This window comes from Paenibacillus artemisiicola (assembly GCF_017652985.1).
In the GTDB taxonomy this organism is placed as follows: Bacteria; Bacillota; Bacilli; order Paenibacillales; family Paenibacillaceae; genus Paenibacillus_Z; species Paenibacillus_Z artemisiicola.
Map to the genome: position 1 here is coordinate 57,672 of NZ_JAGGDJ010000005.1, position 57,671 is coordinate 115,342.

General features: G+C 64.0%; 45 protein-coding genes and 1 pseudogene (2 of these 46 cut by a window edge). 31 read left to right on the forward strand and 15 right to left on the reverse strand.

The features are described from left to right. Positions 1 to 1,416, reverse strand: partial view of a galactose-binding domain-containing protein gene (locus tag I8J29_RS10505; protein WP_208847575.1) — the start only. It extends 2,340 nt beyond the left edge of the window; 1,416 of the gene's 3,756 nt are visible here — the first part of the coding sequence; the start codon lies at positions 1,414 to 1,416; its stop codon lies off the left edge, out of view. A 481-nt stretch (positions 1,417 to 1,897) separates the two neighbouring features. Here I8J29_RS10505 and I8J29_RS10510 point away from each other — a divergent pair, with 481 nt between their 5' ends. Further along, a complete protein-coding gene (locus tag I8J29_RS10510) occupies positions 1,898 to 2,605 on the forward strand; it encodes a DNA alkylation repair protein (RefSeq protein WP_208847576.1) in 708 nt (235 codons plus the stop codon). A gap of 424 nt (positions 2,606 to 3,029) precedes the next feature. Here the strand turns inward: I8J29_RS10510 and I8J29_RS10515 are convergent, their stop codons facing one another. From I8J29_RS10515 to I8J29_RS10530, 4 genes are all read right to left on the reverse strand, one after another. Beyond that, on the reverse strand, positions 3,030 to 3,512 hold the full coding sequence (locus I8J29_RS10515; RefSeq protein WP_208847577.1) for a hypothetical protein: 483 nt from the start codon (positions 3,510 to 3,512) through the stop codon (positions 3,030 to 3,032). A gap of 699 nt (positions 3,513 to 4,211) precedes the next feature. Beyond that, positions 4,212 to 5,285 (reverse strand): M42 family metallopeptidase, encoded by a 1,074-nt coding sequence (locus I8J29_RS10520; RefSeq protein ID WP_208847578.1) that lies wholly within the window; start codon positions 5,283 to 5,285, stop codon positions 4,212 to 4,214. 1,446 nt (positions 5,286 to 6,731) lie between these two features. After that, the gene (locus tag I8J29_RS10525; RefSeq protein ID WP_208847579.1) at positions 6,732 to 7,736 is read right to left on the reverse strand and encodes an N-acetylglucosamine kinase; all 1,005 of its coding nucleotides are present in this window, start codon (positions 7,734 to 7,736) and stop codon (positions 6,732 to 6,734) included. Then, positions 7,736 to 9,040, reverse strand: a complete 1,305-nt coding sequence (locus tag I8J29_RS10530) for a 6-phospho-beta-glucosidase (protein WP_208847580.1) — start codon at positions 9,038 to 9,040, stop codon at positions 7,736 to 7,738. Before I8J29_RS10530 ends, I8J29_RS10525 begins: the two co-directional genes overlap by 1 nt. 270 nt (positions 9,041 to 9,310) lie before the next feature. Between I8J29_RS10530 and I8J29_RS10535 the strand changes: the two genes are divergently transcribed. The 12 genes from I8J29_RS10535 to I8J29_RS10590 all read left to right on the forward strand — a co-directional run bounded on the left by I8J29_RS10535 (position 9,311) and on the right by I8J29_RS10590 (position 22,541). Then, positions 9,311 to 10,174 (forward strand): MurR/RpiR family transcriptional regulator, encoded by an 864-nt coding sequence (locus I8J29_RS10535; protein WP_208847581.1) that lies wholly within the window; start codon positions 9,311 to 9,313, stop codon positions 10,172 to 10,174. Between the two features lie 222 nt (positions 10,175 to 10,396). Further along, positions 10,397 to 11,311 carry an N-acetylmuramic acid 6-phosphate etherase gene (gene murQ / locus I8J29_RS10540; RefSeq protein ID WP_208847582.1) on the forward strand — a complete coding sequence of 305 codons (915 nt, stop codon included), beginning with the start codon at positions 10,397 to 10,399 and terminating at the stop codon, positions 11,309 to 11,311. Between the two features lie 52 nt (positions 11,312 to 11,363). Beyond that, complete coding sequence (locus I8J29_RS10545; protein ID WP_208847583.1) at positions 11,364 to 12,815, forward strand: ABC transporter substrate-binding protein; 1,452 nt, start codon at positions 11,364 to 11,366, stop codon at positions 12,813 to 12,815. 109 nt (positions 12,816 to 12,924) lie between these two features. Continuing rightward, on the forward strand, positions 12,925 to 13,830 hold the full coding sequence (locus tag I8J29_RS10550) for a carbohydrate ABC transporter permease (RefSeq protein WP_208847584.1): 906 nt from the start codon (positions 12,925 to 12,927) through the stop codon (positions 13,828 to 13,830). Between the two features lie 17 nt (positions 13,831 to 13,847). Continuing rightward, complete coding sequence (locus tag I8J29_RS10555; RefSeq protein ID WP_208847585.1) at positions 13,848 to 14,708, forward strand: carbohydrate ABC transporter permease; 861 nt, start codon at positions 13,848 to 13,850, stop codon at positions 14,706 to 14,708. Between the two features lies 1 nt (position 14,709). Beyond that, the gene (locus I8J29_RS10560) at positions 14,710 to 15,993 is read left to right on the forward strand and encodes an anhydro-N-acetylmuramic acid kinase (RefSeq protein ID WP_208847586.1); all 1,284 of its coding nucleotides are present in this window, start codon (positions 14,710 to 14,712) and stop codon (positions 15,991 to 15,993) included. 119 nt (positions 15,994 to 16,112) lie between these two features. Beyond that, positions 16,113 to 17,084, forward strand: a complete 972-nt coding sequence (locus tag I8J29_RS10565) for a GNAT family N-acetyltransferase (RefSeq protein WP_208847587.1) — start codon at positions 16,113 to 16,115, stop codon at positions 17,082 to 17,084. Positions 17,085 to 17,087: 3 nt separating this feature from the next. Continuing rightward, positions 17,088 to 17,795, forward strand: a complete 708-nt coding sequence (locus tag I8J29_RS10570) for a PIG-L deacetylase family protein (RefSeq protein ID WP_208847588.1) — start codon at positions 17,088 to 17,090, stop codon at positions 17,793 to 17,795. Beyond that, the gene (locus tag I8J29_RS10575; RefSeq protein ID WP_208847589.1) at positions 17,792 to 18,931 is read left to right on the forward strand and encodes an exo-beta-N-acetylmuramidase NamZ family protein; all 1,140 of its coding nucleotides are present in this window, start codon (positions 17,792 to 17,794) and stop codon (positions 18,929 to 18,931) included. The genes I8J29_RS10570 and I8J29_RS10575 overlap by 4 nt, the downstream gene beginning before the upstream one ends. A gap of 22 nt (positions 18,932 to 18,953) precedes the next feature. Next, positions 18,954 to 20,537: a glycoside hydrolase family 3 protein gene (locus I8J29_RS10580; RefSeq protein ID WP_208847590.1), complete on the forward strand. Its 1,584-nt coding sequence runs from the start codon at positions 18,954 to 18,956 to the stop codon at positions 20,535 to 20,537. A gap of 28 nt (positions 20,538 to 20,565) precedes the next feature. Then, on the forward strand, positions 20,566 to 21,486 hold the full coding sequence (locus I8J29_RS10585) for an N-acetylglucosamine kinase (RefSeq protein ID WP_208847775.1): 921 nt from the start codon (positions 20,566 to 20,568) through the stop codon (positions 21,484 to 21,486). Positions 21,487 to 21,758: 272 nt separating this feature from the next. Beyond that, the gene (locus I8J29_RS10590) at positions 21,759 to 22,541 is read left to right on the forward strand and encodes a hypothetical protein (RefSeq protein ID WP_208847591.1); all 783 of its coding nucleotides are present in this window, start codon (positions 21,759 to 21,761) and stop codon (positions 22,539 to 22,541) included. Positions 22,542 to 22,909: 368 nt separating this feature from the next. Here I8J29_RS10590 and I8J29_RS34455 read toward each other — a convergent pair whose 3' ends face one another. The 3 genes and pseudogenes from I8J29_RS34455 to I8J29_RS10605 all read right to left on the reverse strand — a co-directional run bounded on the left by I8J29_RS34455 (position 22,910) and on the right by I8J29_RS10605 (position 26,698). Then, the gene (locus I8J29_RS34455) at positions 22,910 to 23,776 is read right to left on the reverse strand and encodes an FG-GAP repeat domain-containing protein (RefSeq protein ID WP_338113134.1); all 867 of its coding nucleotides are present in this window, start codon (positions 23,774 to 23,776) and stop codon (positions 22,910 to 22,912) included. 16 nt (positions 23,777 to 23,792) lie between these two features. Further along, positions 23,793 to 24,047: pseudogene (locus I8J29_RS34610) on the reverse strand (FG-GAP-like repeat-containing protein); the annotation flags it as partial. 254 nt (positions 24,048 to 24,301) lie between these two features. Continuing rightward, a complete protein-coding gene (locus tag I8J29_RS10605; protein ID WP_240546085.1) occupies positions 24,302 to 26,698 on the reverse strand; it encodes a glycoside hydrolase in 2,397 nt (798 codons plus the stop codon). 179 nt (positions 26,699 to 26,877) lie between these two features. Between I8J29_RS10605 and I8J29_RS10610 the strand changes: the two genes are divergently transcribed. From I8J29_RS10610 to I8J29_RS10625, 4 genes are all read left to right on the forward strand, one after another. After that, positions 26,878 to 27,525: a response regulator transcription factor gene (locus I8J29_RS10610; protein WP_208847593.1), complete on the forward strand. Its 648-nt coding sequence runs from the start codon at positions 26,878 to 26,880 to the stop codon at positions 27,523 to 27,525. Continuing rightward, on the forward strand, positions 27,518 to 28,915 hold the full coding sequence (locus I8J29_RS10615) for a sensor histidine kinase (protein WP_208847594.1): 1,398 nt from the start codon (positions 27,518 to 27,520) through the stop codon (positions 28,913 to 28,915). The genes I8J29_RS10610 and I8J29_RS10615 overlap by 8 nt, the downstream gene beginning before the upstream one ends. A 1,456-nt stretch (positions 28,916 to 30,371) precedes the next feature. Continuing rightward, entirely contained in the window at positions 30,372 to 31,109 is a 738-nt protein-coding gene (locus tag I8J29_RS10620; protein WP_208847595.1) for a Bax inhibitor-1/YccA family protein, read from the forward strand. A 145-nt stretch (positions 31,110 to 31,254) separates the two neighbouring features. Further along, entirely contained in the window at positions 31,255 to 31,704 is a 450-nt protein-coding gene (locus I8J29_RS10625) for a hypothetical protein (RefSeq protein ID WP_208847596.1), read from the forward strand. 575 nt (positions 31,705 to 32,279) lie between these two features. Here I8J29_RS10625 and I8J29_RS10630 read toward each other — a convergent pair. Beyond that, positions 32,280 to 32,459 (reverse strand): hypothetical protein, encoded by a 180-nt coding sequence (locus I8J29_RS10630; protein WP_208847597.1) that lies wholly within the window; start codon positions 32,457 to 32,459, stop codon positions 32,280 to 32,282. Between the two features lie 124 nt (positions 32,460 to 32,583). Here I8J29_RS10630 and I8J29_RS10635 point away from each other — a divergent pair, with 124 nt between their 5' ends. The 7 genes from I8J29_RS10635 (at position 32,584) to I8J29_RS10665 (ending at position 40,768) form a co-directional block, all read left to right on the forward strand. Beyond that, entirely contained in the window at positions 32,584 to 33,348 is a 765-nt protein-coding gene (locus I8J29_RS10635) for an SDR family NAD(P)-dependent oxidoreductase (protein WP_208847598.1), read from the forward strand. Between the two features lie 125 nt (positions 33,349 to 33,473). Then, a complete protein-coding gene (gene dgoD, locus I8J29_RS10640; RefSeq protein ID WP_208847599.1) occupies positions 33,474 to 34,607 on the forward strand; it encodes a galactonate dehydratase in 1,134 nt (377 codons plus the stop codon). 469 nt (positions 34,608 to 35,076) lie between these two features. After that, positions 35,077 to 36,552, forward strand: a complete 1,476-nt coding sequence (locus I8J29_RS10645) for a protein adenylyltransferase SelO (protein ID WP_208847600.1) — start codon at positions 35,077 to 35,079, stop codon at positions 36,550 to 36,552. A gap of 408 nt (positions 36,553 to 36,960) precedes the next feature. Then, entirely contained in the window at positions 36,961 to 37,443 is a 483-nt protein-coding gene (locus tag I8J29_RS10650; protein ID WP_208847601.1) for an HPP family protein, read from the forward strand. A 299-nt stretch (positions 37,444 to 37,742) separates the two neighbouring features. Continuing rightward, on the forward strand, positions 37,743 to 38,147 hold the full coding sequence (locus I8J29_RS10655) for an acyl-CoA thioesterase (RefSeq protein ID WP_208847602.1): 405 nt from the start codon (positions 37,743 to 37,745) through the stop codon (positions 38,145 to 38,147). 172 nt (positions 38,148 to 38,319) lie between these two features. Further along, positions 38,320 to 39,696: a class II fumarate hydratase gene (fumC, locus tag I8J29_RS10660; RefSeq protein ID WP_208847603.1), complete on the forward strand. Its 1,377-nt coding sequence runs from the start codon at positions 38,320 to 38,322 to the stop codon at positions 39,694 to 39,696. Positions 39,697 to 39,805: 109 nt separating this feature from the next. Beyond that, a complete protein-coding gene (locus tag I8J29_RS10665; RefSeq protein WP_208847604.1) occupies positions 39,806 to 40,768 on the forward strand; it encodes an aldolase catalytic domain-containing protein in 963 nt (320 codons plus the stop codon). Positions 40,769 to 40,929: 161 nt separating this feature from the next. Here I8J29_RS10665 and I8J29_RS10670 read toward each other — a convergent pair whose 3' ends face one another. Further along, positions 40,930 to 41,892, reverse strand: a complete 963-nt coding sequence (locus I8J29_RS10670; protein ID WP_208847605.1) for an AraC family transcriptional regulator — start codon at positions 41,890 to 41,892, stop codon at positions 40,930 to 40,932. Between the two features lie 168 nt (positions 41,893 to 42,060). Between I8J29_RS10670 and I8J29_RS10675 the strand changes: the two genes are divergently transcribed. Both I8J29_RS10675 and I8J29_RS10680 read left to right on the forward strand, forming a co-directional pair. Continuing rightward, a complete protein-coding gene (locus I8J29_RS10675) occupies positions 42,061 to 42,855 on the forward strand; it encodes a phytanoyl-CoA dioxygenase family protein (RefSeq protein ID WP_208847606.1) in 795 nt (264 codons plus the stop codon). A 122-nt stretch (positions 42,856 to 42,977) separates the two neighbouring features. Beyond that, the gene (locus tag I8J29_RS10680) at positions 42,978 to 43,580 is read left to right on the forward strand and encodes a hypothetical protein (RefSeq protein WP_090641322.1); all 603 of its coding nucleotides are present in this window, start codon (positions 42,978 to 42,980) and stop codon (positions 43,578 to 43,580) included. A gap of 296 nt (positions 43,581 to 43,876) precedes the next feature. Here the strand turns inward: I8J29_RS10680 and I8J29_RS10685 are convergent, their stop codons facing one another. After that, a complete protein-coding gene (locus tag I8J29_RS10685; RefSeq protein ID WP_208847607.1) occupies positions 43,877 to 46,768 on the reverse strand; it encodes an MMPL family transporter in 2,892 nt (963 codons plus the stop codon). A gap of 241 nt (positions 46,769 to 47,009) precedes the next feature. Between I8J29_RS10685 and I8J29_RS10690 the strand changes: the two genes are divergently transcribed. Then, positions 47,010 to 47,624 carry a TetR/AcrR family transcriptional regulator gene (locus I8J29_RS10690; RefSeq protein ID WP_208847608.1) on the forward strand — a complete coding sequence of 205 codons (615 nt, stop codon included), beginning with the start codon at positions 47,010 to 47,012 and terminating at the stop codon, positions 47,622 to 47,624. Between the two features lie 195 nt (positions 47,625 to 47,819). Here the strand turns inward: I8J29_RS10690 and I8J29_RS10695 are convergent, their stop codons facing one another. Next, the gene (locus I8J29_RS10695; RefSeq protein ID WP_208847609.1) at positions 47,820 to 48,122 is read right to left on the reverse strand and encodes a hypothetical protein; all 303 of its coding nucleotides are present in this window, start codon (positions 48,120 to 48,122) and stop codon (positions 47,820 to 47,822) included. Positions 48,123 to 48,327: 205 nt separating this feature from the next. Between I8J29_RS10695 and I8J29_RS10700 the strand changes: the two genes are divergently transcribed. From I8J29_RS10700 to I8J29_RS10710, 3 genes are all read left to right on the forward strand, one after another. After that, the gene (locus I8J29_RS10700) at positions 48,328 to 49,719 is read left to right on the forward strand and encodes a VWA domain-containing protein (RefSeq protein WP_208847610.1); all 1,392 of its coding nucleotides are present in this window, start codon (positions 48,328 to 48,330) and stop codon (positions 49,717 to 49,719) included. 379 nt (positions 49,720 to 50,098) lie between these two features. Further along, on the forward strand, positions 50,099 to 52,213 hold the full coding sequence (locus I8J29_RS10705; RefSeq protein WP_208847611.1) for a putative bifunctional diguanylate cyclase/phosphodiesterase: 2,115 nt from the start codon (positions 50,099 to 50,101) through the stop codon (positions 52,211 to 52,213). A gap of 27 nt (positions 52,214 to 52,240) precedes the next feature. Next, positions 52,241 to 52,648 carry a gamma-glutamylcyclotransferase family protein gene (locus I8J29_RS10710; RefSeq protein ID WP_208847612.1) on the forward strand — a complete coding sequence of 136 codons (408 nt, stop codon included), beginning with the start codon at positions 52,241 to 52,243 and terminating at the stop codon, positions 52,646 to 52,648. 11 nt (positions 52,649 to 52,659) lie between these two features. On the opposite strand, the gene I8J29_RS10715 is transcribed toward I8J29_RS10710, so the two are convergent. After that, positions 52,660 to 53,394 carry a hypothetical protein gene (locus tag I8J29_RS10715; protein WP_208847613.1) on the reverse strand — a complete coding sequence of 245 codons (735 nt, stop codon included), beginning with the start codon at positions 53,392 to 53,394 and terminating at the stop codon, positions 52,660 to 52,662. 550 nt (positions 53,395 to 53,944) lie between these two features. On the opposite strand from I8J29_RS10715, the gene I8J29_RS10720 reads away from it, so the two are divergent. Beyond that, the gene (locus tag I8J29_RS10720; RefSeq protein ID WP_208847614.1) at positions 53,945 to 55,156 is read left to right on the forward strand and encodes a GntR family transcriptional regulator; all 1,212 of its coding nucleotides are present in this window, start codon (positions 53,945 to 53,947) and stop codon (positions 55,154 to 55,156) included. 89 nt (positions 55,157 to 55,245) lie between these two features. On the opposite strand, the gene I8J29_RS10725 is transcribed toward I8J29_RS10720, so the two are convergent. Beyond that, positions 55,246 to 56,283 carry a ribonucleotide-diphosphate reductase subunit beta gene (locus tag I8J29_RS10725; RefSeq protein ID WP_208847615.1) on the reverse strand — a complete coding sequence of 346 codons (1,038 nt, stop codon included), beginning with the start codon at positions 56,281 to 56,283 and terminating at the stop codon, positions 55,246 to 55,248. A 201-nt stretch (positions 56,284 to 56,484) separates the two neighbouring features. Further along, positions 56,485 to 57,671 carry the 3' portion of a ribonucleoside-diphosphate reductase subunit alpha gene (locus I8J29_RS10730; protein WP_208847616.1) on the reverse strand. The gene runs 1,039 nt beyond the window's last position, so 1,187 of the gene's 2,226 nt are visible here — the last part of the coding sequence; its start codon lies beyond the right edge, outside the window; its stop codon occupies positions 56,485 to 56,487.

The window sequence follows — 57,671 nt, forward strand, 5'->3', positions numbered from 1 at the left end:
ATACAGGTACGGCGAGCCTTTGACGAGCGTCGTTTCCATCTTCTTCGCGTCGTTGTCGCTGAAGACGACGGTCGCGGACCAATCGCTGTAGCCCGACACGACGTTCTTGGCGCGCAAGGCGCCGATGTTGCCGGCCGACAGGTAGAAATCCGGCGCGCCGTCGGCGGCTTGCGAATTGCCGTCCTTGTTCGCCCAGCCGGCGCCCGGATTCAGGACGCCGAGGCCTTGCGGCGTATATTTGGACTTGAGCGGGAGCGTCACGAGGCTGTCGCTCAGGTTCTTGATCAGCACGGACTGCCACCAGTCGTTGGAGGCGATCGGCGCGGTCACGCCGGCGGTCTTGTTGATCGGCGGACGCGGCTGCGGCATGGAGATGTCGCTCGTCAGGTAGCTGCCTTTGCCGACGTCGACGACGGACGCGGCCGGAAGCGCCGGAATGTCATAGACCGGCTTCGGATCGCCCGGCACATAGTCGTACACGTTGAAATCGTACAGGGAGTAGCCGTAGCTCGTCGTTCGGCTGATGCCTTTCATCCGCACGTAGCGGCCGCTGGCATAGATCGGCGCGTCCATCCAGCCTTCATGGCCGTTCATTTCGCGGTACACCGTCGTCCATTGCTCGGCATCGTCGGATACCTGCAGGTCGTAGACGCGGCCCGCGGCGTTCTCCCAATTCAGCCGCACGCGGCCGACTTCGCGGATGCTCCCGAGGTCGACGTAGATCCATTCGTCGCTCGTGTCCTTGGACGACCAGCGCGTAGCGGACGTGCCGTCGACCGCGTACTCCGGAAGCAGCATCGGCTTGTCTTGTTCGGTTTGCTGGTAGGAGGATACCTTCACGGGACGGTTCTTGGCGACGTCCTCGCCCAGCACGACCGGCGACGGGTTCGCGCCGCCCTTGCCGTATACTTCGAATTCATAAAGCGAGACGCCGTAATTGCCGGAACGCTGGAGCGACAGCATGCGGACATAGCGCCCGGCGGCCGACAGCGCGATCGTGTCCGTGCCGCCGTCGCCGACCGGCTGGACATACGCGTCCTTCCATTCCGATTCGTCGTCGGATACTTGGATCTTGTAGGACTTGGAGTAGGCGTTCTCCCAGCGGAGCACGACCTTGTCGATGTCGGCGGCGTCGCCGAGGTCGACGTAAATCCATTGCGGGTCCGCGCCGAACGCGCTGCCCCAGCGGGAATCCCCGTCCCCGTCCACCGCCTTCTCGGGCGAGAGGCCGCTCTCCGTCGACGAGGCGTAAGCGGCGCCCTCGTAAGAGAGCAGGCGCGAGGCGCCCTCCGCTTTCGCGGCGCTTGCGTTCGGTATCGGCGCAAGGTTGACCGCGCCGAGCGTCATCGAGAGCACGAGCGACAACGTAGCGATACTGCGGCATTTTTTGAAACGTTTGGTGGTGCGTGAAGCCATCCTCGAACTCCCTCCTTGGAATCGTCCCCTTAACGGGGGGATAAGGTACTGCCTGCTTGCCTTGCGAAACCGGGTTCCGCTTGCGGAGAACTAGTTTCACGGCGTCATTATATGCTGTCGAATCCCGTTCAACAATGGGCACAAACGACTAGCAAATTTTGGTTGATGGGTCTTTGAATCTATGATGAAGGAGAAAAATGCAAAATATTGGCCGAAAATGTAAGCGCAAACCAATCGTGTGACTCCGCCGTCCGGGATGATAGGGCCGGGCTTCTCGGCAAAAATCGACACGGGATGGCGAGTAGGCATAAGGGCCCTATGCGGGTCGAAAGGACTTTATCAAAATTTGATGGAACGGAGGGCCCTCCGGGATGCCGAAACGGCCGATATGGCCTGTCTCGGCGGGCGAACTCACCGGGTCGGCCAGGTATGGTATAGTGGAGGAAACGCAGGATTGGGGAAGCGGGAGGGCGGTCGGACAATGACGTACGAAGACGTAATGCGGCAGCTGGAAACGATGGGCACGGCCCAGACGAAGAAGACGTTCCTGAACCATGGCGCGCGGGAGCCGCTCTTCGGAGTGAAGGTCGGCGACCTGAAGAAGCTGGTCAAGGCGGTCAAAAAGGACCAGGCGCTCGCAAGCGCGCTATATGAGTCCGGCAACAGCGACGCGATGTATTTGGCCGGCCTGACGGTCGACCCGGAGACGGTGCCGAAGGAGCGGCTGCGGGCTTGGGCCGCGATGGCGAATTGGTATTTGCTCGCGGAGACGACCGTTCCCGGCCTGGCGGCGGAAGGACCGCACGGCCGCGAGCTTGCCCTGGAATGGATCGCGTCGCCGGAGGAGCTGGTCGCGGCCTGCGGCTGGAGCACGTACGCGAACCTCGTCTCGATCAAGCCGGACGAGGCGCTTGACCTCGAGGAGCTGCGCGGGCTGCTCCGGCAGGCGCGGGAGTCGGTGCACGCGGAGCGAAACCGCGTCCGGTACGCGATGAACGGCTTCGTGATCGCGGTCGGCGGCTACGTCGCGGCGCTGCACGGGGAGGCCGCCGCCGTTGCGGACGCGATCGGCAAGGTGCGGGTGAACGTCGGCAACACGGCCTGCAAGGTGCCGTCGGCGGCGGATTATATCGCCAAGATGGCGGGCATGGACCGGATCGGGCGGAAACGCAAGACTTGTATTTGTTAGGCGGGGGCTGCCGGGAAAGCGGACCGTTCGCCATGGTTGAGGGCTAGAAAAAGCAGACGATTAGCGACAGCGGACAAGCAGCTCAAGCAAGCGGCTAAAGCAAGCCGCAGCCGCCGGTAAGCGGCTCGGCATGTCATAGACACGAACAAGCGGCCATCATGATGCTGGTCAGCGCAAACAACGCTTACATGCGAACAAGCGTGGCGCGAACGAAGCTATTAATAGAGAACAACCCCTTAACGGAGCAAGCAGCAGGCAAGAACCTACTCATCGCGAAATTCGCATAAACGTCAGCGAGGAGCAAACACGAGAGACGATTATGCGCGAACAACCTCGAAACGCAAACAAGCAGCAGCCTTCGGCCGAAGGCTGCTGCTTGTCGCTCGGGGCGGCCGCGCCGGTACGGGAAGCCGCGCTGCCGGGGCTATTTGCGGCCGATATCGTGATTCACGGCGATCAGGCCGATGACCTGCTCCGCATCGTCGCTTCCGCCGAACCACAGCTCGCCGCTGCCGATCATGACGCCCTGCCCGTTGGCGAACAGGCTCTTCTCGTCCTGGTTCGCGATGGCGTCGCGCACTTCTTTCGTGATGATCGATTTGTACTGATCGATGAAGTCGCGTCTCGTCTGGATGCGATGCTTGCCGTCGGCGCCGTTCACCTTGAGCGGATACAGGATATGGTTCGCGACCTCCGTCATGTCGTCCTTGGCGATGGCGGCTTTGACCGTCCGGAAGACCTCGAGGAACGCCTGCCGGTCCTCGATGCCGGCCGCCGCGAACGGATCTTGGTCCATTTCGAATTTGGCCGGAACGGGCGATTCCGCCCCGGATGCCGAGCCGGAGTTCGCCGCCGCGTCATCGCGATTCGGCGCGCTGCCGCAGCCTCCGGCCATCAACAGCGCCATGCTTATCAAAACGGCCGCGAAGAGCCGTGATCGTGACCGGGAACGGGATACATTTCGATGTTTGGCGGGAAACTCGTTCATAGTGCAACACCTTCCTCTTCTCCCTTGGGCTTTCACTTTATGGACGAAGGGAGGGGGAATAATGTTTCGAGGTTCCTTGTAAGAAAATAGTGGGATAGGCCTAGGCGAGCCGGACGGCGTGCCGCCCTTTGGTCGCGTGCTTCGCGGCCGCGCGGACTACGGCCGGAGCCCGGAAAAACGCCCTTTCGGCCGGCTCCGTTTCGACTGGCGCGGCGTTATAGCCGGGAGTGATATCGGCGGTGGAAGATGCCGCCGGCAGTGCCCCGCCGGCAAGCCGAAAAGCGCCTCCGCCCCGTTTGGCGGAGGCGCTTCGTTGCCGTGGCCCGATCGCGCGTCAGGCGCGGTCGAGAATCGTCTGGCACGTCGCGCGGTCGCAGTTTTCCATGAGCGTCATGAGCAACTCCTTGGGCATCGCAAGCCGAAAAGCGCCTCCGCCGTGGCGGAGACGCTTCGCTGCCGCGGCCCGATCGCGCGTTAGGCGCGGTCGAGAAGCGTCTGGTACGTCGTGCGGACGCATTTTTCCACGAGCTTCACGAGCAGTTCTTTGGCCGCATCGCAAGCCGAAAAGCGCCTCCGCCGAATGGCGGAGACGCTTCGTTGCCGCGGCCCGATCGCGCGTCAGGCGCGGTCGAGAATCGTCTGGTACGTCGTGCGGTCGCATTTTTCCACGAGCTTCACGAGCAGTTCTTTGGCTGCGTCGTAATCATCCGTGTGCAGCACGGAAGCGGACGTGTGGATGTAGCGCGCGCAGACCCCGATGACCGTCGACGGGATGCCGCTCCCCTGCGTGTGGACGGCGCCGGCGTCCGTGCCGCCCGGCGAGACGAAATATTGGTACGGGATCTTGTGGGTTTCCGCCGTATCGAGCACGAACTCCACCATGCCGCGGTGCGTCAGCATCGTCGGATCGTAGATGCGCAGCAGCGCGCCTTGGCCGATTTGCCCGAAAGCCGACTTGTCGCCGTTCATGTCGTTGGCGGCGCTGGCGTCCATGGCGAAGAACAGGTCCGGCTTGATCATGTTCGAGCTGGTCCGCGCGCCGCGCAGGCCGAGCTCCTCCTGAACCGTCGCCCCCGCATACAGCACGTTCGGCAGCTGCTTGCCCTTCAGTTCTTTCAGCAGCTCGATGGCCAGGCCGACGCCGTAGCGGTTATCCCACGCTTTGGCCATGATTTTCTTCGGGTTCGCGAGCGGCGTGAACGGGCAGTGGGGCACCGCCTGAAGGCCGATGCGGATGCCAAGCTCCTGCGCGTGCGCCTTGCTGTCGGCGCCGATGTCGATGTACATCCCCTTCACGTCGAGCGGCTTGCCGCGCGAGGCCTCGTCGAGCAGATGGACCGGCGTCGTGCCGATGATGCCGGCGAGCGGCCCGTTGTCCGTCATCACCTGGATCCGCTGCGCCGGCAGCACTTGGCTGAACCAGCCGCCGAGCGTCTGGAATTTCAGCATGCCGTTTTCGGTAATGCCGTTAATGAGGAATCCGACCTCGTCCATGTGGCCCGCGGCCATGATGACCGGACCGCTCTCGTCGCCGCGTTGCACGCCGAAAATGCTGCCCAGCCGGTCCTGCACGATCTCGTTCGTATACTTCTCCATCTCGCCGCGCACGAAGCGCCGCAGCTCCCGCTCGAATCCCGGCGCCGCCTGGAAATCCGTCAGCGTCCGGAACAGCTCCATCGTTTCTTGATTCATCCCGCATTCCTCGCAATCGTTTAAAATTAGGCGCCCGTCGGCGCATCAACATACCTTCTGCCGTCATTCCGATCCGCAACCTACATTTTACCGCCTTTTCGCGCCGGGGTAAAATCGCGGGCCGCCGCGCCGGAAAGCGGCGAGCGAAGGAACGGCAGTCGGGCAGGCGTGCGGCAGTTGGGCAAGTGTGACTGCAATCGGGCAGGCGTGTGGCAGTTGGGCAAATGTGGCGGCAATCGGGCAGGCGTATGGCAGTTGGGCAAATGTGGCGGCAATCGGGCAAGCGTATGGCAGTTGGGCAAGTGTGACGGCAATCGGGCAGGCGTGTGGCAGTTGGGCAAATGTGGCGTCAATCGGGGAGGCATGCGGCAGTTGGGCAAATGTGGCGGCAATCGGGCAGGCGTGTGGCAGTTGGGCAAGTATGACGGCAGTCGGGCAGGTGTGTGGCAGTTGGGCAAATGTGGCGGCAATCGGGCAGGCGTATGGAAGTTGGGTGAGTGTGGCGGCAGTTGGGTTTGCGTAACGGCTGAGTACGTGCGGGGCGACCTGATAGGCAGGCGAATAACGCCGCGGGGTGGGGGATAGGCGGAGCGCCGGCCTGCGAGTATTGAGGCGAAGCGTGGCTTGCCAGTTCGGGGAGTCGGTTCGGCAAGGCAGCGTGGTGGTTTCGCGGACATGAACGCCGTTATTTCATACTAATTACCCCATTTTCGAATCGAGCGGACACACGTTCCGTTATTCGCCGAAAACGGCTTCGTTTTGACGGGAAATCGGCAATAGCGGCGCCTGTGTCCGCCAAACGCGAAAATACCGCCCATTCTTCAAAATAGCGGCTTTCCTTTCCGCAAAGATGAAGCGGCGGCGGGTTATGGGACGATTGCAAACGTTGGCGGGCCTAATATTCCGCGGGCTCGCGTGCCGCAGCGCGTCTCTCCGGATGCGCCCGAGGTTCGCGAGTAGCAGCGCGTCTCGATGGATGCGCCGGAGGTTCGCGAGTAGCAGCGCGTCTCGCCGGATGCGCCGGAGGTTCGCGAGTAGCAGCGCGTCTAGCGCGTTGTGCCGGAGGTTCGCGAGTAGCAGCGCGTCTTGCCCGAGCGTCACAGGCATGCGAATCGCAGTGCGTCTCGCATAATGAACCGCCGAGCTTTCACGGCGCAGCGCATCCCGAGCGCATCATTGCCGCCGGCCGCCGGCCGCGCCTCGGCCTGCTGAGCAATGCGCCGCCGCGCCGGCCGCCGGCCGCGGCTTCGCGCGCGGACGTCCCACAGCGGCGCGGGCGCCTCAGCCTGCTGAGCAATGCGCCGTCGCGCCTGCCGTCGGCCGCGGCCTCGCGCGCGGCCGGCCCGCCCCAAATACCAGCAAGCCCCGCCGCCTCCATCCAACCGGAGACGACGGGGCTTGCGCTCGGCTAGCCCGCAACGATCCGGGGGCGCCTCGCGCGCAGCATCACGGCCGCCCCGTCACGCTCGCGATGACGGCCCGGCGCATGTCCGCGCCCGCCGGGCGGCCGTGCGCGAGCTCCAGCGCCCACAGCACGGCGCCGGTCGCCGGCGGCACCTGCAGCACCATGTAGCTGCAGCGCTGCGGCGACAGCTCGGCGACATGCCGCTTGAACCGCTCGAGCAGGAGCGGGCTCTCCGCCTTGACCCAGACGGAGCCGGCCAGCACGACGTCGACCGGCTCGTCGCCGAAGTCCAGATGCGCGAGGCAGCCGGCGACGGAATGGGCGAGCTGCTTCGCCGAATGCGCGACGATCGCGACGGCGGCTTCGTCGCCCGCGTCCGCGGCGGCGAACAGTATCCGCATGAGCGCCGTGTTCGGCAGCGTGCGCTTGACGGAGCCTTCCGCGGCGTACTCCATGAACCGCTCGCGCGCCGGCACCTCGAGCAGCGCCAGGACCGGCTCCGTCATCGACGTCGCCGGCCCGAGCCGGTACAGCGCGTCGTACACGGCCCGCAGCACCCGCCGCGCGAGGTAGAAGCCGCCGGCTTCGTCGCCGGCGAGCTCGCTGCCGATACCGCCGATCTGCAGGCGGCTGCCGTCCGGGGCGATGCCGCCGGCCACGGTGCCGGAGCCGTTGATCGAGCAGACGCCGTACCCGCGCGCGCTGCCGGCCTTTACGCCGAGGAACGAATCGTTGTCCACGGCGTACCGCGCGAACCCGAGGCGCTCGACGACGCGGCCGAGCCGCTCCTTCTGCGACGGAACATCCGCGCCGGCGAGGCCGAACGCGCCCGCGGCGACGTCCGCCATCCTCAGCCCGTTGCGCCCGAGCAGCTTCCGGAGCTGTTCGTCCATGATACGGCAGGCGCTGTCGTAGCCGTCCGGGAACCGCTCGTGGCTGCACGTGCCGGCGTTCAGATGATCGACGAACCGGCCGTCCAAGCCGAACAGAAAATAATCGGTCTTGCTGTTGCCGCCGTCGACCCCGATGACGTACCGGGCGTCCATCAGACGTTCGCTTCTTCCTTGAAGAATTGCGGCAAGTACGCCTTATGCGCTTCCTTCAGCTCGTCGAAGGCGCCCCGGGCCGCGTTATAGTCGCCGACCAGCGGATTCATCAGCAGCGCGCGCATCGCCGCGTCCTCGTCGCCCGAGACGGCGGCGGCGACGGTCTCGCGCTCGTACGCCTTCACCATCCGCATGTAGTCGATGATGTGCGGATTGTCGAAGGTTTCGATCCGGATCGGCTTCGCGCCGTCCTTGCCGACGACCGCGCAGACTTCGACCGCGTCGTCGTCGCGCATGAAGCCGAGCGCGCCGTTATTCAGCAGGTTGACGACGTGCACTTCCCGCTTGTCGTTATGAATGGCGTCGACGAGGCTGATGGCGACCTCGGAATAGTTGGCGCCGCCGCGGGAGGCGAGCAGCTCCGGCTTGGAATGAAGCTCGGCGTCGGCATAGATGCCGAGCAGCTCTTCTTCGATTTGGATGCATTTCTCGCCGCGGGACAGCTCCATGTCCTTGACGATTTGCAGCTTCTTGTCTTGGAAATAGTAATATTCCAGGTAGGAGGACGGGATCGCGCCCGCCATCCGGATCAGCTCCTTGCCGAAGCCGCTGGCCGGGATGTTCTTCATCGTCTCGCCGTTCAGGCCCATCTCCAGCGCGGATTTCAAGTAATCCTTGCCGTCCTGCTCGATGCCGGTGATCCAGCTGAGATGATTGAGGCCGACGTATTCGATGTTCGGATGGTCCAGGCCGAGCGATTCGCGGATGCTCTTGAACATGTTGTACGGCACGTTGCAGAGGCCGAGCATCTTAATGTCCGTATGATTCAGGATCGCCTCCGTGATGATGCCGGCGGGGTTGGAGAAATTGATCAGCCACGCGTCCGGGCAAAGCGCCTTCATGCGCTCCGCGACATGCAGCATGACCGGAATGGTGCGCATGGCTTTGAAGAAGCCGCCGATGCCGCACGTTTCTTGGCCGATGAGGCCGTACTTGAGCGGGATCTTCTCGTCGAGCACGCGCGCGGGCAGCTTGCCGACGCGGATCTGGCCGAGCACGAAATCGGCGCCGCGCAGCGCCTCGTCGAGATCTTGCGTCCTAATGACGCGGCATGGCATGTCTGCGGCAGCTATCATCCGTTCGCACAGCTCGCCGACGATGCGCAGCTTGCGCTCGTCGATGTCCATCAGGACGAGCTCGCCGATGGGCAGAACGGCCTTGCGTTTGATCATGCCTTCGATGAGCTCGGGGGTGTACGTGCTGCCGGAACCGATAATGGCGATTTTGAGGCTTGCTTGCGTCATGAAATCCACTCCTGTTCGCATCCTGTTGACGGCCGCGAAAGCGCGGCGCCGAACTGAGGCCATTATAGCACGCAGCCTCCGTGCCAACAATAAAAAATAGATTTAAAATTTCACTATGAATTTTTGTTTTGAAATAAAATTTCTAATAAGGCAAACCCGGAACGCGCCGAAAGGTGACGCCGCACGTCGTTTCTCCCTTGTGTTTTGCCATGAATCCGCTTAAGATAAGAGGGAATTCGAGAGGACAAACTAGGCGGGTAGGGACGGGACATGGCGATAAACGACAACATATTGATCAAGATTCGGGACATGAAGGACAGCATGACGCCCGTTGAGAAGCTGGTTGCCGATTTCATCTTGGAGAATACGGACGAAGTGCCGCATCTCTCCATCAAGAGCCTTGCCCAAATGAGCAAGACGAGCGACGCCTCCGTGCTTCGCTTCTGCAAAACGCTGGGTTACAGCGGCTACCGAAGCTTCATCGTCAGCATCTCGGCTTCGCTCGGCTCCAGGGACGAGGAACAGAAGGACCAATATACCGATATTCAGCCCGGCGACGACCTGCCCATCATCATCTCCAATATCGCCCGGAACAACATCAAGTCCATCGAGGATACGCTCAGCGTCATCGACCGCGACCAGGTGACGAAGGCCGTGAAGGTGCTGCGCGAGAGCAACCGGATCGTCTTCTTCGGCGTCGGCGCGTCGGGCATCGTCTGCCAGGACGCGGAGCAGAAGTTCAGCCGCATCAACAAGATGTGCCACGCCTACACCGACAGCCACAGCCAGCTGACCGCGGCCACGCTGCTCGGCAAAGGCGACGTCGCGTTCTTCGTCTCGAACTCCGGCGACACGGTCGAAATTCTCGACGCGCTGGAGCTGGCCCGGAAGAACGGGGCGACGACGATCGCGATCACCAAGTACAACAAGAGCGAACTGGCGGACAAGTCGGACATACTGCTCAGCATCTCCACGCCGGAGCTGACGATGCGCAGCGGCGCCATGGGATCGCGGATCGCGATGCTGACGGTCGTCGACATGCTGTTCGCGGGCGTGGCCAGCGCCGAATACCAGCACGTGAAGAAGTACCTCACCAAGACGCACAACATTTTATCGGGCAAGCACCGCAAATAGGCGCCGAACACCGGAAATAACGGGAAAACGACATGGGAAAGCTAGCGCTGAACATGTCTTTTTTTCGGCCTCGTCCAAAATTTTAAATCAAATAATAATTTTAGAGTAAAATTTTATTTCAGAATCTATTGACGGATATGGCAACTCGACGTAATATGGGACTTGAGAAACAGAAAGTGTGTTAGATAAACTAACATCACGACTTAAGGTAGGAGAATGGTTATGAACGAATATCTAGCGGGATTGACTACGGAGAAGATTAACCAGGACACGCTGATGATCGACGAATGCACGACCGAGGAGATGGTCCGGCTGCTCAACCAAGAGGACGCCAAGGTGCCGGCCGCGGTCGCCGCAGAAATTCCGCGGATCGCGAAGGCGGTCGATATTCTTCATGGGCTGCTGAAGAACGGCGGACGGATGTTTTACATCGGTGCGGGCACTTCCGGCAGATTAGGGGTGCTCGACGCATCGGAGATTCCGCCGACGTTCGGGACGGACCCATCGCTGGTGCAAGGATATATTGCCGGCGGGGATATCGCGCTGCGTGTCGCCGTGGAAGGGTTTGAAGACAATGCGGAGGAGGGGGTAGCGTTAATCGATCGCTGCGGCATTACAGAGAAAGACGCGGTGATCGGCATCTCGGCCAGCGGGAGCGCCAGGTTCGTCATCGCCGGCTTGAAGCGGGCGGCGGAGCTCGGCGCGAAGACGATCGGCGTCGTGAACAACAAGGACTCCAGGCTCGAAGCGGCGTGCGACGTCTGCATCGCGCCGGTCGTCGGTCCGGAGGTCATCATGGGCTCGACCCGTTTGAAAGCGGGTACAGCGACGAAATTGGTGCTCAACATGCTGACGACCTGTACAATGGTGAAATTGGGCAAGACCTACAACAACCTGATGGTGGATCTGAAGGCCAGCAACATCAAGCTGAACGACCGCTCGGTGCGGATCATTCAGACCGCGACCGGCGCCGATTCGGAAACGGCCGAACGAGCGCTCCGCCAAGCGTCCATGAATTGCAAGCTCGCCATTATGATGATCGTCACCGGTTTGGACGCCGCGGACGCGGAGCGGGAGCTGGTCCGGAGCGAAGGCAGCCTCAAGGCCGCCATCCGGAATTGCACGAAGGTCGGTTAACGAGATTTGATCAGGACATTCTAATGCTGAATCCTTAAGGAGGATTATTCCTATGAAGACGAAATCCCGTGTGTTGGCATCCGTATTGGCTTTGGGTTTATCCGTGACGACGCTGGCGGCTTGCGGCTCCAATAACGGCGGCAACGAAGGCAGCGCGGGCAACGCCGGCGGCAGCGCGGGCTCCGGCGGCGCGGCCGAAGCGAAGGACACGATCACCGCGCTCCTGCCGCCGGTTTCGCCGAAGTATCAGGACAACTTCGAGCAGATGGCGAAGGACTTCAACGCGCAGTATCCGAACCTGACGCTGAAGATCGAACCGGCCAGCTGGGAGGACATGACCCAGAAGCTCGACACGCAGGTCAACGCGGGCAGCCCGCCGGACATCGCGTTCATCGGCTCCGACGGCATTTCCAAGTACGTGCAGCAGGGCATGCTGATGGACGTCAAGGACGCCGCGACGGCCGACATGCTCGCGGACTTCGATCCGGCGCCGATGGAATACATGAAGAACGGCGACGGCGTCTACGGCTTCCCGGCTTACATGGAAGCGCATGCGCTCGGCGGCAACAAGGAATTCCTCGAGAAAGCCGGCATCGACTACAAGGCGGTGCAGAAGAACGGCTGGACCTACGACGAGTTCCGCGAAGCCATCAAGAAGGGCGTCGTGAAGGAAGGCGACAAGACGTCCCGCTACGGCTTCGTGTTCGCGACCGCGGGCGTCGCGTCCAAGGATTATCTGAACATTCTCGTCAAGAACGCCGGCATGCCGAACGCGTTCACGACGGACAACAAATACGCGTACACGAGCAAAAACTACCTGGAAGTGCTGAAGGACATCCGCCAGCTGATCGACGACGGCTCCATGCCGAAGGAGCTTAGCTCCGTGGACGCGGGCAAGCGCTGGAACATGTTCCTGACGGGCCAAACGATGATCACGGGCAAGGGCCTCGCGACCTTCGAGAACTCCGCGAACCAAAACAACGCCAAGATCGACGCGAACGACGGCAGCGCGGTCAAAGGCAGCATCAAAACGGACTACATCGTGCTTCCGGTTCCGTCCTTCCTCGGCCAGCCGCCGGTCACGTCGGTCGCCGTCGACGGCTACGTGACGTTCCGCGGCAAGAAAGAGCCGTCCGCCGAGCATAAAGCGAACGTCGTCAAAGCGGCGTACTTCCTCGCGAGCGGCAAAGTCGCGGCGACCACGAACAACGACCTGTTCGTCGCGCATATTACCAAAACCGGCCGTACGGCAGCCGAGAGCATGACCGTCAACCGCAATCCGGACAACGTCGCCGCGGTCACGACGCTGCTGTCCCACGCGGCTCCGGCCCGTCCGGACATCCCGGTCGAGCTCGGCGCGAAAGCGATCAAGCTCGAAGACGAAGTCATCGTTCCGAAGCTGCAGGCGCTGCTGGCCGGCGAACTCTCGCCCGAAGACATGTACGATGCCGTGAAGAAAGCGGCCGTCGACGCGTTCGGCGATGACGGCGTCGTGAAGGATTGATCGTCCTCTTCGGATAGCCCCTCGGATAGCCCCTTGCGTCCAAGGCGGCTATCCGAACTCTTTTTATCCCGCATTCATCGATCCGATCGCCGAAAAGAGGTGCTGCCTTATGAACCAACCAACCAAGAGACCGTTCTTCAAACGCCGGCTGGAAAGCGACAACGGCTGGGGTTACGCCTTCATCGCCGTCGCGCTCGTCGTCTTCGCGCTGTTCACCGCCTATCCGGTCGCCAGCGCCTTCATCATCAGCTTTCAGGACTACAAGCCGCTCGGCTCCGCGTTCACCGGCTTCGACAATTACACCGAAACGTTCAAAGACGCCTTGTTCTGGAAATCGATCCGCAACACGATCGTCTATACCGTCCTGACCGTGCCAGTCGCGCTGCTGCTGTCGTTCGCGGTGGCGATTCTCATATTGCCGCTCAAGAAGTGGCTGCAAACGACGTTCAAAGCCGTCTATTATCTCCCCGCGGTCGCGTCCGGCGTCGCCCTGTCGGTCGTCTGGCTCTGGATGTTCGACCCGATGGAATCCGGGATTTTCAACCGGCTGCTCGGCCTGTTCGGCGTTCACAACCAGAATTGGCTCGGCTCCGGCAGCACGGCGATGTTCTCCCTCGTGCTCATGGCGTGGCTGTCGAGCCACGGCACGAGCATCATCATCTACTTGGCCGCGCTGCTCGGCATCGATACGAGCTACTACGAAGCCGCGGATCTCGACGGCGCGACGTTCCTGCAGAAGCTGCGCTACATCGTCGTGCCTTGCCTGAAGCCGACGACCTTGTTCCTGCTCGTGACGGGCGTCATCGGTTCCTTCCAGGTGTTCCAAAACGCGTACCTGATGACCGGCGGCGGTCCGGACAACGCGACCACGATGGTCGGCCTGCTGATCTTCAACAACGCGTTCAAATATTTCGAGTTCGGCAAGGCGGCCGCGCAGTCGCTGATCCTGGCGGCGCTCATCGCCGTCGTCGCGCTCATCCAATTTAAATTTTTCGGCAAAGAAGTGGAGTATTGAGGAAGGAGGCAACGCCGATGTCGCTGTACAAAAACTACCCGGACCGCAGCATGCCCAAGCGGTTCCGCAACGGCACGATCGTGGTGCTGCTTCTGCTGTTCGCGCTGGCCACGATTTTCCCGATTTACTTCATGATCATCTCGTCGCTCGGCGATCCCGTCGAAGCGGGCGCCATGAGCTATTCGCTGTGGCCGACCAAGATCTCGTTCGCGTCCTATAAATTTTTCTTCGATTACAGCGAGTATTCCCTCCGCTGGCTGGTCAATTCGCTGCTCGTCGCCGGCAGCGTCATGATCTCGAACGTGATCTTCGCCAGCATGGCGGGCTACGCGTTCTCCAAGGTCAAATTCCGCGGCCGGGCGTTCCTGTTCGCGCTGCTGCTGATCGCCATGATGATTCCGTACCAGGTGACGCAGGTGCCGCTCTACATTCTGATCGTCAACGTCTTCGAGCTGCAGAACACGTACACCGCGCTGATCGTGCCGGGGCTCGTGACGGTCTATAACATCTTCCTCGCGAAGCAGTTCATGTCCTCGATCCCGAAAGAGATCATCGAGAGCGCCAAGATCGAAGGCTGCAGCCAGTTCCAGATCTACCTGCGGATCATCCTGCCGCTGTCGAAGACCGTGCTCGCGGTCATGGCGATCCTGACGTTCATGGACAGCTGGAACACGTTCTTCTGGCCGTTCCTCGTGACGAACACGATGGACATGCAGACGATCCAGGTCGGGCTCAAAAACTTCCGCTTCGCGAACACGACGTACTTCGCGCCGATGATGGCGGGCGCGACGATCTCCGCCCTGCCGATGTTCGTCCTGTTCTTCAGCCTGCAGCGGTACTTCCTCGAGGGCGTGACCGTCGGCGCGGTCAAAGGCTGACATGGCGGCGGAACGCGCGGAGACGCGCCAAGCCAGATACGTCGTCGGCCTGATGTCGGGCACGTCGGTGGACGGCATCGACGCCGCGGTCGTGCGGATCGCGGGCGGCGCCGCGGCGGGCTTCGGGACCGGGGGCGAGGGAGCGGCCGCAAGCGGGAACCGGGCTGGTAGCGGCGGCCGGAGCGGAGACGGTCAAGGAAGCGGAGTGCCGGCCGCAGAGCTGGTCGCCTTCGCGAACACGCCCTTCCCGGCGCGGGTGCGGGAGGAGATCTTCGCGCTGTTCGACCCGGCGCGCGCGACGGTCGACCGGGTCGGCCGGATGAACGTCCGGCTCGGGGAGCTCTACGCCGAGGCGGCGCTCGCGGTCATCGCGGACGCGGGCTTGACGCCGGCGGACATCGCGGTCGTCGGCTCGCACGGGCAGACGATCTACCATGCGCCGGAGCCGTACATCGAGGACGGCCGCGACCTGCGCTTCACGGTGCAGATCGGCGAAGGCGCGGTCATCGCGGCGCGGACGGGCATCCCGTGCGTCTCCGATTTCCGCGTGGCGGACATGGCCGTCGGCGGGCAGGGCGCGCCGCTCGTGCCGTTCACGGAATACTTGCTGTACCGCGAGCCGGACCGGACGCTGCTGCTGCAAAACATCGGCGGCATCGGCAACATGACCGTGCTGCCGGCGGGCGGCGGCGCGGACGACGTGTTCGCGTTCGACACGGGACCGGGCAACATGCTGATCGACGGCGTCGTGACGCGGCTGAGCGGCGGAGCGCGGACGATGGACGCCGGCGGCGAGATCGCCCGCGCGGGACGCGTCGACGGCGCGCTGCTCGAGCGGCTCCGGCGGGAGCCGTACTACGCGCGGCCTTTGCCGAAGTCGACGGGCCGCGAGCGATTCGGCGCCGCCTACGTCGAGGAGCTGCTGGCGGATGCGCGCGGCCGCGGCATGGCCGACGCGGACCTCGTCGCGACCGTGACCATGCTGACCGCGTGGTCCATCGGCGACGCGTACCGGCGGTTCGTCCTGCCGAAGCGGGTGGCGGACGTCATGCTGGTCGGCGGCGGCGGGAGCTACAACCCGGCGCTGATCGGGTTTCTGAAGGAAGAGCTGGCGCCGCACGGCGTGCGGGTGCTCGTTCAGGAGGACGTCGGGGGCAGCAGCGACGCGAAGGAAGCGGTGGCGTTCGCGCTTCTGGCCGATTACGCGATCGCGCGGCGGACGAACAATCTGCCGAGCGTGACCGGCGCGGCGCGGCCCGTCGTCATGGGCAAGATTTCGTATTAGGGCTGCGGCGTCTTCGGTAAACGGCGCCCGCGCGCGCCGCGAAGCCTGCGGACGGCGCATGGCTTCCCGAAGCGAAGACGCAGGCATTGCCGACTACCAGCGAAACGGAGGGATAGCGAATGAGGATCGCCTCTTTCGAGCATCGGTTTGCCGATGGCATCGTCCAGCTGTGGAACGCGGAAGCGGTCAAGGAAGATTACAAGGAATTGGACGCGGCGAGCTTCGACCGCATCTTCGCGTCCGATCCGCACTTCGATCCGGCTGCGGCGTTCGTGCTGCTCGGCGAGGACGAGGAAGTCGCGGGCTTCGCGTGCGGCGCGGCGGGCGGCGACCTGCCGCTCGGCGACGCGGCGGGGTACCTTACGTGCATCGTATTGTCCGGCGCATACCGGAATGATGACGCTTACACCGTTCTCCTGGACGCGGTGGAGTCGCGCTTCCGGGCGCTCGGCAAGCGGCAGGCGGACGTGCTCTTCTTCAATCCGATGATGCTGCCGTGGTACGTGCCCGGCACGCCGAAGCACGAGCACAATAACGCGCCGGGCGTGCCGGTCGGCAGTCCGCTGCACGATTATTTGCTGCGGCACGGCTACGCGGAGCGGACGCAGGAGTGCGCGATGTACTTGAACTTGGCCGAATTCGCGTGGACCGCGGATATGGCCGCCAAAGAAGCGCAAGCCGCCGAAGCCGGCTATGCGGTCGAGCTGTTCGACCCGCGGCGGCATACGGGCCTCGAAGCGATGCTGGACGGGTTCGACAACCCGCTCTGGCGGCGCGAGATCGCGCGGTGCGCGGCGGATGGCGTGCCCGTCGTCGCCGCCGCGCGGGACGGGATCGCCGCCGGCTTCGCCGGACCTGTCGTCCGGCAGGCGAACGGGCGGGGGTATTTCGCCGGCATCGGGGTGCATCCCGACCATGAGGGGCACGGGCTCGGAAGCCTGCTGTTCTTCCGGCTGTGCGAGGCGTTCAAGGCGATCGGCACGGAATACATGTCGCTCTATACGGGAATCAAGAATCCGGCCATCCGGATCTACGAGAAAGCCGGGTTCAAGAGGGTCAAACATTTTGCGATCATGCGGAAGGAGTTCTAACGAATGAGCGAGCAGCGGTTGACGATATTGGCAATTGGCGGACATGTGGGCGATGCGGAATTGACGGCGGGGGGCGTGCTGGCCAGTCACTCCCTGAAGGGCGACAAGATCGTGACCTTGGCGCTGACGGCCGGGGAACGCGGCGTGCCGGCGGGACGCGACATGGCGGAGTACCGGGCGCAGAAGGTGCGGGAAGCGGAGCAGTTCGCGTCGATGCTGGGCGGCGAGGCGATCGTGTTCGACATTCCGGACGGCGAGTTGGAAGACAGCGACGAGATGCGGTACCGGGTCTGCGACGTCATCCGCCGGGTGAAGCCGAACGTTATTATCACGCATTTCAAGAACAGCATGCACAAGGACCATATGACGACGCACCGGATCGTCAACGACGCGCGGTTCTTCGCGGGGCTCGCGTCCTTCGAGCGCGAGCTTCCGGCGCACTTCGCCGCGAAGCTCTACTACGCGGAGAACTGGGAGGACGCGGTCGACTACAAGCCGTACGTCTACGTCGATTTCGACGAGGAAGCTTACGAGCTGTGGGTTAAAGCGGTCGCGCAGCATTGGTTCGTGACCGGCAGCAAGTCGTTCCCGTACCTGGACTATTACAAGCACCTCGCCCGCGTGCGCGGCATCGAGGCGCGGAAGCAATACGCCGAGACGTTCATGGTGCCGGAGGAAACGATGCGCCTGCGCCAGGATTCGCTCGCATGATGCTGAACGGGATCGACCGGATCGACAGGTACGCGGAGCTGTTCCGGGGGAAGCGGCTCGGCCTCATCACGTCGCCGACGGGTTTGGATCGCGAATTCGCCTCGACCATCGCCATCCTGCACGAACGCTTTAACCTGACGGCGCTCTTCTCGCCCGAGCACGGCGTGCGCGGCGACCAAGACGCGGGCGGCCTCGTGGAGACGTACGCGGATCCGCAGACGGGCGTGCCCGTGTACAGCCTCTACCGCAAGGACTCCAAGCGGCTCGCGCCGGACATGCTGGACGCGGTCGACGCGGTCGTGTACGACATCCAGGACGTCGGCATCCGCTATTATACGTTTATTTATACGATGCTCTACGCGCTCGAGGATTGCGCGAAGGCGGGCAAGCCGTTCATCGTGCTCGACCGTTTCAATCCGCTGGACGGCGTGACGGTGGAAGGGAACGTGCTGAAGCCGGGGTACCGCTCCTTCGTCGGCAACTATCCGCTCGCGGTGCGCTACGGCCTGACCGTCGGCGAGCTGGCGAGGATGGCCAACGACGAGACGGGCTGGAACGCCGAGCTGCACGTCGTGCCGTGCGAGGGCTGGTCGCGGGAGATGCGCTTCCCGGACCTGAACCGCGTCTGGGTCCAGCCCTCGATGGGCATTCCGCGCTACGAGACGGCGCTGCTGTACGGCGGCACGTGCTTGTTCGAGGGAACGAACCTGTCCGAGGGGCGGGGGACGACGCTCCCGTTCGAGATCATCGGCGCGCCGTTCGTCGAGCCGCAGCGGCTGGCGGACGAGATGAACGCCAAAGGGCTGCCCGGCGTCCGGTTCCGGCCCGTCTATTACAAGCCGACCGCCTCGAAGCATCAGGGCGAGCTATGCGGCGGCGTGCAGCTGCACGTGACCGACGCGCGCGCGGTGCGGCCGGTGGAGACCGGCGTCACGCTGCTGTACGCGATGAAGGACAACTATGAGGCATTCGCCTGGCTGCCGCCGTTCAAGGAAGGCTCCCGGCCGTTCATCGACCTGCTCGGCGGCGACAAGCTGTACCGCGACGAGCCCGTCGACCTGCCGGCCATGCTGGAGCGGTTCCGGGAGGAAAGCCGCGAATTCGCGGACAGGAAGCGGGCGTACCATCTGTATTAAGGCGTAAGAGGAGGCAAGCGGTATGGAGGCAATCCCGTTGCGGGCGAAAATCGGCCAGCTGATCGTCACCGGATTTCCGGCGGCGGCGATGACCGGCGACCTGAAGCGTCTCATTAGGGACTACAAGATCGGCAACATCATTTTATTCTCGCCTAACGCGGCGAACAAAACGCAGCTCGGCGCGCTGTGCGCCGAGCTGCAGCGGACGATCGCGGCGGAGACGGGCCATCCGGCGCTCATCGCCATCGACCAGGAGGGCGGGCGCGTCGCGCGGCTGCCGGCCGACGCGTCGAACGCGCCGGGCGCGATGGCGATCGCCGCGACCGGCCGTCCGGAGAACGCGTACGCCGCGGGACGGCTGACGGCGCGCGAGCTGCGCGCGCTCGGCATCAACTTCAACCTTGCGCCGGTGCTGGACATCAACAATAATAAGGCGAACCCCGTCATCAACGTGCGGTCTTACGGGGACGCGGCGGAGACGGTCGAGGCGTACGCGCTGCCGATGATGCGCGGCCTGCGGGACGAGGGCGTGCTGGCGGCCGTGAAGCATTTTCCGGGCCATGGCGACACGGCCGTCGATTCGCATCTCGGGCTGCCGGTCATCGGAAAGACGCTTGCGGAGCTGCGGGAGCTGGAGCTGAAGCCGTTCCGCGCGGCGATCGCGGCGGGCGCCGAGGCGATCATGAGCTCGCATATTCTGTTTCCGCGCATCGAGGCGGAACGCGTGCCGGCGACGATGTCTCGGACGATCGTGACGGACCTGCTGAAGCGGGAGCTGGGCTTCGACGGGCTCGTCGTCTCCGATTGCCTCGAGATGGACGCGATCAAGCGGTATTACGGCACCGCCCGCGGCGCGCTCGGCGCGCTGAAGGCCGGCGTGCATCTGCTCTTCGTCAGCCACACGCCGGCGCTCGTCATGGAAACGTCGGAGCTGATCGAGCGGGCGGTGGCGTCCGGCGAGCTGGCGGAATCCGTCATCGACGACGCGCTCGCGAAGGTGCTGGCGGTTAAGGCGAAGTATGCCGCCGCCAGGGAGCCCGGCGGAGAAGCGGAGCTCGCCGTCGTCGGCAGCGACGTTCACCGGCGCGCGGTCTCGGCGATGAGCATGGAGAGCATCTGCCTCGTCGCCGGCGGGCTTCGGACCGTGCGCAAAGGCGGCGGCGATGCGTTCTTCGTCGGCACCTTGCCGTACCGGACGGACCGGGCATCGAGCGGGGCGAAGGCGGGGCTGTCGTTCCCGGCGGCGATGGGCGCGGCATTCGGCGCGCCCATCGCCGAGGTCGGGATCGATCCCGGCGAGGCGGAGATCGCACGAACGTTGGCGCTCGCGGCAGGCTGCGCGCATGTCGTGGTCGGGCTGTACAACGGGCGCGAGAATCCCGGGCAGCTGAAGCTGGTCGAGCGGCTGGCCGCGGACGGTCGCGCCGTGACGGCGGTCGCGCTCGGCAAGCCGTACGACCTCGAGGCGCTGCCCGCCGGCGTATGCGGCCTCGCCGCTTTCGAGTACACGCCGCTCGCGCTCGATTCGCTGATCGCCGTCTTGGGCGGCGACGCCGAACCGACGGGGCGGATTCCGCTCGCGGGCTTCGCGGGCGCGGCACGGTAAACGGACGGGAAGGAAGGACGTGGGCAGGATGAGATACGTGGCCGGAATGGACGGCGGCGGCACGAAGACCGCGGTGACCGTCGCGGATGAACGCGGACGCGCGGTGCACCGGTTTACGTCGGGCGCGATCAATTATAACGGGCAGGACGAAGCAAGCATCCGGCAGAGCTTTCGGGCGATCATGGCGGAGATCGCGCAAGCGTGCGGCGGGCTCGAGCATCTCGCGTACGTCTGCGTCGGCGCGGCCGGCGTGAGCAATCCCGCCGTGCGGCAGCGGCTGACCGCCGACGTCCGGGAAGGCGGCTATGCCGGCGGCCTGCTCATCACCGGCGATCACGAGACGGCGCTCTGCGGAGCGCTGGACAGCCCCGTCGGCATGATTCTGATCGCGGGCACCGGTTCGATCTGCTTCGGGCGCGACGCGGCCGGCCATACGCACCGGACCGGGGGCTGCGGGTACTTGATCGACGACGAAGGCAGCGGCTACAGCATCGGCCGGGAGCTGCTGACGGCGGCCGCGAAGGCCGGCGACGGCCGGATTCCGCCGACCGTCGTCACCGGGCTCGTGTACGAGCGGCTCGGGGTGACATCGGTCCGCGAGCTCGTCGGGTTCGTGCACGACAAGCGCACGAACAAGAAGGACGTCGCCGCGCTGGCGACGCTGCTCGCGCCGGCCTGCGACGCCGGCGACGCCGCCGCGCTCGCGATCGTGCGGAAGAGCGCCGCGGCCCTGCTGGAGCTCGTCGGGCCGGTGGCGGAGCGGCTCGCGATGCAAGACGGCCGGCTCGTGCTGGCCGGCAGCGTGCTGCTGAAGAACGCGTACGTGCGCGACGCGTTCGAGGCGCTGCTGCGGCAGGCGTATCCCGGGATGCGGTGCGTGGCCGCTCCGGCCGACGCGTCCGAAGGCGCGGTGCGCATGGCGCTGCTGGCGCTAAACAACGGAGCGTAGAAGGAAAGCCGCCGGCGGATGCCGGCGGCTTTTTCGTCGATGGCCGTTGCGTCCGCACGATTCGAGCCGCGCGCGGTTCGCGCCGCGCGCGGGTGCGACGCGGGCGGCGCGATAAACCTGCCGCCGCGGCAGAAAGGGATTTGCATGCGCTTTCGTCGAATACTAATGGATGAACGCCGGATGAACGCGTAACGCTAGTGCCCGATATCGGGCATGCAAGCCCAAAACGGGTGGAGGAACGATGGAACGATTTCCTAAAGGAGGCGATCGCGTTGCTGCTGGGCAACATTCGCAAATTGCCGGGCTATCCGCTGCTGGTCGGTCTTCCGGTGGCCCTCGACGGGCTGTCCGTGCTCGCCGGCATTCTCATGAACGGCTTTCAAGGCAGTCCGCACGTGACGTTCAAGCTCGCCTTTCAAATGGGCATGCCGTCGGTGAGCGCCGTGACGGAGCAGCGATTCATGGCCGGCACCGTGCAGCTGGGAGCGGACGGCGGCCTGCCCGCCGGAAGCGCGGCGACCGCGCTGCTCGTCCTGCTCCTCTTCCTGCTCGTGCAAGCGTTCGTTCAGGGCGGCTACATCGGCCTATTGCGCGATGCGGCGTCGGGGCGGCCGCTGACGCTGGCGGCGTTCCGCGCTTACGGCGCGCGGTACTTTACGCGGTTTTTGCTGCTCGATCTGCTCGTGCTGGCGGTCATCCTGGCGGGCGGCGCCTTGGCCGTGCTGCTGTTCCGCGGGGGCGGCGCCGTCGTGAGCCTGCTGGCGTTCCTTATCCTGCGGGTCTGGTTCGTCTATCTGGAATTTACGCTCGTCGCCAAAAACTGCGGCATTCGCGAAGCGTTTCCCTTGGCGCTGGGGTCGTTCAAACGGCGCACGCGGTCAACAACGAGCCTGATCGTCAAGGCGGTGCTCTTGAACGTTTTGTTCGGACTGCTGGTCAACGCGCTGTGGGTATCGTTTTTCTTCTTCCTGCTCTTGTTCCTGTACGATTATATATTCGCCGGGATGCAGCTCGCGTTCATGGAGGAATACGAGCGGATCGAAAGGGACGGCTGAGGCCGGACGAAGGGGCAGTGTTGACGCGAGATCGCCGGAGGGCGGTGAATTTGGGGAGGCTCTCGTGTCCGCCAAACGTCCCCCGCCCCATCGACACGTCTTCCCGCGCTAACGCAGCTCGGACGCTCGCTTTCATTGAGGTAGCTTTTCAGAATATGCCGACAAGGACGCAAACTTTGTTTGCGTCCTTGTCGTTGTGCGCCAGGCGTGACCGGGCGCGCCCCGGCCTTGTACCCCAAAGCTGCCGCCAGGGTGGCTGTGATGGCTAAACGCCTCAGACGGCTTCGCACACTGCCCGCCCGGAACCGCCGGCGCCGCCGCGAGGACCGCACGCCTAGCCGCGCGCCAACCGCCGGCGCCTCCGCCGCTTATTTCGCCAATGTATCGTTCCGCCAGTAATCCACGTGGTAGTTCGGGCCTTCCACGTGCCACTCCTTGCTGATGATGTCGATGCTGCCGTCGCCGTTCACGTCGCCGATGACGGCGTCGTGCCAGCCCGGCTTGTCGTCGCTGATGACGATCGGCTTGAAATGCGGCAGCCCGTCTTCGCCGACGTTGACCCAGATGATGCCGCGCTCCTTCAGCCCGAGCGGCTTCATCGGGAGCTTGCCGCTGTCCATCATGCCGCGGTCCGGATCCTCCTGCTCGCCGGCGAAAATCTCCAGTTTGCCGTCGTGGTTGAAGTCCGCCACGGCGAGCGAGTGAAACGAGCCCGTGTCGGGATGCCCCGGCGGGTCCGGGAGCTGGTGGACGATCCATTTCTCGCCGCCGCCCAGATTCTCGGCCCAGTACACGTGCGAATAAGCCGTGTCGCAGTCCGAATAGACGATATCGTTCACGCCGTCGCCGTTGATGTCCGCGACCCATGCGCGCATGCTCGTCCCGTACGACGCGTTCGGGATCGGCCGGTGCGGCCATTCGTGCCGCTTCCATTCCCCGTAACCGTTGCCGGGGTTCTCGTACCAGACGCCGGGCAGCACGATGTCGAGCGCCCCGTTGCCGGTCAGGTCGCCGGCGCCGCACGGCGCGATGCCGCCGTGGTCGTCGCGGCCTTCGGCGATGATCGTCCGCGCCAGCCCGTTCGACGTGTCGAACCAGGAGAGCACATGCCCGTCGTAGCAAACGATGTCCGGCTTGCCGTCGCCGTTGATGTCCGCCGCCCTCGAACGGACGGGCTTCCCATGGCGCGTCGGGGTTGTCGGCGAGGTTGCCGGGGTTCTTGAACCAGACGTTATGCGTCACGTAATCCAGGTGGCCGTCCTGATCCGCGTCGACGGCGACGCCGCCGAGCGCGTCCGCCAGCGATTCCGCCGTGCCGACGACGTGGCGGATCCATGTCTCGTCGTCCTTGCGCTCGTACCAATAGGCGGTCTGCGTTTCCCGGCGCGAGACGATGACGTCCAGATCGCCGTCCCCGTCGAAATCCCCCAGCCCGATGCCGCCCGTGCCCCATGCCTTGCCCGGCATTTGCGGGTCGATCGAAATATGCGTCCATTTCATCTCCATGCCCGATTACCCCTTCCCGATTGTCGGAAAAATCCGCTCGGCCGGCAAAAGCCGCCTGATTTTACTATAACGGCTTCGCGCAGGGGCCAGTATAGGGCAATGCTCCAGTTTACGGGGGAGATCCGACGAAAATGGCGGCCGATCCGGCGACTGCCAAACGTCCGCTCCCGACGCGGCCAGGCGTCCGCGCGAGCAGCCGCGGCCGAATTCGCGCCGCGCGCCCGGCGCTCGCGGCCGATCCGGCGCCGGTCCGGTCAGGCGTCCGCGCCCGCCGCCTTGCCGAGGTCCGCGTCGAACACCTGGCGTTTGCCGCCGTTCACGATGACGGCCGAATGGGCCGGAACCGTCTCGCCGTCCGCCCGGAAATCCTTCTGCGAGAAATTGACCGTCACCTTCAGGTCGTCTCCGTACTCCGCCCGCTGCACGAGCCGGTCGCCGGACAGGACCGCGAAGCCGGTCATCGCTTGGGTCAAGGCCTGTTCGTGGAACGGCGACCAGACATCCAGGAACGGCATGATGACGGACTTCTCCTTCTCCCACGTCGCCCGGTCCAGATGATACAGCGGCGGCACGTTGTAAAGCAGCTCGTACAGCATGCGTTCCGGTTCGTCGCCTTTGATTTTGTCGCTGCCCCATTCCCAATGGTTCGTCGTAATGATCGCGTCGTTGTACGCCAGCTTGTAAAGCGGGAGGGAGTAGGCGGGATCGACGTACACCCGCTCGTACAGCGGCTTGATCGGCACCGGCTTGCCGTAGCGGTCGGGGATGCCGGACGCGGCATAGTAGCCGCCGACGTAGTACGGGCTGTCTTTCTTGTCGCGCATGTCGGGATCGCCCCAGGCGATGATCGGGCTTTCGATGCCTTGCGCGAAGGCGATGACGCCGCTCGCGTAGTCGTTGCCGCCTTCGGAGCCGACGACCATGCCCAGGTCGTTCGCCACATAGCCGAGCCGTTCGAGCCGCGCGTTCAGATCCTGCTGCTGCGTCGTGACGTGGGCCGGACTGTAATCGTCGAAGATTTCGCCCGTCGCGTCGCAGTCGATGAACCAGGAGTTGTAGCCGATGCCGTCCTGCAGAATGCCGGCGACGCGCTGCTTGACGAGCGGCAGCGACAGCGTCGGGTTCAGCTTGCGGCCCTGGCCCAGGAAGCCGGCGATCTTCGTGCCGTCCTTGCGCGCGATCGTCGCGTCCTCGTACAAGGCGGGATCCGGGAAGGACGCGGTGTTCCACGACGGGTCCTGGCCTTCGTGAATGGAGTGGTACGAATCGTACGGCGCGATCAGATAACCGCTCTCGTCCGCCGCGTCGACCAGCTGCGGGTTCATGAGGCCGTCCGCCCAGTTGGGGAGACCGATCCAGGCATGCGCGATGCCCGCGGAACGCAGATCCTTGACCAGTCCCGTCGAGTCCGCCTGGCCCCAGCCCGACGGATCGCCGGCGGCGTCGCCCAGCGCCCGCGCCAGCAGCGGCTTGTTCAGCTCGTACCGTTTCTGCTCGCTCAGCTTGTCCGCGCCTTGCGCGAGCAGCTTCCTCGCGTCGTCGCCGGGGTTCGGGAACGGGTCCGGCGCGTACAGATTCGGCAGCTTGAGCGCTTGGTTGAGCGCGCCGAGGACGACGCCTTTCTGATACTTATCCATGTAGTCCTGCCCCGAGGCCGTCTTCAGCACGTCCGACAGTTCCGCGCTGCCGTCCGCCGTGCCGGACATCAGCCCGACGAGCCAGTCCCCCAGCTTGCCCTTCAGGAGCGCGCGCAGCTTCGGCCAATCAACGTCGGCGTCGGTCAGGATCGACTCGCTCCATAAGTAAATTTGCGGCGCGCCGTACAGCTTGGCGACGTTCGGGTTGGCCTTGGCCTTCTCCTGCAGCGTGACGAGGCCGCCCTTTTCGGCGACGTAGCTTTTGTAAGGGGCGACGATGCTCGCGGGATCGTTCTTGGTGACGTATAAGCGGAAGCCGTAGCTCTTGTCCGGATTCATGCTCGGAAAGGCGTGCGCGAACCCGAAGGACACGTTCGGATCCGCGTCGAACGTCACTTCGTCGTTGAACTTGTTCGCGACGACGTACACGAGGGCGAACGGATCGCTCCCGTTGTGCAGCGCGAAGAAGTCCATGGCGAACGATTCGCTCCACGTCATCGTCTGCCCTTTCAAAAATTCGCGCCAATTCGCGTCGGCGGCGGGGATCCGCTTGCCTTCGCCGAGCGGCAGGTCGTACTCGTCCGCCGCAACCGACGGCCAGGCGAACGCGTCGGCGCCGATCGATTCGATTCGAATATCGAGGTAATCCGCGTTCTTCTCGACGCGGACGTTGACTTGGCCCGGGTAGGTCCACTGCACGGCGTTCTTCGTCTTGAGCACGTTCGCGGCGGCGGTTTTCGGCAGCGGCTTCGCAACTTGCGTCCGGATGCCGTCCTTAATGATCGTGATGTCGAGCGTCTCCGGATCGACCTCGAAATCGAACGGCTCCGCGCCCGTGGCGAGGGCGACGGTCTTCGCGGGAGCGGACGCCGATCCCGAAGCCGAAGCCGACGGCGGCGAAGCGGCTTGGCTTGCGGCGGCGGGCGGGGTGTCCGGGCCGCCGCCGCCGCCGCATCCGGTCAGGACGACGCTGAGCAGGCCGGCCGCGCAAGCGTTTAACATCAATTTGTTCATGGGAATTCCTCCTTCTCGAATGGCGGTGCAGCGCTAGTGTACAAGGCCGATGTTACGCGAATGTGCCAACAACGGCGCGGGGACGGCCGGGGCGCGCTTGTTTACGGACGGCCGAATTTGTCATACTGGTGTAACAAGACGCGCCTATTGTTGAAGCGACGGGGAAAGGAGGGGGCGGCATGAACGTGCTGCTGGCGGACGACGAGCCGCTGATGCTGACGATATTGCGCGCGTACTTCGAGAAGGCAGGGTTCCGCGCGCTGCTCGCGGAGGACGGGGAAGCGGCGCTCGACCGGTATTACGCCGAGCCGGTCGATCTGGCCGTGTTGGATTGGATGATGCCGAAGCGAAGCGGCGTCGAGGTGTGCCGGGAGATCAAGCGCGGGGGCGGGACGAAGGTGCTGCTGCTGACGGCGAAAGGGGATGCCGACGACGAAATCGCCGCCCTGCAGGCCGGCGCGGACGATTACCTGCGCAAGCCGTTCGATCCGCGGGTGCTGCTGCTGCGGGCGCGGAAGCTGCTGCGCCTCGGAGACCGGCTCGCGGCCGGCGACCTTGCGGTCGATCTCGAAGCGCAGCGCGTGTACGTCGGCGGGAAGGACGTGCTGGCGACGCATAAGGAATTCGAGCTGACCAAATACCTCGCGGCCAACAAAGGGCGGATCGTCACGCGGCAAATGCTGCTGGACCACGTGTGGGGCTACGATTATTTCGGCGACGAGCGGACGGTCGACACGCATATCCGGCGCCTGCGGGAGAAGATCGGGGAACGGCGGATCAAGACCCACCGGGGGATGGGCTACAGCCTCGAGGAACGCGATGAGTAAGCTGGCCCGCAAGCTGATGACGCGGGTCACGCTCGCGCTGTGCGCCGTGTTCGTGCTGTCGTTCACCGTGAATACGTACTTCCTGCCGAAGTATTTCCTTCATCAATATAAAACCAAGCTGGCCGCCGTCGTGGACGAACTCTCGCCCTTGCCGTACGGCGCGCTGGCCGCGCGCATCCCTATGGCGGAAAAATCGCATGACGTGACGATCGTCCACGCTTCCCTCTCGGAGCCGGTCGACGACGTGAACGGCGACCTGCTGCAGCAGCTCGGCCGCAAAGGCATCGCGCTCGGGAAGTTTTGGCTGACCGAGGAGAGCATCGCGAAGCTGGCCCAAGGCGGGCGCGTGAATAAAATTTACGATCAGACGAAGCTGAAATCGAGCTTCCTGGTCAATTATTTCGCGGTCGGCGGCGCCGTGTTCGCGGTCGGGGAGTCGATCTCCCACTCGTCGGAAACGATCCGCATCGTCAACCGGTTCAACGCGTACATTTGGCTCGGAATGCTGCTGCTGCTCGTGCTGCTGTCCGCGCTCTATACCGCCCGGATCGTCAAGCCGCTCGGCAAGCTGAACAAGACGGCGGAATCGATCGCCGGCCTGGAGTTCGCGAAGGCGGACATCCGCACCGGGGATGAAATCGAGTCGCTCGCCCGCAGCCTTAACCGGATGAGCGACAAGCTGGAGGACGCCCACCGGTCGCTCGAGGCGAAGAACGCCAACCTGCGGACGTTCATCTCCGACGTCTCGCACGAGCTGAAGACGCCGCTGTCGCTTATTCGGATGTACGCCTCCGGAATGCGGGACGGGCTGGACGACGGTACGTACGCCGGCGTCATCGGCCAGCAGAGCGACGCGATGGCGGAGATGATCGACCGGCTGCTGGAGCTGTCCCGGCTGCAGGAGGATACCTATGCTTTTGAGCCTGTCGCCTTCAAGGCGCTGCTCGCGGAGACGCTCGCGGATTACCGCGCCGCCTTCCGCGGGCAGGGGCTGGAGCTGGCGGTCGACGACCGGCTGCCCGCGGATGCCATGGTACTGGCGGACTGCCGGAAGCTGGCGTCGGTGCTGCGCAACTGGCTCACGAACGCGCTCAAGTACGCGAGCGGTCCGCGCGTGGACGTGGCCTCCGGCATCGCGGACGGCGCCGTATATTTCCGCGTCGCGAATGACACCGACGCGCCGGCGGACGCCGAGTGGGCGCGGGCGTGGGAGCCGTTCTACGTCATGGAGCGCTCGCGGAACAAGAAGCTGAGCGGGACCGGGCTCGGCCTGTCCATCGCCAGAGCCGTGCTGGAGCGGCACGGCGCGGCCTTCGGCGCGTCCGCCCGCGACGGGCGGGTGACGTTCGCGTTCTCGCTGCCGGTGGCGCGGGAGCGGGGGCGCGCGTGATGGCGCGCGGAGAGACGAGTGGCGGTGCCGATGTGCCGGCGCGTTGGTGGCCCGCGGCGATGTCGGGCACCGCGGGGCGGAGCGGGAAAGTGCGCACGAGCCGTTCGCGTTAGCGCTGCCGCTGGCGCGGGAGTAAGAGGGCGCTGCGCGACGGCGTGCAAGGACACGGGCAGGCAGTCCCGGTCCGTTGATGGTCCGCGGCGGTGTCGGGCACCGCGGGGCGGAGCGGGAAAGGGCGCACGAGCCGTTCGCGCTCGCGCTGCCGCTGGCGCGGGAGTAAGAGGGGGCGGCGGGTGACGGCTTGCATGGACACGGGCAGGCAGTCCCGGTCCGTTGGTGGCCCGCGGCGGTGTCGGGGACTGTGGCGCGGAGCGGGACGGCGCGCGGCAGGCCGTGCCGGCGGTTGCCGGGATGCGGCTCGCAGAGTGCGGCGCATACGGTGATGCGCCTTGCGGTGGGCGCGAACGGAATTGCGTTCCGTGTAATAGTGCGGCTGCTGCGCTGCCTTAACCTTTGCCGCGAAACTGAGCGGACAGGAGATCCGCTCAGTTTCGCGTTTCGGCTCTTTTTTGGCGTTTGGCGGCCATACGATCCGTTATTTGTCCCGAAGCATGCCTCCGTCGCATCGTTTCCGGCCAATAGCGGATCCTGTGGCCGCGAAACTCGCCAAATCGCGCAATTGCCGCAAATAACGGCGCTCGTGTCCGCCAAAGTCACCGGATAGTCGCAAGAGGGTTATGGAGTAACCTACATAGGCGGAAAATACGCCGAATAGGCGCAAAAGGATGATGGAGTAACCTACATAGGCGGAAAATACGCCGAATAGGCGCAAAGGAATGATGGAGTAACCTACCTAGGAGGGAAAGTGCTCCGAATAGGCGCAAGAAGGCGATGGAGTAACCTACATTGGCGGGAAAGTGCGCCAAATGGGCGCAAGAAGGTGATACAGTAACCTACCTAGGCGGACAAGCACGCCGAATAGGCGCAAGAAGGTGACGGAGCAACCTACCTAGGCGGGAAAGTGCGCCAAATGGGCGCAAGAAGGTGATACAGTAACCTACCTAGGCGGACAAGTACGCCGAATAGGCGCAAGAAGGTGACGGAGCAACCTACCTAGGCGGGAAAGTGCGCCAAATGGGCGCAAGAAGGCGATGGAGTAACCTACATTGGCGGGAAAGTGGCCAAATGGGCGCAAGAAGGCGATGCAGTAACCTACATAGGCGGAAAAGTGCGCCGAATGAGCGCAAGAGGGTGACGGAGCAGCCTACTTAGGCGGAAACGTACGCCGAATGAGCGCAAGAAGGCGATGGAGTAACCTATATGGGTGTTAGCCGCTGCCAATACGGCTGCCACCTCGCTGCCTCGCCGCACGCTCGTCTTTACAAAAAGGTATAGCGCCTACCGGGACGGGCATATGCTATAATTAGGAAAAATTAACCGATGGGGTGGTTCTTTTATGCTAGGCCGAAGCGGCAATCCAACCTTGAACGACAAGACGTTCGACCGGCACGGGTCCTATTCCGGATCCGGCCGCATGACGATCAACGGCACCGTGAACAAAACGTTCATCACGCTCGCGGTGCTGCTGGGGGCGGCGTTCGCCGTCTGGAACCAGTATTTCAAAGGGCTCGACGTCGTGCCCTACGCGATCGGCGGGGCGATCGGCGGTCTGATCTGCGCGCTCGTCATCAGCTTCGCGCCGCGCACGGCGCCGTTTCTGGTGCCGGTCTACGCGGCGCTCGAAGGCGCGTTCCTCGGCGCGCTGAGCGCGCAATACGAGTATGCGTACGGCGGCATCACGATGCAGGTGGCGCTGATTACGGTCTGCGTGTTCTTCGCGCTGCTCGCGGCGTACAAGACGCGGATCATCCGGGCGACCGAAAACTTCAAGCTCGGCGTCTTCGCGGCCACGGCCGGCATCGCGCTCGTGTACCTGGCCAGCTTCGTGCTGGGGCTGTTCGGCGTCAACGTGCCGTACCTGCACGACAACAGCCTGATCGGCATCGGCATTTCGCTCGTCATCGTCGCCGTCGCGGCGCTGAACCTCGTGCTGGATTTCGATTTTATCGAGCAAGGGGCGGAACGCGGCGCGCCGAAGTACATGGAATGGTACGGCGCGTTCGGGCTCGTCGTGACGCTCGTCTGGCTATACGTCGAAATTCTCCGCCTGCTCTCGAAGCTGCGGAGCCGGTAACCGGCCGCGTGCCGGCCGGCAGCATCAAACGGGACGCCATCTTCGGATGCGCGTCCCTTTTTTGCATAAATGTTCCTTCCGCGGGGCATCCTCCTCTACGGCGACATGAATGGATTTCCGGTCGAACGCAGAGGAGGTTTCCACGTTGCGCAATTTCCATAAAACCGTTTTCGGCGGCATGCTGGCGTTGATGTTTGCGCTAGTTCTGCCGCATGGCGCGAGCGCCGAGACGATTCCGATGCTGAAGGATCTGCAGCAGACGTCGGCCAATCAGCTGAAGGTGACGTACGACCAGCCGGTCAACGGCGCCAAGGGCATTAAGCCCGGCAATTACTGGGTGCAAAGCATGACCGAAACGATGCCGACGGGCATCGCGACGCTCGGGATGAACGACAGCGTCAGTCCGGCCAACGCGCTGACCGCGGACAAGGTCACGATCACGTCGGCGGACACGGCGGGCACGAGCTTTCTGCTGACGTTCAAGCAAAACATTCCGGCGGGCAAGTCCTACAAGCTGATCATCTGCTACGTGACCGCGCCGAACGCGCCGCCGTATTCCGGCGACAATGGATCGCGGACGTTCGTCGGCAAGTAGCGCCGCGCCGGATGAGCCGGCAACCGCGGCGATCGCTCGGCAAAGCCAAGGAAGCCGGGGCGTTTCGCCGCTTCCGCTCCAAGCGGGCCCTGGGCCGTCAACCCGCAAGGCGGTGCGCGGAAAGAGCTCCGTTCCCCGCGTGAAGGGGAGCGGAGCTTTTTTGTCCTTCCGTCCTTCCCGGCCAACGCATCGATCGGCAGCCCGACGTCCGAGTTGGCCATTGACTTCGCATCGTACCAGCCTGTGACTGAGCCGCCGCGTGTCCGTTGCCGTCGCGGCCGTTCTCCGCCGCCGCCTCGCAGCCTTAAGGCTCCCGCCGTCCCCGCTCAACCGTCTCCGCCGTGCCCGAGAGGTCCCGCATAGTCGCAAGATCCCCGCGTCTGTCCAGCCGACCCCGCAATCCCGTAAAGTTTCCGCAAACCTTGAAATAGGCGCTTCGTTCCTCGCAGCCGACTAATAGGAAGCTCGCTGTCAGACGGCGAGGCGCTCTGACTCACGTGGAAAAAAATGCAAATCCAATCCCCCGGCTTGCCGCAGGCGACAGGAATCCCGGACGGCCATGTCGTATATAGAGCCTACATGCCCGCACGCAGCTTCGCGATCGGCCGGCCGCAACTCGTGCCGACCCGGCTGGCGGCGGAGGCGGCGAAGACGAAGCAAGCGAGACCGGCAGCGGCAGAGTATGAAGCGAACTGAACTGAACCGAACGTCATCATGGCCAGCCTCGTCATCGCGACCGTTCCGCTCGTGGTCATCTTCGTCTCATGCCAGAGGTTCATCGGGAAGGGCGTGTCGTCCATGGGTTTGAAAGGCTAGCGGCGGGTTCGGACGAATCCGGTCGCGGCGCGATGAAAGCGCTTCGAAAGGGTGGGATGGGGTGTGGAACGGAAAGTGGCATTGGTAACGGGCTCCGGCCGGGGCATCGGCCGAGGCATCGCGCTGGCGTTCGCCCGCGCGGGCTACGACGTGTGCGTCAACTATAACCGCAGCGCCGAGCTGGCGGAGGCCGTCGTGCGGGACATCCGCGCGCTCGGCGCGCGGGCGGAGTCGGTGCAGGCGGACATCTCGACGGTGGACGGCGTGGACCGGCTCTTCGCCGGCTTCCGCGAGCGGTTCGGACGGCTGGACGTCAGCGTGGCGAATTCCGGCATTACGCGGATGCGGCCGTTCTTGGAGACGACCCCGGAGCTGTACGACGAGGTGATGAACACGGATTTGAAGGGCTTGTATTTCTGTTCGCAGCGGGCCGCGCGCCTCATGGCGGAGCAGGGCACGAAGGGCGTGCTCATCCACATCAGCTCCAACCACGCGGAAGGCACGTGGTCGAACGCGACGGTGTACGCCGCGGCGAAGGCGGCGGTCAACAAGCTGACGAAGAACATGGCGCTCGACCTGGCGGGCCGCGGCATTCGCGTCGTCGGCATCGCGCCGGGCTACACGCAGCTCGCCGAACCGAAGGATGACGAGCAGCGCGCGCGGGTCGAGAGCATCGCTTCGCGCATTCCGCTCGGCCGGTTCGCGACGACCGGCGAAGTCGGCGAGGCCGCCGTCTTCCTGGCCTCCGACGCGGCCAGGTACATGACGGGGACGACGGTGTACATGGACGGCGGCGCGCTGCTGCCGGTCTGGGCGGAGCGCGGGTAAGGCGCGGCGGTCCGGGATCGGACCGGCCGGGCGAACAGCACGAATCGGCAGACGAACGGTTGACGAACGGATGAACGCCGGGCGACGAAGGAAGAATCCAACACTCGCAAGAGGAGAGAACCGTTATGAAAATCACCGACATGAAGCTGTATCACGTGAAGCCGCGCTGGCTGTTTTTGAAAATCGAGACCGACGAAGGCATCTCCGGCTGGGGCGAGCCGATCGTCGAAGGCCGCGCCTTGACCGTCGCGACCGCGGTGGAGGAGCTGAAGCGCTACCTGGTCGGGCAGGACCCGCTGCGCATCGAGCACCATTGGCAAATCATGTACCGCGGCACCTTTTACCGCGGCGGCCCGGTGCTGGTTAGCGCGATCAGCGGCATCGAGCAGGCGCTGTGGGACATCAAGGGCAAGTTCTACAACATGCCCGTTTACGAAATGCTCGGCGGCAAAGTGCGCGAGACGATCCGCATGTACAGCCACTGCGGCGGCGAGACGCCGGAGACCATCGCGGCGAACGCGAAGAAGCGCATGGAGCAGGGCTTTAACGCGATCAAGATCGGCGTCGATGCGCCGGTGCGCCAAGTGGATTCGCTCGCCTTCGTGGAGGGCGTCGTCGCGAAGTTCGCGGCGATCCGCGAAGCGGCCGGCAGCGGCCTCGACATCGCCATCGACTTCCACGGACGCGTCAGCCCCGCGATGTCGATCCGGCTCGCGGCCGCGCTCGAGCCGTATTATCCGATGTTCATCGAGGAGCCGGTGCTGCCGGAGAACGTCGACGCGCTCGTGCGCGTCGCGCAGTCGACGAGCATTCCGATCGCGACCGGCGAGCGGCTGTTCACGCGCTGGGGCTTCCGCGAAGCGCTGGAGAAAGGCGCCGTCGCCATCGTCCAGCCGGACCTGTGCCACGCGGGTGGCATCTTCGAGGGACGCAAAATCGCGGCGATGGCCGAGATGCACTACGCTTCCGTGGCGCCGCACAACCCGCTCGGGCCGATTTCCCTGGCCTCTTGCCTGCAGCTCGACGCCTGCACCCCGAATTTCCTCATCCAGGAGCATCCTTCGATGGCGGAAAAGTGGGATCTCGGCGAAGGCTACCTGAAGCGCCCGTTCGTCGTGGAGAACGGCAGCGTCGCCGTGCCGCAAGGTCCAGGCCTCGGCATCGAGATCAACGAGGAAGCGCTGATCGAGCGCGGCTACGCCGGCGATTGGGATACGCCGCGGCTGGCCTACGAGGACGGTTCGTTCGCGGAGTGGTAGGCGCTAGCCCGCGCCTTGGCGGGACATGGCGGCCGTGCTGCCGGACATCGCCGGTGGATGAAGACCTCGGCGAGAGCAACGCCGCGGCGATAGAATGGCGGACGTAATTGCGATAGATACGAGAAACGGCAATAGAAACGAGGACGTAACCTGCGATAGAAACGAGGACGTAACCCGCAATAGCATCGAGGACGCGACTGGCGAAGGAATCGAGGACGTCATCGTAAGGACGATAAGCCTTTCCCGGGGGCCGGCGCCAAGCGCGCCGGGCCGCCGGGAACGGCTTTTTGCCGTGTTCCGGCGGCCTTCTCGAAAGGAGCGCAGAGGCGTTAGCCGCCGAGCGCGATCTCGCCCGGCGCAAGAGCCGGCCGGGCCGCTTTCCGGTTTTTGCGCCGGGGCGCGCCTTGCGGGCGCGGAACGGGTATAATAAGGGAAACGATACCGACGAACGCAGGAAGAAGGAGATCGCATGACCAAGGAACACCAAACGACCGCTGCGGCGGGATGGCATTTCGACAACAGCTACGCGCGGCTGCCGCGCGCGTTTTTCGCCGAGCAGGCGCCGACGCGGGTCAGCGCGCCGAAGATCGCGCTATTCAACGCGCGCCTGGCGGGGGAGCTCGGCCTCGATGCCGAGGCGCTGAGCGGCGGGGAAGGCGCAGAGATCTTCGCCGGCAACCGGATTCCGGAAGGGGCGCAGCCGATCGCCCAGGCTTACGCGGGCCATCAATTCGGGCATTTCACGATGCTGGGGGACGGCCGGGCCGTGCTGCTCGGCGAGCAGCTCGCGCCGGGGGGAGCGCGCTTCGACATTCAGCTGAAGGGCGCCGGCCGGACGCCGTATTCCCGCGGCGGCGACGGCCGCGCGGCGCTCGGCCCGATGCTGCGCGAGTACGTGATCAGCGAGGCGATGCACGCGCTCGGCATCCCGACGACGCGCAGCCTCGCCGTGACGACGACGGGCAACGCCGTCATCCGCGAGAGCGAGCTGACCGGCGCGGTGCTGACCCGCGTGGCCGCCAGCCATCTGCGCGTCGGCACGTTCCAATACGTCTCCGCCGCGCGGCCGGCCGAGGAGCTCGGCATCCTGGTCGACTATGCGCTGGAGCGCCACTATCCCGATCATGACCGGGAAGACAACCGCGCCTTGGCGCTGCTGCGCGAGGTCGTCGCCCGTCAGGCCGCGCTCATCGCGAAATGGCAGCTCGTCGGCTTCGTCCACGGCGTCATGAACACCGATAACATGGCGATCAGCGGCGAGACGATCGACTACGGGCCGTGCGCGTTCATGGACGCGTTCGACACGGCGACGGTGTTCAGCTCGATCGACCGCCAAGGGCGCTACGCCTACGGCAATCAACCGCAGATCGCGGCGTGGAATCTCGCGCGGCTGGCGGAAGCGCTGCTGCCCGTGCTCGCCGAAGACGAAGAGCGCGCCGTGGAGCTGGCCGAGGAAGCGATCGCGGCGTTCCCGGAGCTGTACCGCGGCCGCTGGCTGGCCGGCATGCGGGCGAAGCTCGGCCTGTTCGGCGAAGAAGCGGAGGACGAGGCGCTGGTCCAGGACTTGCTCGCGCTCATGCAGCGGCACCGCGCGGACTACACGGATACGTTCCTCGCGCTGACGCACGGGCGGACGGCCGGTTCGGCGCTGCTGGAAGCGCCGGCGTTCGCCGAGTGGCGCGAGCGGTGGCAGGCGAGGCGCGGCAGGCAGGCGGAATCGGCGGAGGACGCCGAACGGACGATGCGCGCCGCCAATCCGGCGGTCATTCCCCGCAACCACCGGGTGGAGGAGGCGCTCGCGGCGGCCGAGCAGGGCGATTACGGCGTGCTGGAGCGGCTGCTCGCGGCGCTCTCGGACCCGTACGCGCATGCGCCCGGGCAAGCGGCCTTCGCAGCGCTGCCGGAACCTGCGGCCCGCCCGTACCGGACGTACTGCGGGACTTGAGGTTGGATTCGGCGATGAACGGAAGAGCCGGGCGTCAAGGAGTGGGAATCGGGGATGGGGCGACAGCGGGAACGAGCGGACGCGGCAGCCGTTATTTGGCGTACAACGGCGCATCGTCAGGTTGAACGGCCCTAGGTTCCGCTGTCGGAGTAACGCTCGCGTAGTTTGGCGTCGTGTTCGGCAACTAACCGCGTCTGCGGCCGCTAAGCGCCGAAATGACGTCCAAATGCCGCTTTAGCGGAGTTCCCGTATGCATGGCTCGGCCGTGCCGGCCGCTTCGCAGGTCTGGATATAACCGATGAATTTACCATTGACGCGGGGGACGATCTGATTTACGCTCGTAAAAGTGTGATTTTCATGTCAGGTTTATCACGGTGACTTTTAATGGCGGAAAGGATTGTTGCGCAAGTGGTCATTCGGTCGGTCGGCCTCGGTTTGTATATGATGTTCGTGTATTGGCTTTCCTCGCATTCCCCTGGGATGCACATGCTGTTCTTCCCGACGCTCGGCGCCTTCGGGTTTTTGTTCATCACCCGCTCCCCGCGGATGAAGGAACTGTTCGGCATCGCCGGAGGCGCGGTGCTCTCGGCGGCGGTCGGCACGGCTGCCTACGCCCTTCACGGCGGCATGGTGTCCCTCTTCTGCAGCACGCTCGCCATGATTTGGCTCGTTCGCGCGCTGAAGCTGAACGCCCCGCCGATCATCGCCGTGGCGCTCATCCCGTTTTTCGCGCATCCCGATAAGCTGTGGGTCGCGCCCGCTTCCGTCGCGGTCTCGATCGCCGGCCTGCTCGCGGTGATGGGACTGGTGTACGCCGTGGAAGGGCTGTTCGCGCGCGTTCAAGCTTCCCTGCCGCTCCGCCAAGGCGTCCAAATGGATGCCGATAACTGAACCGTTCGCCCGAAACGCCGCCGCCCGCGGCGTTTTTTGCGTTAGCGGCACGATGCGCCGACCGATGCGACGGTACGTCTTCCAGGTCCTGCACTTCCGACCGCACGCGTTCCGGCGTTCCATCGAACGCGCCCGTACGTCTTACGGCAACCCATCCCGAGCGGCCGTACGTCTTCCGCATTCCATGCCCTCCCCGGCGCGTTCGCCCCAAGCCGGCTTTGACATCCGCCGCCCCTCGCGCTAACATAGGTGGCAATCGGGCCGGAACAGAGGACCGGCCGCGAAGGAGCGTGGAGAGCATGGCGGGCGTCAGCCTGGAAATCGTGGTCCGCTCGACGGAAATCGACGTCAACGGCCACGTGAACAACGCCAAGTACTTGGAGTACCTGGAATGGGGCCGGGAGGAATGGTACGAGCGCGCGGGCTTGGACTACGACGCGTTCGGCGCGCTGGGCATCCGGACGGTAACGGTGAACGTCAACATCAATTACCGCAAGGAATGCCGGCAGGGCGACCGGCTGACCGTGACGACGGCGGCGGAACGGGCGGGGAGAACGAGCTACGTCCTGAAGCAGGAAATCGTCAACCGGGCGGGAGAGCGGTGCGCGGACGCGCTCGTCACGTGCGTGACGATGGATGCGGCCTCGCGGACGAGCCGGCCGCTGCCGGACGCGCTGCGGGCGCTTTTCCCGGCGCGGCCCTAAACGCCGTCCGTATCGCATACCCTGAAATAGGCAATCATGGATAGAGGCGGCGCATGATGTTTCATGCATCGCCTCTTTACTTGAAATAACGGATGTATGCGCGCGGGCGACCCGTACGAGACAAGCGGCCGGGAAGCGAAGCGGCCATTATAAAGCGGAAGGGGCAAGGACGATGGAGTATCGGATCGAGAAGGATTCCATGGGCGAGATCAAGGTCGAGGCGGATCGGCTGTGGGGCGCGCAGACGGAGCGCAGCCTCCATAATTTCAAGATCGGCACGGAGAAAATGCCGCGCGAGCTCATTCGGGCGTTCGCGTATTTGAAGAAGGCGGCGGCGGCCGTCAACGGAGGGCTCGGCAAGCTCGACGAAGCCAAGGCGGGCGCGATCGCGGCGGCGGCGGACGAGATTCTCGCGGGCCGGTGGGACGGCGAGTTCCCGCTCGCGGTCTGGCAGACCGGCAGCGGCACGCAGTCGAACATGAACGTCAACGAAGTGATCGCGCGCCGGGCCGGCCAGCTGCTGGCCGAGGCGGGCCATGACGCGAAGGTGCACCCGAACGACGACGTCAACCGCTCGCAGAGCTCCAACGACACGTTCCCGACCGCGATGCACGTCGCGGCGCTGATCGCGGTCGAGGATACGGTGCTGCCGGCGATCGCGCAGCTCAAGGCGACGCTCGAGCGCAAGCGCGACGCGTTCGCCGGCATCATCAAGATCGGCCGCACCCATCTGCAGGACGCGACGCCGCTCACGCTCGGCCAGGAGATCGGCGGCTGGGTCCGCATGCTGGAGAAGGCGGAGCGGAACATCGGCGCGGCGCGCGAGGAGCTGCGCGAGCTGGCCATCGGCGGCACGGCCGTCGGCACGGGGCTGAACGCGCCGGCGGGGTTCGGCGAGAAGGTCGCCGAAGCGATCGGCGGCTACGCGGGCAAGCGCTTCGTCAGCGCGCCGAACAAATTCCAGGCGCTGACGAGCCACGACGAGCTCGTCTTCGTGCACGGCGCGTTCAAGGCGCTGGCGGCGGATCTCATGAAGATCGCCAACGACGTCCGCTGGCTGGCGAGCGGCCCGCGCTGCGGCATCGGCGAGCTGCGCATTCCCGAGAACGAGCCGGGCAGCTCCATCATGCCGGGCAAGGTGAACCCGACCCAGTGCGAGGCGCTGACGATGGTCGTCTGCCAGGTCATGGGCAACGACGCCGCGATCGGCTTCGCCGCGAGCCAGGGCAATTTCGAGCTGAACGTGTTCAAGCCGGTCATCATCCACAACTTCCTGCAGTCCGCGCGGCTGCTGGGCGACGCCATGCGGTCGTTCGACGAGCACTGCGCCGTCGGCATCGAGCCGAACCGCGAGGCGATCGAACGGTACTTGAACGAATCGCTCATGCTCGTGACGGCGCTGAATCCGCATATCGGGTACGAGAATGCCGCGACCATCGCCAAGGCGGCCCACAAGGAAGGGCTGACGCTGCGCGAAGCGGCCGTCCGAAGCGGCCTGATCACGGCCGAGAAGTTCGACGAGGTCGTGCGCGCGGATACGATGATCTGACGGAACGCGGCAACGCGTATACGCTTTAAAGCGGTAAAAAATTGTTTTGCGTTCATGGCGAATTTCAAGTATGATGGAAAAAAAGTATGGGCTAAAGGAGTACACGCACATGACCGCAAAGAACAGTAATTGCAAAATCGTCGACTGCACGATCCGCGACGGCGGACTCGTCAATAATTGGGATTTCAGCATCGATTTCGTTCAGCACCTGTACCAAACGTTGAACGACGCCGGCGTGGACTATATGGAAATCGGCTACAAAAACTCCCCGAAGCTGCTCAAAGGCGCGGATTCGGCAGGCCCGTGGCGCTTCCTGGACGACGACTTCCTGCGCAAGGTCATTCCGCATAAGCTCAATACGAAGCTGTCCGCCCTGGTCGACATCGGCCGCGTGGACGAGAACGACATCCTCCCGCGCGAAGAGAGCTTGCTCGATTTGATCCGCGTCGCGTGCTACATCCAGGACGTGGAGAAGGCGCTCGAGCTCGTGCAAGTGTTCCACGACCGCGGATACGAGACGACCTTGAACATCATGGCCCTCTCGAACGTCATGGAGAACCAGCTGCTGGAAGCGTTCGAGCTGATCGAAGCGAGCGTCGTCGACGTCGTGTACGTGGTGGATTCCTACGGCAGCCTGGATCCGAAGGATTTCGAATACCTGATCTCCAAATTCAAAAAGCACCTGCCGAGCAAGCGCCTCGGGGTGCATACGCATAATAACATGCAGCTCGCGTTCGCGAACACGCTCACCGCGGTCGACAACGGCGTCGAACTGCTCGACGCGTCCGTGTACGGCATGGGCCGCGCGGCGGGCAACTGCCCGACGGAGCTGCTCGTGGCGCATCTGAAGAACACGAAGTACAACGTGCGCCCGGTGCTCGACATGATCGAGCGCTACATGGTGCCGCTCCGCGAGAAGGAAGAGTGGGGCTACATCATCCCGTACATGATCACGGGCATGCTGGACGAGCACCCGCGCTCCGCGATGGCGCTGCGCGAGTCCGACGACAAGGACAAGGTCGTCGATTTCTACGACAAGCTCACGACGCCGGAAGTGCTGCACAGCAAATAGGCGTCTCTCTTAGCGAAGCTCCCGGGCCGGAAACGGTTCGGGAGCTTTTTTGCGCGCGGCGAAAGCAAGGGCGGCCCGCGACGGGCAGTGGTTCCCGACCGCAGGCGCCGAGAGCCGGCCGCGCCGTTATTCGCGCCTGTGCCGCCGGGAAGCGGCGCCGCTCACCCGTCTTCGCCGTCGGCGTCCGCGATTCGCGCGCCCGTCCCGCCGGCATCGGCCGGCGAACCGCCGCCCTGCCGCGCCGCGCGGCGGAACCGCTCGCGGTGCTCGCTCGGCGTGAGGCCGAATTCGCGCTTGAAGAGGCGGTTGAAGAAGCTGAGATCCTCGAAGCCGACTTCGAGCGCGACGGCCATGATTTTGGCGGGGGACGTCTCCAGGAGCGTCTTCGCCTCGTCCAGCCGAATGCGATTGCGGTATTCGATGAACGTGAGGCCGAGATGCCGCTTGAATTTGGTGGTGAACGTGGTTTGGCTGAGGCCGCACATCCGGCTGATCTGTTCGAGCCCGATCGGCTGGGCGTAATGCCGTTTCGTAAACGCGCATGCCATGCGAAACAGCTCTTCTTCATCGCGGACGGGCGTAGCCGGCTTCTTCGCCCAGCGGTCGCAGCAGCGGCTCAAGTAAACGAACAGCTGGAGCAGGTGCGTGCGCACCATGAGCTCGTAATGGGCCTCGCGCTCCGCGTCTTCCCGGACGAGCCGGTCCAGAATCGCGATCGCTTCGATGCGCTCGGGCTTGCCGAGGTTCATGATGGCGGGGGACCGCGACCGTTCGCGGAGAAACGGCTCCACGTAGTAGAAATCGACGAAGGCCGTCACGCCCGCCATGTGGGCAAGCTCCCGGTCGAAAAAGCCGGGGTCGAAGATGACGTTGTTGACCGTGAACGGGGTGTCCGGCAGACACCGGTAGCCGTGGGGGACATGCCGGTGGATGATGAAAATATCGCCTTCGCGGACGGGGAACGCCCGTTCCTGAAACAGATGGATGCCTCGGCCTTCCGTCACGTAGATAATTTCGACGAAGTCGTGGATGTGCAGCTCGAAATCTTGCGTGACGGGCGCGCGGAACGCCCGGAACGGAAAGGCGGGGTTATCCATGAACTGCTCGTTAACGTAATGGTCCATGCTCGGCCCTCCCGCCGTCAGATCGTCCCGGTCTTTCGTCAAATCGCCCAATCCGGCGCGCCGCGAAGCGCGTTAAGCTAACTATAGCAGAACCGCCGTCCGCCGGGAATCCGCCCGGCGCGGCCCGCATCGCGGGGGCGGCGGACATCGTACAAGGGGGAATGACGCATGGAACGCAGCATGGCGCCGGCCGATCCGAACGCGTTCGACTTGGCTTATCACATGGAGCGGTTCTACCGCGACGGCTTCACGCTCGTCCGCGGCGCGCTCGGCGAGGCGTTCGCGGACGAGTACCGCGCCGCGTTCGAGCGGGAGTTCGCGGAGACGCCGCAGGACGGATACGGAGAGAACCTGCGGACCAAGATGTTCGAGCGGGGCGAGCTCTTCCTGCGGATGATCGACCGGCCGCAAGCGGTCGCGTTCGCCGAGGCGGTGCTCGGCCGCAATTGCCATATGTTCTCGAATAACGGGCTGTACACGACGCCGGGGACGGGCATCGACGCGTGGCACGTGGACGAGGATCTGTTCTTCCCGATTCCGGAGGGGGCCGAGCTGGATCCGCGCATTCCGATGCCCTGCTTCATGTTCAGCGTCATGTATTATCTGCAGGACGTGACCGAGGACATGGGGCCGACGCAGCTCGTGCCGGGCAGCCACCGGAGCGGACGCCATCCGGCTTCGCCGACCGAGACGCCGTCCTACAAGGGCCAAGGGCCGGTATCGATTCTGGCGAAGAAGGGCGACATGCTCATCTTCAACGGCCAGACCTGGCACCGGGGCGCGAAGAATATGAGCGGCAGCGTCCGCATGGTGCAGCAGGTGACGTACGGCCGGCGTTGGGTCTCGCAGCGGTTCTACCCGTTCGTCAACTACGTCATGCCCCCGTCGGTTCTCGAGGCGGCCAAGGACAATCCGCGCCTGCTCCGGCTGCTCGGCTGCCACCCGCGCGGCCCCTACGGATGAGCGGAGGCGGCAGGCGCCGCGCGGTCCCGGACCGCGCGGTTTTTTGTTGCCATTTGACGCGATCCGCGGTATGCTCGGGATGATTTTCGATGGCTCGATATGTCCTAAAGGAGAGGCTGCCCATGAACGAAGCATTGCTGCTGATCACGGAACGACTGGAGAACCGCCAATCGCTGCAGGCGCTCATGCCGAAGCGGGTTTGGGACGCCGCGCTGGACGAGCGGATCGCGGAGCTGCCGCTCGCGCTCTCGACCGCGCCGCAGGCCGACCGCCCGGCGCTGATCGCGCTGAAGGCGGGCTTGCACCTGCTGAACGAAAGCCTGGGGGCTTCCCACGCTTACGCCCAAGAGATCGAGGACGACGCCACGGGCTGCTACTGGCACGGCATCATGCACCGCATGGAGGGGGATTTCTCGAACGCGAACTATTGGTTCCGTATGGCGGGCGCCCATCCGGCCATGCAGCGGCTGCAGGACCGCGCAGCGGATTGGGTCCGGAACGGCACGGTCCTAAGCGATGTGCCGGAAGGCGCGATCCGCGACGGCCTGGCCGAAATCGCCCGCCGCACGCGCTGGAACGCGAGCGCGTTCACGGGCCTCGTGCAGCTGCAGGAGAGCGGCCGTTCCGCGGAGGACGCGCGAGGCGCGTTGGAATACGTGCAGCATCTGGAACTGGCGGAGCTGTTCGCGCATACGTGGCAGGCGGCGAAGCACGCGCTGGGTTAGAGAGTCCGCGGGTCCTTGAGCTTGCGGCATGGCGCCGCGGCTTTGAAACTAACGAAAGGCCGTATCTTCCGGTATAGGAGGATACGGCCTTTTTGCATTTGGCTAGCGGCAGCGATTCCGACGGACGAGGCGAACCGATTAGCGCCGTCGCCTGCCGGCTTTCGCGAAGCGCGGGAAACCGAAACGCTTCTTTCTTTTTTGCCGGACAAACGGGAACGATCGTCCCCGTTTTTCATGGCGCGGTTGGATAGGCATAGCTGACGGGAAGGGATTGCCCCTCCCGTTGCGCAGGGACGTTACGTATCGCCGACTTCTTTCAACTTCGGCGCTTTTTCCTTGTTGCGGGCAAAGCCCGAGATGAAGTTCGCTTCGCCGAACAGATTCGCGAGGGCCGGCACGACAAGGCCCATGAACACGAACGCGTACAGGATCAGCCCGACGACGATGCCCGCTCCGATCTGAAGCAGCGTGTTCACGCCCGACATCATGAGCGCGGCGAACGTGCCGCCCATGATGACCGCGGCCGAGACGATGACCCCGCCGGTCGTGGACATCGCCTTCGCCATCGCATCCCGGACGCCGCCCGGACGGTATTCCTCCTTGAACCGCGCCATCAGGAAGATGCTGTAGTCGACCCCGAGCGCCACGATAATGAGGAAGATGAAGAACGACGCGCTCCAAGACAGCCCTTCCTTGCCGAGCAGGCGGACGAAGACGAATTCCACGATGCCCATCGTGACGAGGAAATTAAAGCCCAGCGACAGCAGCAGGTACAGCGGCGCCACGATCGAGCGCAGCATGAGCATCAGGACGATGAAGATGCCGATCAGGACGAACGCGCCCGTCCGCATGAAGTCGCTCTTCGAGATTGCCTTCAGCTCCGTGATTTGCGCCGAGGTGCCCGAGACGTACACCTTCGCGTCCTTCAAGACGGTGCCGCCAAAGCTGTGCGCCAGCGCGTCGCGGACTTGGCCGACGGTGTCCTGCGCTTCCGGCGAGTACGGATTGACGGCCAGCACGACGTCGAACTTCGCGGTCTTGCCATCCTTGGAGATGTAGTAGTCCAGCGCCTGCCGCAGCTCCGGACTGTCGAGCGCCGACTGCGGCAGGTTCCAGCCCGGAATCTGGCTGTCGCCGATCGATTGCTGGGCTTCCTTCACTTGCGTCAGCCCGGCCGAGACGTCGCCGAGCCCTTTCGCGCCCGATTGAAGCCCGCCGGTCAGCTCCGTCAGGCCGCCGCCCAGCTTGGCGACGCCGTCGGCGGCTGCCGTCTGGCCCGCCGCGAGCTGGCCAAGGCCGCTTGCGGCCTGCGAGACGCCGGGAGTCAGCCGCGAGAAGCTGGACGACAACCGGTTCGCGCCGCCCTTCAACTCGTTCAAGCCGCCGGATAACCCCTGCTGCTTGCCGAGCAGCCGCTGCATGGCGGCGTCGTCCTTCAGCTCGGGATGGGCCTTCAGCAGCGCATGAAAGTCGGCGCTCATGGACGCCGAGACGGAGGCGCTTTGCGCCAGCCCGCCTTCGAGCTGCTCCGCGCCTTGGGACGCCTGCCGCAGGCCGCCGCGGATTTGATTGAGGCCGCTCTGCGCGTCCTTCGTCTTCGCGGCCATCGTCCGCAGGCCGCTCGTCAGCTGGTCGACGTCGCCCCGGCCCCCGGAGACGGACGTCTCGGCTTCCTTCAAGCCGCCCGCGACTCGGTCCACGCCGTCCTTGAGCTGCTCAATCGCCTCCGACGTCTTGGTCAATTGATCGGACACGGTCAGGTCGGCGAGCTGCGCCCCGAGCGGCCGGACGGCGCTGCGCACTTCCTTGACGCCGCCCAGCTTCGCGACGTTCGCGCTGGCCGTCTCCATGACCGCCAGCGCGGCGGGATTGCGCATGGAGTCGGGCGACGAGACCGCGATCGACAGCGGGAACACCTCGCCGGAGCCGAACGTGCGCTCGACCTGGCGGAAGCCTTGGACGGAGCCGAGCTTCGGATCGATTTCCGCCAAGTCGTCGAAGGAGCGCTTGTTCTGGAACAGCAGCGTCACCGGCGCGAGCACGATGACCGCCACGAGGATGATCGCGACCGGACGGCGCGCGGAGAACGCCGCCATGCCCGCCCACAGCTTGGATTCCCCGTGGCCTTGGCCGGCGGCGATCCGGGACGGCCAGAACATCGCCTTGCCGAAGATCATCAGCAGCGCCGGCGTCAAGGTGAGGCCGGCGATCAGCGTGACGGCGACCCCGATGGCGACGCCGACGGCGGACTGGTACAGCCCGAACTGGGCGAAGCCGATCAGGAAGAACGCGACGAACACGGTGCTCGCGGAGAACGCCACCGTCTTGCCGACGGTGCGGATCGTGCGCACGAGCGCCTCGACCTTATCGCCGTCGCGGCTCAGCTCTTCGCGGTAACGCTGGATGAGCAGGATGCAGTAATCCGTGCCCGCCCCGAACATGACCGCGATCAGAAACGATTGCGTGAACGAGGAGACCGGCATGCCCCAATGCGTCGCCGCCGCGACGAGCCCGGTCGTGATGACGAGCGACAGGCCGATCGTGATGAGCGGGACGAACGGCGCGACCGGCGAGCGGAAGACGATCAGCAGGATCACGAGAACGAGCGCCACGGTCAGCAGCTCCGTCTTCTTCAGGCCGTTCTCGGAGCTCTCCTGAAAATCTTTACCGATCGGCGCGCTGCCCGTCAGCTCGACCTTGCCGCCCGCCGGCGCGTCCTTGATCCGGCCGTCGAGCTCGTCGACGGCGTCCTGCGTCAGCGCGTCGTTGTCCGCGCCCGAGAAGCCGACGATGAGCATCTCGGTCGTGCCGTCCTTGCTGCGGAATTTGGAAGCCAACTCGGGCGTCTCGTACGCCGACTGGACGGACTGGAAGCCGCCCTTGCCGCTCAGGCCGCCGAGCTCGGCCGCTTTGGCTTTGAGCCATGCCCGGTCTTGGCCGGTCAGGCCGCCGTCCCTTGAATAGACCAGGATGGCGCTCGATTTGGTCGTCGCTTCGGGATTGATCTGCTCGAGCATGCGCTTGGCGACGACGGATTCGGAATCGGACGGGACGAATTTCTGCTCGGTCTGGCGCACGATGTCGGCCAAATTGGGCAGAAACAGCACCGACGCGACGGTGATCGCAAGCCATCCGAGCAAGACCGCCCATCTGGCGCGGGCCATGCCGCGGATGAACTTCTCAGTCATACGTATACCTCCCTTGAGTCTGGGCCTTCTCTATGCATAGTTATAGCGCATGGAAAATCCTAAAGTCAATAATTTTATACCGTCGGTCATAATTAATTCACATTCGTTTCGTCCGAGCATCGGTAAGGAGAATTCATATAGCGAAAACGCAGAGAGTTCCGGGGCGTCAGATCGTGCGGCGGCAAAAAATGACCGACGGTCATATCCGGTTTACGCCATAGGAAGGCTGTGCTACAATGGGATGACAGAACGTCTGACGACGGAGGACGCCGACATGAACCGCGAGCTGAAGAAAGAACAGACCCGGGCACGCATCAAGGAAGCCGCGCTGGCTTTGTTTTCCGAGCAAGGCTACGAGACGACGACGGTCGAAGCCATCACCAAGCAGGCGGGCGTTGCCAAAGGCACCTTTTTCAACTATTTTTCGTCCAAGGACGATCTCCTATGCGATTTGCAGGGTATTTTTGCCATGAACGAGGTCGGGAAGCTGAAGGGCACGCCCGGGCCGCTCGTTCCGCGGCTGCAGCTGCTCGTCTTCGAGCTCGTCAAGCGCTTCGAGATGAACAAGCCGCTGACGCGCGCCTTGTTCCAGGGCATGCTCGCCACCGACGCCGCGCTCGAACTGCACAACCGGCTGCTCGCCGATCTGTCGGAGGCGCTGCTGCCGCTCGTGCTGCAGGCGCAGGAGAACGGCGAGATCCGCAAGGACATGCCGCCGGCGATGCTGGCGCAGCAAGCGTTCCAGACGTACTTCGGCACGCTGGTCATCTGGGCGATGGAGGCGGGGGACGAGCCGCTCGCCACGCGGATGACGATGACCTTCGAGTTGTTCTTCAAAGGCATCGCCCCGCAGTAACGGGACCCGTCGGCGGCCAAGCGGCGGATGCAGACGGCGCTGCCGCGCCGCGGCCGTCCGAAGCGGGACGGCAACACGAAAACAGCTCCGGTCTCTTCCCGAATGTCGGGACGAGCCGGAGCTGTTTTTCGTTTGCGCCTGAAACTGGGTTTCTCGCGCCGCGCGTCTTCGCCGGACGGACGCCGCGGCCCGAGTTCAAAAGCCGGTCAATTCGCCGTCGCCGCGGATCGCGGCCGCGCCGTGCGGCACGTTCGGGTGGAAGTAGCCGCTCCCCCGGAACGGCCGTCCGCCCGCGGTAACGCCGCTGAGGCCGACGCCGATGTCGTCGGTTTCGCCGAACATGCGCAGCAGCGCGTGCTGCGTCATGCCGTCGATCTCGACGTACCACAGCTTGTAGCCGGCGTCCGCGACGACGACGAGCTGCGCCGCCGAGAACGACAGCTTCGTCGTCGCGCCGCCGTGCGCGATGGATAATTCCGCCACGTGATAGGTGTCCAAGACGAGGGCCGCCTCCTTGTTCGGATTCGCGGGAGCCGGCGCCGCCGCGCGCGCGCGTGCCCGGCCGGCCCCGCCGAAAAACGTATTCCCCCATTGTAAAGGCGGTCCGCCGGCATTGCAACAAATCCGCCGGACGGCGCGTCAAAAGAACGATCGGCGTTTTACAGATATTGGCTGCCCGGACTAAATAAAGGGGGAATCGGCAATGGTCAACCATCGGCATGCGCAAGAAAAAAGGAACGGAAAAGGAACGGACCGCGGAAGCGCGTCGCGGGCGTCCGCCGCGGCGCTGCTCGCGCTGGCGCTGGCGCTCGGCGGCTGCAGCTCGAGTTCGGACGACGACGGGGCGAATTCGGGGAACGCCGCCGCGGATAACGCGGGGACGAATACCGGCTCATCGGCGGACTCGTCCGCCGATGAGGGCTCGAGCTCGCCGAGCGAATCGGGCAAGAACGGCGCCGTCGGCGATTCGAGCGGCTCGGATGAGCCGGCATCGGACGGGGAAAGCGGGGACTCGGCCGCGGAACCGGAGCGGGGCGGCGGAGGGCGGGCGTCCCAGTACGACGATGCCAAGCCGGGGCAGCTGACCGCGGGCGAATGGGATGACGCGCTCGCTTGGAAATCCTGGCTGCGCCTGATGGACGGCGAAGAGGCGCGGGAGAGCCAGTCGTTCTGGTCGATGTTCCCCGAGCGGCGCCTGGAGGTCGACGTCACGGCGGGCGGCAAGCCGGTCGCGGACGCGGAGGTGACGCTGACCGGCCGGGACGGGGAGATCGTCTGGGAGGCGCGCACGAACAACAAAGGCGTCGCGTACGCCTACCCGGGCTTGTACGACGAGCAGGACCGGCAGGCGGAATTCGGGGTGGCCGTCGAAGCGGGGCAGCGGCAGAAGCGCTACGAGAACGTGCCGATCCCGCGGGGTCAGGCGCTCAAGGTCGAGCTCGGGGAGGCGGTTCAGCCGCCGAAGGCGCTCGATCTGCTGCTCTTGGTCGACACGACGGGATCGATGGAGGACGAACTGAATTACTTGAAGACGGAGCTGAAGGACGTCGTGCGGCGCGTCGATCGGGACAACGGGCAGCAGCTCGACATCCGGGTCAGCGCGAACTTCTACCGCGATCACGGCGACGAATACGTGGTGAAGCCGTACCCGTTCACGGACGATATCGACAAGACGGTCGGCCAGCTGTCCGAACAGAAGGCCGGGGGCGGCGGCGATTTTCCGGAAGCGGTGGACGAGGCGCTGGCGAACGCCATCGGCAAGCATGAGTGGAGCGAGAACGCGCGGGCGAGGCTGCTGTTCCTCGTCATGGACGCGCCGCCGCATCGCGACCGCAAGATCGTGAAGCGGCTGCAGGAGCTGACCGAGGACGCCGCGGCGGAAGGCATCCGGATCGTTCCGGTCGCCTCCAGCGGAGTCGACGCCCATACGGAATACCTCATGCGGTTCATGGCGTCGGCTACGGGCGGCACGTATTTATTTTTGACGGATCACAGCGGCATCGGCAACGATCATATGGAGCCTGCGGTCGGCGAATACGAGGTCAAGGCGCTGAACGACCTGCTCGTGGAAGTCATCAATCGCTACGCTTCGTAACGGGAGCGATTTGTCGAAAAATAGTTGAAACGAAGCTTTAGAAACAAGCTGGACAAGTGACACGGAATGGTACAAACTAGAAGGGATTACCTGAATTCAAGCCAGATTTCCATTGCTCGCCCTACCTGTCGAATCACGGGCGTTCATCGATAAACTAGGCCGCTCGCCCCCGTTCGGGAGCTGCGGCAGGCCCAAAACTCCGCCGGCCTCGAGGCGGCGCCTCCCGTCGCTTGCGCGCCGGCTTGCGGCTGCCGATCCGGCGGGCGCCGGCGGACCGCGCCCGGGCATCCGCGCTTCGCCGATTCTCCGCTCGGGCGCCGGCCGGCGCCCCGCGCTCAACGTTGCATTCATCTACGGCTGCTTGTCGAAGGAGGACATCATGTCACTAAACCGGGCGGAAAAAATCACGATGGGGACTTCGATCGCCGCCATACTCAGCTTTGTCCTCTTGCGCGCGCTGCACGGCGGGCTGCACAGGCCGCTGCCGCCGCGCGCGTACCTTTTTCTCCATTCCAGCATGGAATTGTCCGGCTTCGCCGTCTGCTTCGCGATGCTCGTGCTCGGCTGGCTGTTTTTCGTCAATTCGCTCACGAAGCACCGGCTCTACACGGCCGCCTTGTTCGGCGCGGTGGGCGTGTTCGATCTGCTGCACGTGCTGACTTATCCGGGCATGCCGTTCTTCCGGCCGCTCGGCGACTTGACGCTCTCGCAGCTCTTCACGATGTCCGCGCAGCTGGCCGGAGCCGCCGGCTTGTGCCTCATCTTCCGCAAAAGCGACGCGCTCGTGCCGGCCGCCCGCCGGCTGCCGGCGTTCGCCGCCGCCGTAGCGCTCGCGTGCATGGCGGCGGGCGGCTATTTCCTCCTCGACGGGCAGACCGGGCTGTTCGCCGGCCGTTCGGCGACGGCGCTGCGCATCGGCGCGCAGTGCCTCATCGCGTTCGGCTATCTCGGGACGATCGTCCTCGTGCTGTACCGCAACCGGGCGGAGCGGCCGCAGGCGGTGCTCACGATCATTCAATCGCTCGTGTTCTTCCTCCTCTCGGACCTGCAGTTCATGCTGAGCTTCGGTCAGTACGACAGCGACATGCTGATCGGCCATGCGTACAAGCTGGCGGGCTATTACTTCCTGTTGAAGGGCGTCTACTACGTCACGGTCGAGGAGCCGTACCGGCAATACAAGCGGACGGAATCCCGCATTCACTTCCTCGCGTACCACGACGAGCTGACCGGCCTGTCCAACCGCCGGCTGCTGAAGGAACAGCTGCACGAAGAGCTGCAGCGCGCGCAGCAGACGAACGGCCGGGTCGCCGTATTCCTGCTCGACATCGACCGGTTCAAGACGATCAACGACGCGCTCGGCCACTCTTTCGGCGACCAGATGCTGCAAGCCGTGTCGGAGCGGCTGCGGCACGCGGCGCCGGCGAAGCGCGTCTACCGGATGGGCGGCGACGAGTTCGCCATGCTGCTGCCGTGCGCCGAGTCCGGCGGCGAACCGGTCGAGCGCCAGGCAAAATCGATCATGGGCCTGTTCGACGCGCCGTTCGTCCTGGGCGAAGCGGAGTATCACGTCACGATCAGCCTCGGCATCAGCTTCTACCCGCAGGACGGCGACAGCGTCGAGGCGCTGCTCAAGAACGCGGACACGGCGCTCTACTCCGCCAAGGCGCACCGCAACGAGTATTCCAGCTACGCGCCGGAGATGAATCGCAAGGCGCATGACCGGCTCCGCCTGGAGAGCGATCTGCGGCGCGCGATCGACGAAGAGCAGTTCTCGCTGGCCTACCAGCCGCTCGTCAATTTGCGCAGCAACCAGGTGGTCGGCGTGGAGGCGCTGGTGCGCTGGCATCATCCGAAACGGGGGCTGCTGCCGCCGGGCGAGTTCATTCCGCTCACGGAAGAGAACGGGCTCATCCTCCAGCTCGGGGAATGGGTGCTCGGCGCCGCCTGCCGGCAAAATAAAGCGTGGCAGGACGCCGGGCTGCCGCCGATGATGATGTCGGTCAACCTGTCGATGCGCCAATTCCGGCAGCATCAGCTGGCCGAGCGGATCAAGGCCATTCTGGAGCAGAGCGGCATGCCGCCGAACTACCTGGAACTGGAGATCACGGAGAGCATGACGAGCGACGTGGAATTCGCGGCCGACACGCTGGCCAGCCTGAAGGAGCTGGGCGTGCAGATCAGCATCGACGATTTCGGCACGGGCTACAGCTCGCTGAGCTCCCTTAAGCGATTCCCGATCGACAAGCTCAAAATCGACCGCTGCTTCGTGAACGACCTGACGCAGGGCGGCAGCGACGCCGCGATCGTGGCGACGATCACGTCCATGGCCAAAAATCTAAAGCTGAAGGTCACCGCCGAAGGCGTGGAAAACGACGAACAGATCAAGTTCCTCCGCGAGCGCGACTGCGAGGAAGCGCAAGGCTATTACTACACGCAGCCGATACCGGCCAATCTCTTCGAAAATTGGTTCCGTCACCGCAGCCAAACGGCTTAACCGAGTCCGGAAAGGGGGCCGCCGCCGATGGCCGAACGGGAACACCGCGTATTCATTTATGGGTCGCTGCTGCCGGGCCAGCCCAATCATGCCGTCGCGGCGGCTCATATCCGGCAGGCCGTGTCCGGCGTCGTTCACGGGAGGCTCGTCGATTGCGGGGCGTATCCCGCGCTCGTCAGGGATGCCTTGGCGCATGCGCAGGGATCTCGCGTAAGGGGCCTCTGGATCACGGTCGGCGACCGCGGCTTGCAAGCGATGGATGCGCTCGAGGAGTATAGCGGGATCGAAGAAGAGAACGATTACGATCGCGTGTGGACCGCGGATGCGGAAGCGCCGGCAAAGTCCGGCTGGGTGTACGTCTGGGAGGGGCCGCGGGGCTGTCCGGCCATTCGGAACGACTATTGGCCGGACTATGCCGCAAGCAGGCGGGGATAGCGAACCTAAGACTATCTGCCGGTGAAGGCGGGAGAGACGGATAATTGCAGCGTTTCGTCACGCTCAGCGGGTTCGCTGAGCGTTTTGGCGTTGTTCATCGTATGAATAATGCCGAAGGCCAGCAGCATGAATGCCATGGTAATGAAGACGACCCGTTTGATGAAATGTATTGTCGACGTCCCGTCGTCCCGGTGGATGCGGCGGCGCCGAATGGACTGCCGCCAGATGAGGAGCGCCGGCGACATGAGCACGAGCAGACCGATGACGAGCACTTCCTTGCGCAGCGCCATGCCGAGCGGGAAGACGTTGATCGCGGCATAGAGCAGCGCTTCGATGACGAGCACCTGGATCGGCACGACGAGCCCGACTTCGGAGGCGGCGCGGCGTTTCGTGCGGCTGACCGCCGTCCCGGCTTCCCGGGGCTGAAGCTTGGACAGCTGCAGCAGGCGAGGCAGGGAGAAGAACGCGATGGCGGCCGTCGGTGCCATAATCAGCGTCAAGAACAGCAGCGCCGAATCCAGGACGAACCAGCTGCGGTACGAGTAGGTCGCGATCAGCATGGTGACTTTGCCGATCGCGATCAGCGTCATGGCGCCGAGGAGCGCGAGCGTGGCGATGGAGCCGCGCTGCAGCGAGTCGACGGTTTTGCGCAAGGCGAGACTGCCCGACAGAAATCCCGCGCATAACGCGAGGAGCAGCAGCAAGACGGCAAGCGCCGCGTTAATGACATAGATTTGTTGAGACATATGTAGTACCCCTCATTTCCACGTTCTTTCTTCATCAAGTGTACATGGATGTCCGGAAAGCGTGATAACGGCCATAGTCCAGTTTTGCGGCTGGACTTTAGTCTGAGCGGTCGTACGGGTGCTGCGATGTTCGTTTTCCGGTTCTGCGGAGACGGGACGCCAAAACCAGGCGGTACGCCCCTTCGCGATTATAATGAACGGACCAAAAGGGCGAAACGATCCGCGATGTATGCGATGCAGGTTGGGTTAGAGCATAGTCTGCTTCAATCCGCTCGAGTTGATGCCCGGACGCGCGAAGGAACGCGCGATCAGGGGGGGAACGAAGACAAGCCGACTCTGTTCCGCTCTAGTGGGCCGGGCATGTCCGCTGTTTCGTTTCCATTATTGTACCATGAAGCGGCTTTTCCGAAAACGTGCCCCGGTCGGAATAGACGTACTGCCTTATCGTTTGTTTCGGGTTTACAAATTCTTCACCCTTCGGTGGCTTGAGAAAGACGGCAAGAGGGGGTACGATTTGAATATTCATGCAAGGACATGTAGGTGATTGGGATTGAGCAAAGGAACGAACCGTCAGCATCTGTATCGGGAAACGGCGGCTAAAGTCGAACGGATTATTCAAACGCGTATGCTAAGGCCCCACGATCCCGTGCCTTCGGAGGCGGAGCTCGCCGCCATGTTCGGCATCAGCCGCATGACCGCGAAGCTGGCGCTCGACTTGCTGGCCCGGCAAGGACGCGTCTACCGGCTTAAACGGAGGGGGACGTTTCTGGCGGAGACGGAGTCGGCGCGATTGAACGAGGACGGGACGGAGATCCCGGATTCCGCCGCGGACGCGAGCGCAGGCGGCGCAAGAGGGGACGCACGAAGACGCATTGCCTTCGTGCTGCCGGTATTGGATTCGTATACGTCGCGCCTCGTGTCGGCGTTAGAGACGGCGGCGCGCGCTTTCGATAGCGAGCTCATGATACGGCTGAGCAAGGATGCGGCCGACGAGGAAGCTTCCTTGAAGCAGCTGGCGAGCGAAGTCGACGGCATCCTGCTGTTTGCCCGCGGCCGGGAAACGATGAGTCCCGCGGCGCTCGAGCTGCGCGAATCGGGCTTTCCGATCGTGCTGATCGACCGGTTGTTTACCGGCGCGGCCATGGATTTCGTCGTGCACGACTCCTTCCAGGGCATGTACGACATGGTCAAGCGGTTCATTGAAGCGGGGCACCGGGAGATCGGCTTCGTCACGAATCCGATTCATGGCGTCAGCAGCATCGACGAACGCTACAAGGGATATTTGAAGGCGTTGATCGACCACGAGATCCCGGTGCAAAGCCAGTACATCCTGGCGGTCGAACGGGTGAACAGTCAAACGCATTACTGGGAAGGCAATCCCGAGATGGAAGGCTTCCTGAAGGCGAACCGCAAATTGACCGCCGTGGCGTGCGGAGACGATTATTTGGCCGCGGCCGTCTATTATACGGCCGTTCGGATGAACAAAAGCGTGCCCGAGGACCTGTCGCTGTCGGGCTTCTCGGACTCGGAGCTCGCCCAGATGCTGCCGGTGCCGCTGACGACGGTGGCTCAGCCGGCGGACGAGCTCGCGCGCCGGGCGGTGCAGACGCTGCTCGACCGAATGCACGGCAAGGGCGGGAAGAAACCGGTCACGGTCAAAATCAAAACGAAGATCATCGAGCGGATGTCGTTGGCGGTGCACACCGGCATACCGAGGCTCAGGCCGGAACCCGAAGCAAGCGGACGGAGAAAACTCTCCTGACGCTTGCTTTTTTTCTCATCCGGACAGCAGCGCAAAAACGCCTCGTACGCGCGGCAGGCGCGTACGAGGCGTCATAGGAGGGAGCGGTCTTACAGGTCGCCCCAGTTCAGGTTGGACGATTTGCTGTAGTTCGTGACCTTTTGCTCGAAGAAGTCGGTCTTCATGCCGTTCATGTTGCTGAAGCTTTCGACCCATTTCATCGGGTGCTCCGTGATTTCCGGGTACAGGATGTCGAGGTTCAGCTTGCGCAGCCGCTCGTTTGAGAGGAACTTAATGTAGGCATCGATGATCTCGTCGGTCAGGCCCGGGATTTGGTTGTTCGTGATGTACTTGCCCCACTCGATCTCGTGTTCGACGGCCGTGCGCATCATCTGTCGCAGCTCCTCGATGAGAACAGGTGTGAACAGTTCCGCGTTCTCCTTGCGGACTTCGCGGAAGATGCCTTGGAACAACGCGAGATGCGTCAGTTCGTCCCGCTGAATGTATTTGATCTCGGATACCGTTCCGAGCATTTTTCCTTGTCGGCCGAGCGCGTAGAAGAAACTGAAGCCGCTGTAGAAGTAGATGCCTTCCAGGATGTAGTTGGCCATGATCGTCTTGATCAGGTTTTGCGAAGACGGGTTCGCGATGAAGTTCTCGTACAGATCCGTAATAAACCGGTTGCGCTTGAGCAGGTTCTTGTCCTCGCGCCACAGATTGTAGATTTGGTCGCGCACCTCCGGCGAGCAGACGCTGTCCAGGATGTACGAGTACGACTGGCTGTGCACGGCTTCCTGGAACGTATGCACCGTCAGCACGAGGTTGACTTCCGGCGCCGTGATGTACTCGTTGATGTTCGGCAGGTTCGCCGTTTGCAGCGAATCCAGGAAGATCAGGAAGCTGATGATTTTATCGTAGCTGTTGCGCTCGGAGAGCGACAGGTTCTTGTAGTCCTTGGCGTCCTGGGACAGCGGGATTTCTTCCGGAATCCAGAAGTTGTTCATCATCGTCCGGTACATCTTCGTGGCCCAGTCGTATTTGACGTTGTTCAGCTCGATGAGGTTGGTCGTGTTGCCGCCGATTATGCGGCGCTTGCCCCAATCGCGGTCGCCTTCCTCGTTAAACAGTTTTTTCTTCTGCAGTTCCATGAAATGGGCTGCCTCCTTCTATTCCTGCTACCTAAAAAGTGCTGCAATGCTTCCATGATCCCATTGAATAGCTTGCCCCGCCGGCCGTATGAGGCCGATGTGTCCGCAGCCGCGAATGCCGCGTGCCCCGTCATCCGACAGGGCACGCAAGCCAGCTCCGATCCCATCCCGTTCGCGGGGCCGCTTATGTTCAAGGCAAGATTACGAGCTGCAGCTGACGCAATCTTCCACTTCCAAGCTCTTGTTGCGGCAGTAGTACACGGTCTTGAGCCCGTTCTCCCACGCGGCCATGTAGAGGTCCATGAACTCCTTCGCCGTGTAGTTCGGCGTGATGTATAGGTTGAACGACTGCGCTTGGTCGATGTGGCGCTGACGGCGGCCCGCCGCTTTGATGCTCCAGTGCTGGTCGATATGGTGCGCTTCCTTATAGAGCCAGAATGTCTCTTCGCTCAGGTTCGGCGCCGTTTGCGGAATGACCGCGTTCTTCTTCTCTTCGACGAAGAACTTGCTGAAGATCGGGTCGATGCCCGCCGTGGAACCGGCGATCAGCGACGTCGAAGCCGTCGGCGCGATGGCGAACATCCAGCCGTTGCGCACGCCGTGCTCGGCGACGTCCTGCTTTAGCTTCTGCCAGTGCGGGGCATCGTAACCGCGCGATTCGAAATAAGCGCCGGTCTGCCATTCGCTGCCTTCGAAGACGCGGAACGCGCCTTTCTCCTTGGCGATTTCCATCGACGCCTTGACGGCGCAGTAGTTGATCCACTCGTACAGCTCGTCGGCGCGGTCCAAGTGCTCGTCGGATTCCCACGCGATGCCGTTCAGCGCCAGCCACTGATGGTAGCCGCTCGTGCCGAGGCCGACGGCGCGGTATTTCTGGTTCGTGATTTCCGCTTGCGGAATCGGATAATGGTTCAGGTCGATGACGTTGTCCATCATGCGCATTTGGCAGCTGACGACTTCCTCGATCTCTTCTTTGGACCGCGTGCGGCCGAGGTTGAGGGAAGAGAGGTTGCAGACGACGTAATCGCCGGACTTGATTTGCGTCGTGATGATGCCGTCCTCGTGCGTCGTCGTGATGTATTCCGTCGGGCTCATGTTCTGGCAGATTTCCGTGCACAGGTTCGAGCAGTAGATGATGCCCTTGTGCTTGTTCGGGTTCGCGCGGTTGACCGTGTCGCGGTAGAACACGAACGGCGTGCCCGTCTCGAAGGAGCTGGCCAGGATGCGCTTCATGATCTCGATCGCCGGTACTTCCTCGCGGGACAGCTCCGGATGGTTCACGCACTCCTCGTAGCGGCGTTCCCACTCTTCGCCATAGGCGTCTTCGAGGGAGAAGCCCATGTAGCCGCGCACTTCGTGCGGATCGAACAGGTACCACATCTCGCGCT

What these genes read in the sequence shown, in the direction of transcription:
- I8J29_RS10675 (WP_208847606.1), top strand. Translation starts at nt 42,061, where the DNA reads ATGGAACGCAGCATGGCGCCGGCCGATCCGAACGCGTTCGACTTGGCT.
- I8J29_RS10610 (WP_208847593.1), top strand. Translation starts at nt 26,878, where the DNA reads ATGAACGTGCTGCTGGCGGACGACGAGCCGCTGATGCTGACGATATTG.
- I8J29_RS10685 (WP_208847607.1), bottom strand. Translation starts at nt 46,768, where the DNA reads ATGACTGAGAAGTTCATCCGCGGCATGGCCCGCGCCAGATGGGCGGTC.
- I8J29_RS10705 (WP_208847611.1), top strand. Translation starts at nt 50,099, where the DNA reads ATGTCACTAAACCGGGCGGAAAAAATCACGATGGGGACTTCGATCGCC.
- I8J29_RS10620 (WP_208847595.1), top strand. Translation starts at nt 30,372, where the DNA reads ATGCTAGGCCGAAGCGGCAATCCAACCTTGAACGACAAGACGTTCGAC.
- I8J29_RS10565 (WP_208847587.1), top strand. Translation starts at nt 16,113, where the DNA reads ATGAGGATCGCCTCTTTCGAGCATCGGTTTGCCGATGGCATCGTCCAG.
- I8J29_RS10520 (WP_208847578.1), bottom strand. Translation starts at nt 5,285, where the DNA reads ATGAATCAAGAAACGATGGAGCTGTTCCGGACGCTGACGGATTTCCAG.
- I8J29_RS10560 (WP_208847586.1), top strand. Translation starts at nt 14,710, where the DNA reads ATGGCGGCGGAACGCGCGGAGACGCGCCAAGCCAGATACGTCGTCGGC.
- I8J29_RS10615 (WP_208847594.1), top strand. Translation starts at nt 27,518, where the DNA reads ATGAGTAAGCTGGCCCGCAAGCTGATGACGCGGGTCACGCTCGCGCTG.
- I8J29_RS10670 (WP_208847605.1), bottom strand. Translation starts at nt 41,892, where the DNA reads ATGGACCATTACGTTAACGAGCAGTTCATGGATAACCCCGCCTTTCCG.
- fumC (WP_208847603.1), top strand. Translation starts at nt 38,320, where the DNA reads ATGGAGTATCGGATCGAGAAGGATTCCATGGGCGAGATCAAGGTCGAG.
- I8J29_RS10605 (WP_240546085.1), bottom strand. Translation starts at nt 26,698, where the DNA reads ATGAACAAATTGATGTTAAACGCTTGCGCGGCCGGCCTGCTCAGCGTC.
- I8J29_RS10545 (WP_208847583.1), top strand. Translation starts at nt 11,364, where the DNA reads ATGAAGACGAAATCCCGTGTGTTGGCATCCGTATTGGCTTTGGGTTTA.
- I8J29_RS10580 (WP_208847590.1), top strand. Translation starts at nt 18,954, where the DNA reads ATGGAGGCAATCCCGTTGCGGGCGAAAATCGGCCAGCTGATCGTCACC.
- I8J29_RS10525 (WP_208847579.1), bottom strand. Translation starts at nt 7,736, where the DNA reads ATGGACGCCCGGTACGTCATCGGGGTCGACGGCGGCAACAGCAAGACC.
- dgoD (WP_208847599.1), top strand. Translation starts at nt 33,474, where the DNA reads ATGAAAATCACCGACATGAAGCTGTATCACGTGAAGCCGCGCTGGCTG.
- I8J29_RS10630 (WP_208847597.1), bottom strand. Translation starts at nt 32,459, where the DNA reads ATGACCACGAGCGGAACGGTCGCGATGACGAGGCTGGCCATGATGACG.
- I8J29_RS10575 (WP_208847589.1), top strand. Translation starts at nt 17,792, where the DNA reads ATGATGCTGAACGGGATCGACCGGATCGACAGGTACGCGGAGCTGTTC.
- I8J29_RS10690 (WP_208847608.1), top strand. Translation starts at nt 47,010, where the DNA reads ATGACAGAACGTCTGACGACGGAGGACGCCGACATGAACCGCGAGCTG.
- I8J29_RS10725 (WP_208847615.1), bottom strand. Translation starts at nt 56,283, where the DNA reads ATGGAACTGCAGAAGAAAAAACTGTTTAACGAGGAAGGCGACCGCGAT.
- murQ (WP_208847582.1), top strand. Translation starts at nt 10,397, where the DNA reads ATGAACGAATATCTAGCGGGATTGACTACGGAGAAGATTAACCAGGAC.
- I8J29_RS10700 (WP_208847610.1), top strand. Translation starts at nt 48,328, where the DNA reads ATGGTCAACCATCGGCATGCGCAAGAAAAAAGGAACGGAAAAGGAACG.
- I8J29_RS10550 (WP_208847584.1), top strand. Translation starts at nt 12,925, where the DNA reads ATGAACCAACCAACCAAGAGACCGTTCTTCAAACGCCGGCTGGAAAGC.
- I8J29_RS10710 (WP_208847612.1), top strand. Translation starts at nt 52,241, where the DNA reads ATGGCCGAACGGGAACACCGCGTATTCATTTATGGGTCGCTGCTGCCG.
- I8J29_RS10585 (WP_208847775.1), top strand. Translation starts at nt 20,566, where the DNA reads ATGAGATACGTGGCCGGAATGGACGGCGGCGGCACGAAGACCGCGGTG.
- I8J29_RS10510 (WP_208847576.1), top strand. Translation starts at nt 1,898, where the DNA reads ATGACGTACGAAGACGTAATGCGGCAGCTGGAAACGATGGGCACGGCC.
- I8J29_RS10515 (WP_208847577.1), bottom strand. Translation starts at nt 3,512, where the DNA reads ATGGCGCTGTTGATGGCCGGAGGCTGCGGCAGCGCGCCGAATCGCGAT.
- I8J29_RS10665 (WP_208847604.1), top strand. Translation starts at nt 39,806, where the DNA reads ATGACCGCAAAGAACAGTAATTGCAAAATCGTCGACTGCACGATCCGC.
- I8J29_RS10570 (WP_208847588.1), top strand. Translation starts at nt 17,088, where the DNA reads ATGAGCGAGCAGCGGTTGACGATATTGGCAATTGGCGGACATGTGGGC.
- I8J29_RS10655 (WP_208847602.1), top strand. Translation starts at nt 37,743, where the DNA reads ATGGCGGGCGTCAGCCTGGAAATCGTGGTCCGCTCGACGGAAATCGAC.
- I8J29_RS10555 (WP_208847585.1), top strand. Translation starts at nt 13,848, where the DNA reads ATGTCGCTGTACAAAAACTACCCGGACCGCAGCATGCCCAAGCGGTTC.
- I8J29_RS10535 (WP_208847581.1), top strand. Translation starts at nt 9,311, where the DNA reads ATGGCGATAAACGACAACATATTGATCAAGATTCGGGACATGAAGGAC.
- I8J29_RS10715 (WP_208847613.1), bottom strand. Translation starts at nt 53,394, where the DNA reads ATGTCTCAACAAATCTATGTCATTAACGCGGCGCTTGCCGTCTTGCTG.
- I8J29_RS10530 (WP_208847580.1), bottom strand. Translation starts at nt 9,040, where the DNA reads ATGACGCAAGCAAGCCTCAAAATCGCCATTATCGGTTCCGGCAGCACG.
- I8J29_RS10680 (WP_090641322.1), top strand. Translation starts at nt 42,978, where the DNA reads ATGAACGAAGCATTGCTGCTGATCACGGAACGACTGGAGAACCGCCAA.
- I8J29_RS10645 (WP_208847600.1), top strand. Translation starts at nt 35,077, where the DNA reads ATGACCAAGGAACACCAAACGACCGCTGCGGCGGGATGGCATTTCGAC.